Here is a 54,494-nt window from a genome sequence, read left to right as displayed (position 1 = left end):
GCGTTGCAGGGGCGACGCGCGACGCAGTCCCGCTCGGCTACGCTGTCATCGTCGCGGCCGATGCCTGCGCCACGCGCGACATCACCGGGCCGGACGGGGTGGCCGTGCCGCATGCGGAATTGCACCGATCGTCGCTGGTGGCGCTCGCCGACACCTTCGCCGACGTGCTTGATACGGACGCCATTCTGGCGCTGCCCGGCGCCTGAGAAAGGGGACCAGCCCCGTTTCGCCTTGGACGGGGCACCTTTCACCCTTTTCCTGATGCTCGGTTCCGGGTAAAGACGCGCGACATCGCGAGGCTGCCGGCTTGATCCGGCGCCATTCATTCGCATATGCGCATCCTCTTCGGGACCTGCCGTCCCGCCCAATCGAGCTCACGAAGACGGTGAAATCCGCCATGGCGACCAAGAGCCCCATCGATCCCGAACTCGTGCGCGAGATGGCGCAACTGATCAACGAGACCGATCTGACCGAGATCGAGGTGCAGAAGGGCGACCTGCGCATCCGCGTCGCCCGTACCATCACGGCGACGGTGATGGCGCCGGTCGCGGCTGCGCCGGCCTATGCCCCTGCGCCTGTGGCGGCCGCCGTTGCCGCTCCGGCCGACGCCAAGGCAGCCGCTGCCCATCCCGGCACGGTCAACTCGCCGATGGTCGGCACCGCCTATCGCCGGCCCTCGCCGGAGGCCAAGCCGTTCATCGAGATCGGCCAGGAGGTGAAGGCCGGGGAGCGCGTGCTGCTCGTCGAAGCCATGAAGACCTTCAACGACATCGTCGCCCCGCGCGCCGGCAAGGTCGTCGCCATCCTGGTCGAGGACGGCCAGCCGGTCGAATACGGCGAGCCCCTGCTGGTGATCGAGTGAGGATTCATCCGGGCGGGAGCGGGCTCAAGATGTTCGACAAGATCCTGATCGCCAATCGCGGCGAGATCGCGCTGCGGGTGCTGCGGGCCGCCAAGGAACTCGGCATCGCGACGGTGGCGGTCCACTCGACCGCCGACGCCAACGCCATGCATGTGCGCCTCGCCGACGAGAGCGTCTGTATCGGCCCGCCGCCGGCGCGCGAGAGCTATCTCAACATCCCGGCCCTGATCGCCGCCTGCGAGATCACCGGCGCCGATGCGGTCCACCCCGGCTACGGCTTCCTGTCCGAGAACGCCCGCTTCGCCGAGATCCTCGAGCGGCACAACATCGCCTTCATCGGCCCCAAGGCCGAGCATATCCGCAGCATGGGCGACAAGATCGAGGCCAAGCGCACCGCCAAGCGCCTCGGCATCCCCTGCGTGCCGGGCTCCGAGGGCGGCGTCGCCGATGACGAGGAGGCGCTGCGCATCATCAGAGAGATCGGCCTGCCCGTCATCATCAAGGCGGCATCCGGCGGCGGCGGCAAGGGCATGAAGGTCGTGCGCAGCGAGGACGAGGTCTCCGTCGCGCTCGCCACGGCCCGCAGCGAAGCCAAGGCCAATTTCGGCGATGATGCCGTCTACATCGAGAAATACCTCGAAAAGCCGCGCCATATCGAAATCCAGGTGCTCGGCGACGGCAAGGGCCGGGCGATCCATCTCGGCGAGCGTGACTGCTCGCTGCAGCGCCGCCACCAGAAGGTCTGGGAGGAGGGGCCGTCCCCGGCTCTCAACGCCGGCGAACGCGACAAGATTGGCAATGTCTGCGCCAAGGCGATGGCCGATATGGGCTATCTCGGCGCCGGCACGATCGAGTTCCTCTACGAGGACGGCGAATTCTACTTCATCGAGATGAACACCCGCATCCAGGTCGAGCATCCGGTCACCGAGATGATCACCGGGATCGACCTCGTCAATGAGCAGATCCGGATCGCCGCGGGTGCGCCGCTCTCGATCAGCCAGAAGGACGTCGTCATCGAGGGCCATGCCATCGAATGCCGCGTCAATGCCGAGCATCACGCGACCTTCCGGCCCTCGCCGGGCAAGATCGCCTCGTTCCACACGCCAGGCGGGCTCGGCGTGCGCGTCGATTCGGCGGCCTATCAGGGTTATGTCATCCCGCCGCATTACGACTCGCTGGTCGGCAAGCTGATCGTGCATGGCCGCAACCGGGCAGAATGCCTGATGCGTCTGCGCCGTTCGCTCGACGAGTTCGTCGTCGACGGCGTCGATACCACGCTGCCGCTGTTCCGCACGCTGGTGCGCAACCCGGACATCCTGAACGGCGACTACAACATCCACTGGCTGGAGAAATTCCTGGCCAATGGCGGCATGGATCAGCCGGGCGAGGCGTGAGCCTGGCACACACCGTCATGCTCGGGCTTGACCCGAGCATCTCTTGCCGGAAGGGGGGCTGATCGGCGCCTTCTCGTCCTGAGATTCTCGGGTCTGCGCTTCGCTTCGCCCGAGAATGACGGTCAACGTTTGACTCAACCGCCGACCCGCGCTCCCATCGCCGCATGAAGGCCCGTTCCACACCCGCGCGCGCGCCGGCGATCACGCCGGAGATCCTGCTGCGCGCCTATGCGGCCGGCGTCTTCCCGATGGCGGAGAGCGCCGACGATCCCGGCCTGTTCTGGGTCGAGCCGGAAATCCGCGGCATCATCCCGCTCGACGCCTTCCATCTGCCGGGCCGGTTGGCGCGCACTGTCCGCTCCGATCGTTTCGAGATCCGGATCGATCACGACTTCGCCCGTGTGATCGCGGCCTGCGCTGAAAGCCGGCCGGACCGGGCCGAGACCTGGATCAATGGCCGTATCCGGGCGCTATATGGCGAGCTGTTCCATCTCGGCTATGTCCACACTGTCGAGTGCTGGCGCGAGGGCAGGCTGGCCGGGGGGCTCTATGGCCTGTCGCTGGGTGGCGCCTTCTTTGGCGAGAGCATGTTCCACCGCGAGACCGACGCCTCGAAGGTGGCGCTGGTGCATCTCATCGCCCGGCTCCGGCGCGGCGGCTACCGATTGCTCGATACCCAGTTCCAGACCGCGCATCTCTCCCAGTTCGGCACGCGCGAGGTCCCGCGCGAGGCCTATCGCGAACTGCTCGACGCGGCGGTCGCAGCCGATGGCGACTGGTGGGCCTGGCCCGCCGGGCAGGCGGTCACCGGGGGCGAGGCGCTCGCGGAACTCTCCGGCTGAGAGCCGATCAGGTCGCCTGTCCGCCGCTTGCCATCGGCGAGGGCTCCCAGAGCTCGATCGGATTGCCCTCGGGATCGTGGATGCGGCAGAAGCGGCCGACTTCCGAATCCCATTCCGGGCGGGTCTCGACCGCAATGCCAGCGGCGCGGAGCGAAGCCATCATCGCATCAAGATCGTCGACGCGGAAATTGACCATCCATTGCTGGTCCGGCCTGCCGAAATAGTCCGTCTTTGCAGCGAAGGGGCCGAAGATGGTCGGGCCGGCGTCCTGACGCCAGACCGCCTTGCTCATGTTCGCGATGCCGAGATGAAGCTCGTACCAGGCCGACAGGGCCTGCGGGTCGCGACTGCGGAAGAACAGGCCACCAATGCCGGTGACCCGCGCCATGGTCAGTTGTTGCCGGCCGGGTCGCGCCCGGGCGCAGGATTGGTCGGGAAGAAGCGCTGCGACGGCGTCTGGCGCGGCTGCACCGGCACGCCCTGCGGCGGGGCGACATCGATGCGCTGGTTCTGCGGCGGCGTCTGCTGGGCCGGACGGGCCGGGCGGCGCTGCTCGGGAGTGAGAGGCGGGGGCGCGGTCTCCGGCTCCTTCGGATCGACCACCAGCTCGGTGCCGCCTTTGCAGTCGGTCAGCCAGACGTCGTAGATCGCGTGCTCGACGCCATGCAGGCCGGGGCTGGACGCATACATCCAGCCGGTGAAGATGCGCCGGTACTCGTTGTTGAAGGTGACCTCGTCGACCTCGGTGAAGGAGGTCGTCTGCGGCGCCTCGGTCGGCGGCCGGGTCCAGCAGATGCGCGGCGTGATCTGCAGCGCGCCGAACTGCACGGTCTCGTCGATCGCCACCTCGAAGGAGATGATCCGGCCGGTGATCTTGTCGAGTCCGGCGAAGACCGCCGTCGGATTGCGGATGCGGTCGGCCTTGGCGGGGACGGCCAGTGCGAGCGCTGCGCCGGAGACGGCGGCGAGGGCGAGGATCCTGCGGAGCGAAGGCATGCCGGTATGCGATTCTCTTCAAGCGGGCCCGAGCCGCGATGGGGCGCAGTAGCACGGCAATCGCAGCGGAAAAAGGGCGGGAAGGCACTCAAGGCCCAGGCTCGCACCGAAAGCTGCGACGACGCTCCGTCGCCGGTCATGCGTTTGCTTGGACAGAGCCGGCATCGAGACGCATGTCGAGCAAGGTTTTCGCTCTTGCGAACCGTTTGCAATTCTTTATCCTGCGAATGCATTGCAAGAGCAGGATTTGGATCAAGCATGGACGCTCGGGTCGAGAAGTTGCCCGCAGGCTGGCGCAGCGAGCGGGGCGAGGCCTCGCTGGCCGATGTCCATCGCTCGATCGCGGTGCGTAACTCGGGACCAGGCTGGCGCCGTGCCGCTGCCTTCGTCGGGCCGGGCTATCTCGTTGCTGTCGGCTATATGGATCCCGGCAACTGGGCGACCTCGATCGCCGGCGGCTCCAAGTTCGGCTACACGCTGCTCGTCGTCGCGCTGGTCTCCAACATCATGGCGATCGTGCTGCAGTCGCTCTGCGCGCGGCTCGCCATCGCTTCCGGCCGCGACCTCGCCCAGGCCTGCCGCGACGCCTTCCCCAAGCCCGTCGCCTATCTGCTCTGGTTCCTCGCCGAGACCGCGATCATCGCCACCGACATCGCCGAGGTGATCGGCACCGCGATCGGCCTCAACCTGATCTTCGGCATCCCGCTCGAGCTCGGCGTCATCATCACGGCGCTCGACGTCTTCCTGATCCTCTATCTGCAGCGGCTCGGCTTCCGCTGGGTCGAGGCGCTGATCATCACGCTGCTCGGCGTGATCGCGGTCTGCTTTGCCATCCAGATCGCGCTCGCCGATCCGAACTGGGGGCAGGTGATCCGCGGCTTTGCGCCGACCACCGAGATCGTCACCAATCCGGAGATGCTCTATCTGGCGCTCGGCATCCTCGGCGCGACGGTGATGCCGCATAACCTCTATCTGCACTCGGGCATCGTGCAGACGCGCGCCTATGGCGAAACCCTGCCGGAGAAGCGCCAGGCGCTGAAATTCGCGACGATCGATTCGACGGTCGCGCTGATGTTCGCGCTCCTGATCAACGCCTCGATCCTGATCCTGGCGGCGGCGACGTTCTACAAGACCGGCCAGACCGAGGTCGCCGAGCTCGGCGATGCGCACAAGCTGCTTGGCCCGCTGCTCGGCGTGGCGATCGCGCCGACCCTGTTCGGCATCGCGCTGCTCTGCTGCGGCATCAACTCGACGGTGACGGCGACGCTCGCCGGCCAGATCGTGATGGAAGGCTTCCTGAAGATCAGGCTGGCACCGTGGCTGCGCCGGCTGATCACGCGGGGCATCGCCATCATACCGGCGGCGGCGGTGACGATCTGGTACGGCGATTCCGGCACGGCGCGCCTCCTGATCCTGACCCAGGTCGTGCTCTCCCTGCAGCTCTCCTTCGCCGTCTTCCCGCTGGTGATGTTCACCGCCGACAAGGCCAAGATGGGCGAGCTCGTCGCGCCGCGCTGGCTCGTCGCCTTCGCCTATCTGATCGCGGTGGTGATTGCGGCGCTCAACGTCAAGCTGCTGGTCGATTTCGTCGGCGTAGCAGGCTGAGGCACGGCGGCGCGGCCTTTCCGGCTGCGCCCCTCCAGACCCAAGGTAAGAGCCGGATCCGATCAGGTTGATTCAACCCGATCGGACCCAGCTTCAACGTATGGCGCGCCTGGCGCGGAAGCGGGCGACCTTGTCGCGGTTGCCGCAGAGGCTCATCGTGCACCAGCGCCGGGTGTTGTTGCGGCCGCGATCGTAGAAGACGAGCGTGCAATGATCGGCGGCGCAGCGCTTCAGCCGTGCCGGCTCGGCCTCGCAGACGAAACGCGCGAGATCGAGTGCGATCAGTGCGGCGGGCCCGGCGGGATCGAACGCCATTCCGAGCGTTGGTCCCTGTTCCCCACGCTGCAGGACATGGTGGCCGTTGAGACCGGCCAGCCGGCGGTTGACTGACGTCAGAATGGCATCGGACAGCGGCTGGCCTGCCTCGAGCCTCTCAAAGACCGGCCGCAGTTCCGCACGCAGGGCGCGCAGATCGGCCATTGCCTCGTCTGCATCTCCGGCCGCATCGCCGAGCCCGGCTGCTCTCAGCCAGGCCAATGCCCGCTCTGGGCCATCGATCAGCTCCTCGGGGCCGGTTTCGCCGGCCGGCGTGGTGTTGAGCAGATCCAGCCAGGTCGCGCCGCCGACGAAGGGAAAGCCGTCGCGGAATTCGCTGGAAGCCTCTGTCGCGGACGCCATTTCGGACCTCGGAGGGACATGTCGGTCTGTAACCGGTTATTTATCGATTGACAGGTGTCAAATCAAGTGACACCGTTGAAATATAGAAATAGGGGTTACGTCTCTCGCAATGACCCGCTCCCTCTGCCGCCTTGCCGCCATCACCCTTGCCGCTGGAGTTCTCGCCATGACGCCCGTGACAGCTGCCGAGCCCGTTCCGACCCATTTCCGCACCGCCACGATCGCCGGCACCGAGATCTTCTATCGCGAGGCCGGGCCGCAGGATGCGCCGGCGCTCCTGCTGCTGCACGGCTTCCCATCTTCCTCGCACATGTTTCGCGACCTGATTCCCTGCCTGGCCGGGCAGTACCGGGTGATCGCGCCGGACTATCCCGGCTTCGGCCATAGCGGCGCGCCGTCGCCGGCCGAGTTTGATTATCGTTTCGACCGCCTCGCCGATGTGATGGAAGCGCTGGTCGACCGGCTCGGGCTGAAGAGCTATGCGCTCTATCTGCAGGACTATGGCGGCCCGGTCGGGTTCCGCCTGGCACTGCGCCGCCCGGAGCGCGTGCGCGGGCTGATCGTGCAGAACGCGGTCGCCAATGCCGAGGGCTGGAGCGCGGATGTGACTGCGCCGATGGCGTCGTTCTGGCGCGAGCGCAATCCCGAGACCGAGAAGCCCTTCGCTGACCTGCTGAAGCCGGAGACGACGCGCTTCCAGTACGTCCATGGCGCCACGCGGGCCGAGCGGCTCTCGCCCGATGCCTGGACGATGGATCAGGCCGGGCTGGATCGGCCGGGCAATCGCGAGATCCAGCTTAGGTTGCTGCACGATTATCAGAGCAATTTCGCGGCATATCCGGCCTGGCAGCGCTACCTCGCCGAACGCCAGCCGCCGATGCTGATCGTCTGGGGGAAGAACGACCCATTCTTCACGCTCAAGGGGGTCGACTATCTGAAGCAGCAGGTGCCGGGCGCCGAGGTGCATCTGTTCGACGCCGGCCATTTCGCGCTGGAGACGCATGCCGGCGAGATCGCCGAACGCATCCGCGCGTTCATGGCGCGATTGCCTGCAGCGCGCTGAGAAAAAGCTAAGGCTTCAACAAAAAAGGCCAGCTCGATCGTGAGCTGGCCTATTTTCATCATTGAACCTTGTCTCAGCGGCCCGGGGTCCAGGCCTGGTAGTCGCCGGTCGCAGCCGGAGTCTTGTTCTCGCCCAGCGTGGAGCCGGGCGGGCGGTAGGCCAGGGCCGTGCCGGTATGGTTCGGCTGGTGCGGCTTCTGCCATTCGCGCGGGGTATACTTTTCCTCGGACGGGGCGACGTCGACGGTGTGGTGCAGCCAGCCGTTCCAGCCCGACGGGATCGTCGAAGCCTCGATCGGGCCGTTATAGACCACCCAGCGGCGCTGGATGCCGAGCGCCTTGTCCTTCACGCCGCCCTTGGTGCGGTAGTAGACATTGCCAAACTCGTCCTCGCCGACCTTCTCGCCGAAGCGCCAGGTGTGGAACCTCGTGCCAATGGTCTGGCCATTCCACCAAGTGAAGAGCTGGAGCAGGGTCTTGGTCATCGCTTGGCGTCCGCGCAGGCCTTGGGCCGTCGCGCGACTTATGAAGATGCAGGGCCGTGATGTCCAGTGCGGCAGGGCGCTGCGGGCATCGATCGTTACGGCGCCGCGGCCACGATCTTGCGCAGCATCGCGATGAAGTCACGGGTGCGCTGACCTTTCCCGTCGCTCCCGGATTCGGCGGTCTGGACCAGGACGAGGCGCTTGCTCGGGATGACGGCGACCTGCTGCCCGTCATAGCGGGAGGCGAGCGCCGCGCCCTTGCCGAAGCCGTCCTCCGGCAGGGTCCACCACATATAGCCGTAGCCGCGGCCGGGCCGGTCGCTTGCCGACTGGCGAGCGGTCGATTCGCTGACCCAGCCTGCGGGTATGAGCTGTCGCCCCTCCCAGCTGCCGCCATTGGCGAAGAGCACGCCGAAACGGGCGAGGTCGCGCGCGCTCAGCCGGAACGGATAGGCCGGATGGATCGAGACCGGCGACAGCGCATAGCGGCCATCCCTGGCGGAGAAATCCTCCATGCCGATCGGCGCAGCGATATGGCGGGCGAAGCTCTCGAAGATGTCCTTGCCGGTGCGCTGGCGGTAGATCGTACTCAGGGCGTTGAAATCCCAGTTGTTGTAGAACCAGAACGTGCCCGGCGGGTGGCTGCCGCGGGCCGGCCGCTTCTCCTTGATATCGGGCGTCTCGTGCGCTGCCGGCAGGTAAATGCCGGAGCGGGCGGTCAGCAGGTCGCGGACGGTGGCGCCTTTCTCCTGATCGGTGAGCCCTGGCGCCTTCTCGTCAACGCCAAGCTCGGCGAGCGTGGCGTCGAGCCTGATCCGCCCATCGGCGACGGCGTTGCCATAGAGCGAGCTCAGCAGGCTCTTGCGCACCGAGGCGACGCCGACCTTGCGCACGGGATCGCCGAAGGAGGCGAGGACGGCGCCGTTCTGCACCAGCATCAGGGCGGTCGGTTTGCGCAGCTCCGCATAGTCACGGAGCGGCTGCAGTGCGGTCGCGGACCAGCCGGCAGCGGCCGAGTCGATGGCGGGCCAGTGCTGGCCGGGCTCTGCCCAGGCCGGCAACACCGAAAGGCAGAGCGCGATGATGGCGAGCAGGCGATTCATCGGTCCGGCCTCCGGTGTGCAGGGTGCATCAGGCCGGGCAATCCCGGCGACTCTGCGGCGCGAGGCTCAAACTCTAGCGCAGGAGCGAGCGCGCGGTCGGAAAGAGGCGGGCGATATCGGGGGCACGGCCGGTACCTGGCGCCGTGTCGCGCAGGGCAGCTTCGAGCGCCGGTATCGCCTGGGGGACCGCGGGCCTTATCAGCGTGACCGCGACGCATTCGCTCTCGCGCACCGGCAGGCGTGCGAATCCGTTCTCGCTGCGGTCACTGATCAGGCTGGCAAGGACCTCACCACCGATGGCGCGTACCGCATCCGCGATCTCCTTCGCTACAAGCGCGGCCGCATCGTCGGTAGCGTCCGGCTCGAGATGATGAACAGCCGCCAGATGAGGATGGCCATCCTCGATATCGACGGTGCCTGGCGGCAGCCGCCGGAGCCCGCGCGTGTCGAAGCCGGAGCCGGGTGCTGCCGGCTTCAGCATCAGCACGTCGTGCCATTCCAGCATGGTCTCGTTCGCGGCCGGGCCGTGCTGCGCCCAGACCGGGCCGCCATAGAAGGCGGGGAGGGCGCGGGTCCGCGCCTCCTGATCGGGAAAGCCGCGGAACCAGACGAACTGGTAGGGCGCCGCGGGATCGCGGAACTGGCAGACGACGCTCATCCCGACCGCTTCCTGCGTTTCGACGAGATGGCTGTCGAAGACGTCGATCAGGGTGTCGCGCGCACCGGGCTTCAGGGTGTAGCGCCGCAGTTCGAAAACGGTGTCGGTCATGGGAGCCCTCCAGCTGCCCTCGCAGCTAGGCGGCAGGCACGCCCAATCCCGTCAGCAGCGTCGCTGCGGTCATCGCCACGATTCGGTCATGATTCGGAGCGCCTCCGCGCAGCCTCGATGGTGCCCCAGCCGTCGAAGCATCGCGCGGATTCAAGCACTTGTGGCTGCTCCTGCAGAGAACGCTTCCACTAGTAGGGTTCGCCGGGTCCGATTGACGCTTCGTTAACCATGGTCCGGCGGATTTTAGTGGTTTCACACCGGCAAGGATCGTTGCAAGCTCGCAACGGCGCCGCGATTCCACATGTGATTCCTTGGGCTTAGCAGGTGCCTTGAAACTTATCCCCATGATCCACATCTTCCTACAAGATGTCGTATCCACACCTATCGCCTCGCACTAATCCTTGACGTCGCGACCCAATCGGGACTAAATTTTGACGGTCGCGTGACGGTTGGCGGAGACGCCTTTTTCGACCCGCGAAACGAGTTCCCAGACGGGTCAAGGCGATCACCGCGGCGCGCCAGAGATGGCGACGGCGAACGGCGACGTGCGTGCTCCGGCTGGCCGCATCAGGAAACCGATGGTGGGGTGACACCGCCGCGGGATCCAGGGGCATCAAATCGAGTTGGACTGACATCAGGAGCCGGTGAGCAACCGGCCGCGCGGAGCGTCTGCTACGCCCGCGGCAAGCATTGGGGACGAAGCTTATGCGCATCGAGCGCCGCCATACCACCGCTGGCCAGTCGCCCTATTCGGCGATCCCGTTTCGCTCGGCGGTGAGTGAGATCCGCAATCCCGATGGTTCGATCGTCTTCCGCCTCGAGGGCATCGAGGTGCCGGAGGCCTGGTCGCAGGTCGCGAGCGACGTACTCGCGCAGAAGTATTTCCGCAAGGCCGGCGTCCCGGCCGCATTCAAGAAGGTCGAGGAGAACGACGTCCCGTCCTTCCTCTGGCGTTCGGTTCCCGATGAGGCCGCGCTCGCCAAGCTGCCGGAAGACAAGCGCTTCGGCTCCGAGATCTCGTCCAAGCAGGTCTTCGACCGGCTCGCCGGCTGCTGGACCTATTGGGGCTGGAAGGGCGGCTACTTCTCCTCGGAAGAGGATGCCCACGCCTTCCATGACGAGCTGCGCTTCATGCTGGCCTCGCAGATGGTCGCGCCGAACTCGCCGCAATGGTTCAATACCGGCCTGCACTGGGCCTATGGCATCGACGGGCCGAGCCAGGGCCATTTCTACGTCGACTTCAAGACCGGCAAGCTGGTGAAGTCGAAGTCGAGCTACGAACACCCGCAGCCGCATGCCTGCTTCATCCAGGGCGTGCAGGACGACCTCGTCAACGAGGGCGGCATCATGGACCTCTGGGTGCGCGAGGCGCGCCTGTTCAAGTATGGCTCCGGCACCGGCTCGAACTTCTCGATGCTGCGCGGCGAGGGCGAGAAGCTTGCCGGCGGCGGCCGCTCCTCCGGCCTGATGTCCTTCCTCAAGATCGGCGACCGCGCAGCCGGCGCGATCAAGTCGGGCGGCACCACCCGCCGCGCCGCCAAGATGGTCGTCGTCGACGTCGATCACCCCGATATCGAGACCTATATCGACTGGAAGGTGAAGGAGGAGCAGAAGGTCGCGGCGCTGGTCGCCGGCTCCAAGATCGTCCAGAAGGCGATGAAGGCGGTGATGAAGGCCTGCGTGAACTGCGAGGCCGCCGACGATGCCTGTTTCGATCCCGAGAAGAACCCGGCGCTGAAGCGCGAGATCAAGCTCGCCCGCAAGGCGATGGTGCCTGACAACTACATCAAGCGCGTCATCCAGTTCGCCAGGCAGGGCTACACCGAGATCCAGTTCGACACCTACGACACCGACTGGGATTCGGAGGCCTATCTCACCGTCTCCGGCCAGAACTCGAACAACTCGGTCTCGCTGACCGACGACTTCCTGCGCGCGGTCGAGAATGATGGCGACTGGAATCTCGTCGGCCGCACCACCGGCAAGGTCACCAAGACCCTGAAGGCGCGCGACCTCTGGGAGAAGATCGGCTACGCCGCCTGGGCCTCGGCCGATCCCGGCCTGCACTTCAACACCACGATGAACGACTGGCACACCAGCCCGGCCTCGGGACGCATCCGCGCCTCGAACCCGTGCTCGGAGTACATGTTCCTCGACGACACCGCCTGCAACCTGGCCTCGGCCAACCTGCTGCAGTTCTACGACCGGCAGACCAAGGCTTTCGACGTCGCCGGTTACGAGCATCTCTGCCGGCTCTGGACGATCGTCCTCGAGATCTCGGTGACGATGGCGCAGTTCCCCTCGAAGGAAATCGCCGAGCTCTCCTACGAGTACCGCACGCTCGGTCTCGGCTACGCCAATATCGGCGGCCTGCTGATGACCATGGGCCTCGGCTACGACAGCAATGAGGGCAGGGCGCTCGCCGGCGGCCTGACCGCGATCATGACCGGCGTCGCCTATGCGACCTCGGCCGAGATGGCGGGCGAGCTCGGCCCATTCCCGGGCTACAAGAAGAACGCGCCGCACATGCTGCGCGTCATCCGCAACCACCGCGTCGCGGCGCATGGCCAGGCTACGGGTTATGAAGGCCTTCAGGTGACGCCGGTGCCGCTCGACCATGCGACGCTGGAGCGCCTCGGCGGCTCCTCGGCGACGGTGTCGGAGCGGGCCAAGGCGAGCTGGGACGAGGCGCTGGCGCTCGGCGAGAAGCACGGCTACCGCAACGCCCAGTCGACCGTGATCGCGCCGACCGGCACGATCGGCCTGGTCATGGACTGCGACACCACCGGCATCGAGCCCGATTTCGCGCTGGTGAAGTTCAAGAAGCTCGCCGGCGGCGGCTACTTCAAGATCATCAACGGCGCGGTTCCCGATGCGCTGCGTGCGCTCGGCTATCGCGAGGCTGATATCGCCGAGATCGAGGCCTATGCCGTCGGCCATGGCTCGATGAAGCAGGCGCCCGGCATCAACCCCGGCTCGCTGCGGGCAAAGGGCTTCAGCGACGAGAAGATCGAGGCGATCGAGAAGGGGCTGAAGAGCGCCTTCGACATCAAGTTCGTCTTCAACAAGTGGACGCTGGGCGAGGACTTCCTCACCGGCACGCTGAAGGTGCCGGCCGAGAAGCTCAACGATATGTCGTTCGAGCTGCTGCCCTTCCTCGGCTTCAGCAAGGCCGAGATCGAGGCCGCCAACGTCCATGTCTGCGGGGCGATGACGCTGGAAGGCGCGCCGCACCTGAAGAAGGAACACTACAACGTCTTCGACTGCGCCAATCCCTGCGGGCGGATCGGCAAGCGCTATCTCTCGGTCGAGAGCCATATCCGCATGATGGCGGCGGCGCAGCCTTTCATCTCGGGCGCGATCTCCAAGACCATCAACATGCCGAACGACGCCACCGTCGAGGATTGCAAGAGCGCCTACCTGCTCTCCTGGAAGCTTGCGCTGAAGGCGAACGCCCTCTACCGCGACGGCTCGAAGCTGTCGCAGCCGCTGAACTCGGCCCTGATCGCCGATGAGGACGACGACGCCGACGACGCGACCGAGGCGCTCTACCAGCAGCCGCAGGCGGCGCGCGCCACGCAGATCGCCGAGAAGATCGTCGAGCGCATCGTCGAGCGGGTCGAGCGTGTCCGCGACCGCGAGAAGATGCCGGCGCGCCGCACCGGCTACATCCAGAAGGCGGTGGTCGGCGGCCACAAGGTCTATGTCCACACCGGCGAATATGCCGATGGCCGCCTCGGCGAGATCTTCATCGACATGCACAAGGAGGGCGCGGCCTTCCGGGCGATGATGAACAACTTCGCCATCGCGGTCTCGCTCGGCCTGCAATACGGCGTGCCGCTGGAGGAGTATGTCGAGGCCTTCACCTTCACCCGGTTCGAGCCCTCGGGCTTCGTGCAGGGCAACCAGTCGATCAAGAACGCGACCTCGATCCTCGACTACGTCTTCCGCGAGCTGGCGATCTCCTATCTCGGCCGGCACGACCTCGCCCATGTCGATCCCTCCGAGATCGGCCATGACGTGATGGGCGGCGGTGTCGAGCAGGGCAGGGCGCCGGATGCGGCCGGGCCGATCACCTCGACCCCGCTGGCCTCCTCGGGCTTCCGCCGCGGCAAGCCGATCAACCTGCTCGCCATCCAGGGCGGGGCTGCGGCCAACGATGCGGTCGCTCGTTCGACCAGCAGCGCAATGGGCCTCGCCACCGCCGGCGCGACCGCGCTGAAGGAGGAGCCGGAGGCTTATGGCGAAGAGCAGATGAGCAAGCTCGGCTTCGCCGCGCCGGCCGCCCAGCCGACCGCCTCCGAGCGCCGGGCCGAGGCGATCATGAAGGGCTATGTCGGCGACAGCTGCGGCGAGTGCGGCAACTTCACGCTGGTGCGCAACGGCACCTGCCTGAAGTGCAACACCTGCGGCTCGACGACTGGGTGCTCGTGAGACTTAAGCTCAGTCGCTAGATGAAAACCGAGGCATAGTGTTGCCGCGATTGCAGGAAAAGTTCCGCAAATGCGAGATGCGCCCGGCTTAGGCCGGGCGTTTTTTGAAGTGCGCATTCGATCTGGGTTCGGCCGAGTAGCTGCGACCAATGATTCACCTCGACAAACGGTGAATCACAAGGCCATCAAAAGGGAATCCTTCGATTCTGGTTTTCAATCCGAGGCTTCTAGCCCGCTCTGCCTGTCGGGAACGCTCGCTGGAAGGAGGTCGTTCTGGCATGAGGCGCGAGTCCGAATGTGGCCCATTCCGGACATCGGGAGAGCCCGGTTTCGGGCCGTTCAGTACGGCGCGAAGCGATGAGATCGACGGATGCTCAATCCACGACGGTCGTTGCTGTGAAGGTATAGCCGACACCGTAGACGACCTTGATCGGCGCCGGCAGGCTGGTGCGTTCCTCGATCTTCCGGCGCAGCCGGCTGACGATGGCATCGAGATGACGGTTGCCGAAGGTCGACCTGGGGCGGGCGAGCGTCTCCATCAGCTCTTCGCGCTGGCAGGTGCCGCCGTGGCTGCACAGTGCGCTCATAAAGGCGAATTCGGTCGCCGTCAGCTTGAGCGAACGGTGATTGGGCGCGGTCAGGGACCAGTTCGTGCCGTCCAGCAGCCATTGCTCGCCATTGCCGTTTCCGGGGGCGGATGGTGATCCGTTTCGCCGCAGCAGGCTGCGGGTCGCCGCTTCGATTTCGCGCAGCGTGCTATGCTTGACGAGATAGATATCGGCGCCGCTTTCGAAGCCCCGGATGCGGTCGTCGCTGTCACCAAGCGCCGTCAGCATGATGATGCCGCAGCGATGGGTCTCGCGCAGCCAGCGCGCGAGCTCGAAGCCGTTGCCATCAGGCAGGCCGACGTCGAGGATGATGACGTCCGGCGCGTGACCTTCCTCCAGGGCCTGCCGCAGCCCATGCGCGGTTGCGACTCCACTGGCCGCAAACCCGCATAGCCCGAGGAAATCGACCAGATCCTTGCGCAGCCTGGTTTCGTCCTCGACGATCAGAATATGCGTCACGCTGTCGTCTCCCCCGGCGAATTGGCGCCGGACGCGCCGCGCGACGAAGGCAGGCGCACGATGGCGGTCGTGCCCTCTCCGGCATTGGAGGCGAGCTGCAGCGTTCCGCCGTGATAGGCCAGGAACCTGTGCGCTGCGTAGAGCCCGAGGCCGGTCCCCGCGCTCGCCTTGGCATTGGACGCTCGAAAGAAGCGGCGGCCGATCTTGCTCGCTTCGGCGCCGGGAATGCCGATGCCGCGGTCATGAACCTCAATCACCACGGACCCTGCTTCCTCCCGAGCCTCGATGCGGATCGCAGGGTCGTCCGGCGCATATTTCAGGGCGTTGTCGATCAGGTTGACCATCACCGTTCCCAGCATTTCCGGGTCGGCGTGGAGGGAGGCCGCTTCGTCCGCCATGACGAAGCGCAGGCGATCGCCACGCGCCGTCATCTCGAAATGCAGCCGCACATCCCCGATCAGGGCGCCGAGCTGCAGCGGCTCCGGCTGAAAGCCATTCTCCCGGTCATCCGTCATGAACCTGTCGATCAGGGAGAACAGGCGGTTGAGCGCCTCGCCGATGCCCGCGAGGCGCTCTCGCGTCGCTTCTGGAGATCGGTCGCCGACCAGGCCGATCATCTCGACGGCATTGCGGATGATCGCAAGTGGCGTGCGAAACTCATGGCTGACGACGCGCATGAAATCCGCCTGCTCGTCCCGCGCGGCACGCTCGGCCTCGAGGCTGGCGTTCAGCCGGCCTTCGAGCTTGCGACGCTCCTCGACTTCCCGCAGCAGGGCATCGTGGTTCCGGCGCAGGTCGGCCGAGAGCCGGGCGCTGACCATGAAGAGCAGGCAGGTGAAGAAGGCGATCAGGAACAGCGTGCCCTGCAGCAGATACCAGGCGTTGCGGTCGGCGAGGATCGGGCCGCTGTCGAAATCGGCCGGCAGCCGGTATTCGATGACGCTCTGCAGGATGCTGGCTGCCATGTATTCGGCGAGCAGGCCGATGGTGATCCAGCGCAGCAGTGCCGGCTGCGTCCTGTCGCGCAGGAGTCCCAGGCACATCACCGACATCATGATCACCGTGAAGATGGTCGAGCTGTGGATGCGGGTCGCGATATTGTCGGGGTCGACGGTCACCGCCGCGCTCCAGACGGCGATCTGGAAGACGAGCAGCGAGATGCCGATCCAGCTGTAACGAGGCTGGCCCAGGAAGCGGGCAAGTCCCTCGGCGAGCAGGACGAGGCCCAGCTTGATGACGGTGTTGTGCACCACGATGGCCAGGGGACCGGGTTCCGGACCGCGCAGGATCATCAGGAGAAGGCCGGCTGCGATGGCGCCGAAGCCCGCGGCAAGGAATTTCAGCTCGTAGAGATGGCGCCAGGCCCGCCAGACGAAGACCCAGGCAGCGGCCTGCAGGCTCGCGGTCGCCAGCGCGACGACCAGAATGGTTTTGAGATCAAGCATCTCGATGCAGCTTCACGATTCGCCCGGCTGGTGATAGCCGATGTGATGGATTCACAAATTCTTATCAAGTTTCTCCGCGCCGGAATGTAGTCAGTTAGAGCGAGACATGGCGTTTAGCGCCAAAGTATTTTTCAAAATTGTACGAAGAGCACGTGGTTTAGCTGTCGATCTGTCCCCGTTGCAAGAATCTGTCAGAATTCAACTGAATTCAACGGTGGCATGGCCGGGCGTCGGATTCTACTCTGAAGCCCGGCTGCTTCGCGGCTTGTCAGGCGGACGGTCAGCAGAGCGATGCCGGGCAAGACGATGCTGAGCATGCTGCGACAAGCAGCAGGCGGATTCCAGGTCCGGATTCGTCTGTGCGGCATGGGGGGAGATGATGACGCTTTGCGACCGTGGTTCGCCGATGCGCCTGCCTGGATTCCGGCGCGCCACGGCTCCGTCGACGTCTCCTTCGCGACTGCTTGCCTTCACTCCAGGTGACGGAGCAGGCTCAGGCGCCGTTTCCGGACGACGGAAGAACCTACGCCACACGACGTCCCGTGCCTGCCTGGCCCTCGCCTTGTCGCTCGGTGCGGGATTGCCGCTATGGTCTCAGGCAGCGTCCGCACAGCAGATCACCCAGGGAGGCGGCAACGGCGCGGGCTATTCCTTCGGGAGCGGCGGCATCGCCGGCGGCGGCGGCGGGAGCGGCGACCGCAATGCCGGCATTTCGGGGGGCGATGGTGGTTCGGCAGCGCAGACGCCCGGTGGATCGGCCACGGCTGGGGGAGCCGGCGCCAATGACGGCGGTGGGTCCGGCGGAGCAGGCGGGGCGGCGGGCGCCCCCAATGACCTGGCGGCCGGCGGCGGCGGTGGCGGCGGCGTTGGCGGCTTTGATCCCGCGTTCCCCGGTGACGGCGGAGCGGGCGGATCGGGCGGCGGCGGCAACCTCGTCAATACGACCTCCCCGCTGTCCCTCGGCTCGGCCTATGCCGGTGGCCGGTGGTCCTCTCCATCGATGAGAAGAGCCAGATTCAGGCGCTCGACCGCACGCAGCCCGGTCTCCCCATGAAGCGCGGCCGCGCTGGCACCATGACGCATGACTACAAGCGCCACGGCACGACGACACTGTTTGCCGCCCTTGACGTGCTCGACGGCAAGGTGGTCGGCCGGTGCATGCAGCGCCATCGCCATCAGGAGTTCATCCGCTTCCTCAACGCCGTGGAGAAGACCGTCCCGGCCACAAAAGCCATGCACGTGATCCTCGACAATTACGCCGCCCACAAGCACCCGAAGGTGATCGCCTGGCTTGCCCGCCACCCGCGCGTCACCTTCCACTTCACACCGACCAGCGCCTCCTGGCTCAACGCGGTCGAAGGCTTCTTCGCTGCCCTGACCAAGCGCAGGCTCCGCCGGGGCGTCTTCCTCGGCGTCGTCGACCTCCAGGCCGCCATCAACCGGTACCTCGCCGAGCACAACGTCGATCCAAAGCCGTTCCGCTGGAAAGCCGACCCAGACGCAATCATCGCTGCCGCAGCCAGAGGGCATCAGACGTTGGAATCAATCCACTAGCAGGCTGTTGAAAAAGCGGCTCGCGGTTCCGTCCTTGACGTGATTCACTCCTCTGCGTTGGGGAGGATCGGGATGCGCGGGAGCGACGAGCGGACAGGGGCGCTTTTCAGCTATGTTGATCTGGAGGCGCGGGTGCCGGCGGGCCATCCGCTTCGGGCGATCCGGAACCTGGTGAACGAGGCTCTCTCCGTGATGGGGAGCGACCTCTCGGCGCTCTACTCGGGCCTCGGCCGGCCGTCGATCGCCCCGGAGAAGCTGCTGCGTGCGATGCTGCTGCAGGCCTTCTACTCGATCCGCTCTGAGCGCCAGCTGATGGAGCGGCTGGAGTTCGATCTCCTGTTTCGCTGGTTTGTCGGGCTCGGCATCGACGACGCGGTCTGGGACCACTCGACGTTCTCGAAGAACCGCGACCGGCTTCTCGCCGGCGACGTCGCGGCGCAGTTCCTGTCGACCGTGCTGGCCGGGCGCCGTGTGAAGCGGCTCCTGTCGAGCGAGCACTTCAGCGTCGACGGCACGCTGATCCAGGCCTGGGCGTCGATGAAGAGCTTCAGGCCGGTCGAAGAGCCTGGACGAGGCTCCGGCCCGAACGAGCCGCCGGCCTCGGGCGGGCGCAACGCCGAGGCCGATTTCCGCGGCGAGAAGCGCTCGAACGCGACCCACGCCTCGACCACCGATCCGGACGCCAAGCTCTATCGCAAGGGTCCCGGCATGGAGGCGCGGCTCGCCTTCCTCGGCCATGCCCTGATGGAGAACCGCTCCGGCCTCATCGTCGATGCCTGCCTGACGACGGTGTCTGGCCATGCCGAGCGGGTGGCGGCACTGGCGATGATCGAACCGCATGCCGACCGGCCGCGGCCCATCACGCTCGGGGCCGACCGCGGCTATGACGCGTCAGACTTCGTGAACGAGTTGCGTTCGATGAACGTGCGCCCGCATGTGGCGCAAAACCTGACCCGTTGCCGCGGCCGCTCGGCCATCGACGGTCGCACCACCCGCCATCCCGGCTATGCCGCAAGCCAGCGCATCTGCAAGCGCATCGAGGAGGGCTTCGGTTGGATGAAGGCGGTGGCCGGGCTCGACAGGACCAAGCTGCGCGGCGTCGACCGGGTCGGATGGGCCTTCACCTTCGCCGCCGCAGCCTACAACCTCGTGCGACTGCCGAAGCTGTTGGCGACGCCGGCATGAGCGAGATCACCGACGCGGCCCCCGCAACGATCATCGTCGAAGCCGCGCGACGCCCCGCGCCGAAGCCCACGACCCTGATCGCGCTCACCAGGCGCCCTCGATCATCCGAACCCCGCCGATAACCGATACCGCTCCGCCCAACGAGTGCATTCTTCAACAGCCTGCTAGATGCGCTGCGAATGGACCGCGTCGATGCCGTGATCGCGGGACAGCAAGAACAGCACCGAATGCTATCGCTGCTGCTTGAGCAGAGGCGGACCGACTGAGGGAACGGTTCTTGGCGATCCCGGTGCTCAGATTGCCAAACGGTATAGGCCCGTCCAAGTCACCCCATCCTGCATGCTGTCAGAACCGTCTTACGGTCGGCCTTGAAGCCGAGCCGATGCAGCAACCCAGGAGAAGACAATGAATTCCCGCAAGATCATCCCGGCTCTCATGGCCGCCACCATCGCCTTCGGCTCGTTCGGAGCGGCAGGGCTGGCCTTCGCCAAGGAGAGCAAGGGCCAGGAAACCAACGAGGCGCAGGTGATGCAGAACGCCAAGATCACCATGCAGCAGGCCATCGCCACCGCCGAGCAGGCCGTGGGCGGCAAGGCGACCGGCTCGGGCATCGACAACGAGAAAGGCGTGGTCGCCTTCGAGGTCGAGGTGGTCAAGGACGGCCTGCAGCACAAGGTGCTGATCGACACCCAGACCGGCAAAATCACCAAGCAGGTCATGGCCAGCGCCGACAACGACGACGATGGTGACAACGACTGAATTCGGCTGATCGCGTTGTTGCGCGATCGCCGGATAGTGGGGCGACGGAGAGGGCGGCCGGTGCGACAGCACCGGTCGCTTTCTCGTTTGGGCAGTTTCCGACGAATTCGTATAGGGCGCGACACCTTGCGTCGATGCCGCATCCGCCAGGGTCAACCGGTCGATCGCGACTGCGATTGACCGTGGTCCGGCGGCAACCGTTTGCCGCCTCAGTGAAACAACCGCTGCTGCCGCGCTGCCCCGACGAGTTAACGGAAGGAGCCAGATCATGCCCCCCATTCAAGACGATCGATCGATGACGATGCTCAACAAAGTGCCCGAGATCACGGCCCATTTTTGGATCATCAAGATCCTCGCGACGACCGTCGGCGAAACCGCTGCAGATCTGCTGGCGACGAAACTGGGTCTCGGCCTGACCGTCACCTCCTATGTGATGGCAGGCCTCTTTCTCGCGGCACTCGCCTTTCAGCTCAAAGCCAAGCGCTACATCCCGTCGGTCTACTGGTTAGTCGTCGTGCTGATCAGCGTGGTTGGCACGCTGGTGTCCGACAATCTCGTCGATGGCATGGGCATCAGCCTTCCGGTGACATCGATCAGCTTCGCCTTGATCCTCTCTGCCGTTTTCATGTTTTGGCAGCGCAGTGAGCACAGCCTATCCGTGCATACGATCCAGACGACCAAACGAGAGCTGTTCTACTGGGCCGCAATCCTTTTCACCTTTGCGATGGGAACCTCGGTCGGTGACCTGATGGCTGAAGCGATGGGCCTGGGCTACGGACCAGCTGCGCTCGTCTTCGGAGCGATGATCGGATTTGTCGCTCTGCTTCACTACCGCTTCAAGATGAACGCGATCCTGTCGTTCTGGCTGGCCTATATCCTGACCCGCCCGCTCGGCGCCTCGACGGGCGATCTGCTCGCCAAGCCCATCGCTTCAGGTGGGCTGGGCCTTGGAACGGTTGGAACAAGCCTGATCTTTCTGGCCGTGATCGTCAGCGTGGTCGCCTATCTGAGCTTCAGCAAAAGCGACAGGATCGGGGCCGCTGCCGAGTCGGAGGCCTGATCGCTCCAGCGCGCGGTCTAATCTCGACTTCCTGTCCCCGAAGGCGGCCGGCGAGACAACTCGCCGGCCGCCTTCTTTTTGATGGACCACATTTCCGACAAAACCGTATAGCGAGCGCCACCTCGCGCCATAGTGCCCCAAGCGATGATCGCTCCAGAAAGTCGATCGGAGCGCGTGATGTTTGACCGCCAAAAATCCTTACATCGGTCCGAAACCAGGCGGTCGTCGATGACGTCGCTTGCCCGGCAAACGACAAAACGGCTCACGCTGGGCGCGCTTATCGCCCAATCAGAGCAGCGGGTGAACGGCTGTGCGATCCGGGTCCATGGGGCAATGCGCCAGGGGCGCGCCACGATCACGATCGACGTCAAGACGAGCCGCGGCACCCACGCGATCCATTTCGACATGTTGACCCAAGCCATCACGGTCGAGCGGCCGATGTCCGTGATGCTTCCAGCAGGCCGGGAGTAATTGCGATGGAGAACACAATGTCGATCACCATCAAGCATCTCAAGCTGGCGCTCGGTTCGACCGAGATCCTGCATGACGTCTCGATTTCGGTTAAGGCCGGCGAAATTTACGGCTTGCTGGGTCCAAATGGCGCGGGCAAAACCACCTCGATCGCGGCCGCTCTGGGCTTGATGCCTGCAACCAGCGGACTTATCCGGGTACTCGGCCATGATCCGGTCAAAGATGGCGTCGAGCTTCGGCGACGCGTTGGGGTCCTGCCGGACCCCAACGGCTTCTATGACTGGATGACGGCCACAAACTACCTGAGGTTCTATGCTGGCCTGTATGGCGCGCGCCTCTCGCTTTCAGATATCCAGAAGCGCCTGTCTCAGGTTGGGCTAGAGCCCAAGCTAGGCCAGCCGATCGGGCAGTTCTCGCGCGGGATGCGGCAGCGGCTCGGGCTGGCCCGCGCGCTGATCGCCAATCCGGAGGTCCTCGTCCTCGACGAGCCGACCAATGGCCTGGATCCCCGCGGACGGCGAGAAATCCACGACATTCTAATTGGCCTGGCGCGCGATCACGGCGTCAGCATCCTGCTATGCACGCACTTGCTCGACGACGTCGAACGTCTCTGCTCGCGGGTCGGTATCATCGTCGCGGGCCGCACCGTCGCCGAGGGGGCGATCGCGGAACTGGTCAGGACGCGACATGGTCATCGCCATTTCCGCTTGCGCCTCGAAGGCGCTTCGCCAAAGGCCGGCAATCGCGAGGGCCACGTCATGGTGCTTGCGCAGGAGGGCGAATGGACGATCGTCGCCGTCGATCCTTCCGTGCCTCCCGAGGCAGCGTGGAGCGAGATTCTTGCTGCTGGATGGCGCGTGACCGAGATCGCTCGCGAAGGCGGCGGCCTTGAGGATCTTTATCTCGATCTGACCGACAGGAGGGCGGCATGACCATTCTCGCGCCCATCAAGGCGGCGAGTGAAAGTTCGCCCTTCCGCTCGCCCGAAAATATGAACGCCATCGGCTTGATTGCTCGCAAGGAGGCTGGCGAGATCATCGTAAGTCATCGCGGGCGGGCCTGGCTCCTTGCCATGGTCGGCGTTCTTTCGGGCTTCTCGTTGCTGCTCGTCGGCAGCACCGAACTCAGCCTGCTCGACAACGCCCAGGTCGTGTACGATATGGCCGGCATTGTCATCGCTCTGGGCGCACTGCTGGCGCTCGTCGTCGGTTCCGACGCGTTCGCGGGCGAACATGAGCGCGGGAGTCTCACCCCACTGCTGCTGGCGCCGGTGTCCCGGCACGGCATCCTCGCCGGGAAGATCGGTGGGCAGATGGTGGCGTGGGCCGTCATGTTCGTCTTGTCGCTGCCCTATCTCTGGGCCGTCGGCAGTACAGGGCAAAATCTGTTCGGCGCCATCCTCGGACTGGCGCTGTTCGGCACGCCGGTGGTGCTGGCATTCGGGCTATTCTCCATGGGGCTGGGCGCGCGTCTCGGCAGCGTGCGCGCGACCATGATGACGATGCTCGTTGTCCTGCTGCTTGCCGCCAGCCCCTTGTTGATCGGACCGAGCCTGCGTCAGTCCACGCTTGGCAGTTGGTTCGACGCGGTCAACCCATTCTCCCATGCCGTCAATGCGCTCGACGCCATGATCATCGATTCGCTCAGCGTCGCGGCGCAGTCCATCCACCTCGTCGCTATCCTCGCCTGGTTGTTCTTTGCTCTCGCCTATGCGGTTCGGCAGACCAACCGTCTCGTTCGCTGAAGGAGGTTCCAATGACCATGCAATCCCCAAAAGGAGGCTCTGCTTTGTTCGCAGGGCTCTTGCTGGTCGCGACAGGCGCACTTCCGGCCGTCGCGGAAACCAGCACGATCAGCATCGCGATTTCGCCGGCGACAGCCAACGTCGCATCGCCACAGATGGGAGACCGGCTCGCTTTCAACACCGTCATCCGCAACACTGGCGACAAATCCATCGACGGCCTGATCGCCTGGATCAGCCTTGTCCAGATCGATCAGGGCAAGGAACAGCCCATCGATCTGGAAGACTGGTCAGCGCACAAGGCGATAAGCCGCGCATCGCTCAAGCCCGGAGAGACGATCAGCACGCAATGGCCGATGCGCCTCATCCAGTCGGGTCACTACCGCGTCGTCATCAGCGCGGTCAGTCGAGAGGGGTCGTCGCTGACGCCGAGCCCGTTTGCCGATTTCGTCGTGCGCTCCAAGCCGGTGGTGGAGTCATCTCGTGTTCTGCCCGTAGCACTCGGCCTGCCCTTGCTGATCGGCATGAGCTTCATCGGCTGGCGCAGACGGGGCCGGGATGCCCGATAGCGTTGCTGTTTTGCCCGGGGCAGAGACACGCTGTGAGAGCGCCGTTGACTACCATGGAGATAGGATAGAACGACCATGCCGGATCGAGACAATCAGATTAATAAACAGCCGATGTTCAGCTCTGATTTGAGTAGGCGTTCGGTATTTACGAAGATCATGCATGCCTTTTTGCTGATCGCGGTCGTACACCAACTTGCCGTCAGTCTGCTGATGGAAGGCCCACGCCCCGGTCAATCGGCTGATATATTCTTCACTTTGCACGAATATGGCGGCTACGCCGCCTTTGGCATTCTCTGTGTATTTTGGATATGGTCGATTGTGCGGCGCGGAGAAACGAAATTGGGCGCGTTGTTTCCCTGGTTCTCCAGCGACCGGGTTAAGGCTGTCATCACCGATCTTCGCCTCCACGCTCTCGAACTTCGGCGTCGGCGCTTGCCCGCAGCGGATGATAGACCGCTTGCAAGCGCAATCCATGGACTGGGATTGTTGACTGTCACGCTGATGGCCTTGACGGGCATTTTGCCGGCAGTGGGCTTGGTTTTGCCGGAATCCGGTCGATTGCTGATCTCGACACATAAGCTCTTCGCGAACCTGATGTGGGCGTACCTTATCGCGCATGCCGGATTGGCGGTCTTGCATGAGGTGATCGGCGAACGCGTTCTTCCAAAAATGTTCAGCAAGAATGGCTGAGCACAGTTTGACGACCTCTTCAAACGGACCGTCCCTATCATGAAGATTCTCGTCATCGAAGACGACAAGACGACGGCGGCCTATATCCAGAAGGGCATGGCCGAGCTCGGGCATGTGATCGATATCGCTGAGACCGGCCGCAACGGCTTGTTGTTGGCCGCCGGCGAGCCCTATGACGTCATGATCATCGACCGCATGCTTCCCGGACTCGATGGCCTTGGAATCGTCAAGACGATCCGGGCGGCGGGCGTGCGAACGCCGGTCCTGTTCCTCACGGCGCTTTCAGGCATAGATGACCGTGTCGATGGCTTCCAGGCTGGCGGTGACGACTACCTCGTCAAGCCCTTCGCATTCGCCGAGCTGGTCGCGAGAATCAATGCCTTGGCGCGCCGTCCGCCGATCAGCGACATTCAAACCGTCCTGAGGGTTGCCGATCTGGAAATGGATCTGTTGAAGCGAAGGGTCTCGCGTGCCGGAAAGGAAATCGATCTGCAGCCGCGCGAGTTCCGATTGCTTGAATTTCTGATGCAGAATGCAGGCAGACTGGTGACCCGAACCATGCTGCTAGAGCATGTCTGGGAGTACCATTTCGACCCCCGGACCAACATCGTCGAGACACATGTCAGCCGGCTGCGATCCAAGGTCGATCGAGACTTCGACAAGGAACTGATCGAAACCGTTCGTGGTTCGGGATATTTGATCCGTGACCCTGCCTAGGCTTTTGCGAACGACGAGCTTCCGATTCGCACTTTTCTACGCCTTCGTTTTTATGGCGTCCGTTGGGATCCTCGGCGCGATCGTCTACGTGACGGTTAGGTCCGCTCTTGAGGAACAGACAGCGCAGCGGATCGAGGCAGAGGTCGAGACCCTTGCCCAGGAATACCGTTCGCAGGGACTTGAGCATCTAATTGCATCTGTCTCGGCTCGTCTTACCGCCCGAGAGCGCGACGCCCTAGAATACACTCTGGTTGCGGCCGACAAGGGCATCGTCGTTGGACGAAAGTTGGCTCTTCCACCAAAAGACGGCTGGTCGACCATCTCGCCCTCCAAAGAGGCTTGGACCTCTGATGGAGAGTCCGCATCCTACTATCTCCGGACAACCACGTTGGAGGGCGGAGTCCGTCTGGGCGTAGCCAATGATCTCGACTGGATGGACGATGTCCAGGAGGCCATCCTCTCGACTTTTGCCTGGGCGCTCGGAGCGACGCTTATCCTCGCACTTGCAAGCGGACTGTGGCTTAGCGCGCGCTTCCTGCGCGGTCTCGATGGGATGATCAGAACCGCTGCGGCGATCGTCGCCGGCGATCTAACAAGCCGCGTGCCGGTTTCTACACGCAACGACGATTTCGACCAACTCGGCCGCGCCTTCAACAGCATGCTCGACAGGCTTGCCGTGCTCATGGACAGCCTCAAGCAGGTTTCGAACGACATCGCCCACGACCTGCGCACGCCGATGTCTCGCTTGAAGCAGCACCTCGACGAGACTGCGCGCGGCGCGGCGACGATCGACGACATGCGCTCCGGCATTCTGAAGGCCACGCTGCAGGTAGACGAGATCCTCTCTACATTCTCCGCGCTGCTCCGGATCGCCCAGATCGAAGCTGGCACCCGCCGCGCGGGGTTCTCCCCGGTTGATTTATCGGAACTGACCAGATTGCTGACAAGTGACTACGCTGCTGTCGCCGAGGATCGAAGACAAACGATCGGAACAACTATCGAGCCCTCGCTCTGGATCGTGGGTGACCGTGACCTGCTGACCCAATTGATCGTCAATCTCGTCGAGAATGCCATTCGCCATACGTCGGATGGCTCGCGAATCTTGGTTGGTTTGGCCAAGCGCCAGGACGAAGTCACACTGACGGTCAGGGACAACGGCCCGGGCGTTCCGGACGCGGAGCGAGAGCGGATCTTCCGGCGGTTCTATCGCCTGGAACAGAGTCGCACCACCACCGGCAGCGGCCTCGGGTTGAGCCTCGTCGCCGCGATCGCCGAACTCCACGGAGCGAGCGTGACCGCGCAGGACAACAACCCGGGACTCCGGATCGAAATTCGTTTTCCACTGAAGGCTGAAGCATGAGCTCGTTCGTGAACGGTTATGTCCAGCCTCTGCTGGCTTTCGCGGGCCAGAACGTCTGGCTCGTCGCCTTCATCGTGTTCGTCGCTGCCCTTTCGGAAGCGATCGTGTTGATCGGCGCGATCATTCCCGGGACAGCCATCATCCTGGCTGCGGCAGCGATCGTTGGTGCAGGCCACCTCTCTATCTGGCCGGTCCTGATCGCGGCCATTGCCGGAGCAATCGTTGGTGACGGCATCTCGTATTGGATGGGGCATCACTACAAGCACCGGATCGTGCGCATTTGGCCTTTCAGTCGCTATCCGGGCCTTCTAGCAAAGGGAGATGCCTACTTTGACAGCCACGGCGGCAAGAGCGTCTTCATCGCGCGATTCCTGCCTGGTGTCCGCGCCGTCGTGCCGATCTCGGCCGGGATGGCTGGAATGACCGTGGCCCGGTTCTACGCCGCCAATGTGTCCTCTGCGCTAGTCTGGGCTCCCGTCCACGTCCTCCCGGCAACGGCGCTGGGAGCGTCGATGGCGGTCCTTGGCGATGCCAGCGGCCGTCTCCTTCTTGTTCTGGTGGTCGTCGGCCTCGCCGTTGCAGGCGCGGTCCTGTTGGCATGGCTGGCCTGGTCGAGAGTTTTACCTTTGCTCGGCGTTTGGCAGGAACGCCTGCTCGCGTGGGCCAGAGGCCGAAACGGCGGGTTCGCATACACCGTTCGACGCTTGCTGGACCCCGATATTCCTGACGACCGAACCGTGGCGTTGCTGGTTGTCGGATTTGCAGTCGTGCTGCTCGGCTTCGTCAATCTTGTCGAGGACGTCGTGGCTCGCGGCGAACTCGCCCGCGCCGACCTGGCCATCAGCAATCTTATTCAGAGCCTGCGTATCGATGCCGGCGACCGCATTATGATCGTCGTGACTAGCTTCGGGGACGGGGTCGTGATCGCGGCGCTGGCGGTGATCACATTGACCTGGCTGGCTTGGCGACGCAGTTGGCGCCTGGCTGGTGGCCTGGCGATCCTGCTGATCGCGACCGCCGCCTTTGTGCCGCTCCTCAAGTCAACGATACAGATCGCTCGGCCGTTGGCGATGTATAGCGGCGCGGAAGCTTATAGCTTCCCCAGCGGGCATGCGACCTTCGCTGCGACATTCTTCGGCTTTGTAGGGTGGCTTACACTGAGAGGCCTGCCGGGACGATGGCGCTGGCTACCCATTGTCTTGGCTGCAGGCACTGTCGGCTTGATCGCAACATCGCGCATCTATCTGGCAGCACACTGGCCTTCCGACGTCCTCGCCGGCACAATCTTCGGTCTCGGCACGACACTGATCATCGCTCTTGTCTTCCGAAAGGACGACCTGACGCAGGCGCGTCCCGCATGGCTCGGCCTGGCTTTGTGTGGCGCGTTCCTCGTGGTCGGTTCGCTGCACGTTTATCGAACGCTTCCGGCAGCCGAACAACGGTATGTGCGTTCAATGCCGCAAGTCGCGGCGACCAAGGCGGAATGGGAAACATCAACTTGGGCGACCTTACCGCAACATCGCATCGACCTCGAGGGGGACACCAAAGAGCCGATCGTTCTGCAATGGGCTGGGTCGCCTGCCTCGCTGCAAAGCGCTTTAGAGAAAGAGGGGTGGTCAGTCCCGAAACCGTGGTCGATCAATGTCGTGGCGACGTTTCTGTCGCCTCGACCGGTGCTCGCCGAAATGCCGGTGCCGCCACGCCTCAGCAGTGGCCAATCGCCAGTCCTCACTCTGATGCAGATGTCCGCGGATGGAGCGACCCGTCGCGTGCTGAGCGCCTGGCTAACGCCGCTGTCAATCTCCGACTTGAAAGCGTCGCCGGTACTGGCGGCCTCCGTCGTGACCGAGACCCTATCGCAGCCGCTGAACCTGCTAGCGCTGCCACGTTCTGTGTCGGCGCCACCCAATGGTGCGAACTTCTTTGACCTTCTCGGCCAGACAATCGCTGTGAGACTGCGAGCTGGAACCGAACCTGTCGTTCTCGCCGTTGCCTATTGAGGCGTTTGCCGATCGATACTGGCCCGACGGGTCAGCTCGACCTGCTCGGTTGGCGAGACCGCGAGCCGCATTGGGAATTTGTCATGAACTGGACAAGCCCGCCTCATCCCGGCGGGACTAGACCATTTCTCATGGCCGCGCTGGCGACCAGTCAACGCCACGGAGATCCATCATGGCACTCTCGAAGAACACCTCATTAATGTCATCCCGCACGCGCTGGATGGCTTCCGTCGCAGCCTTGGCCATGTTGGCCGGCGGTTCCTACGGCGTTCTGAGCCTCGCTGGGCCGCACGAAGCACGCGCCGCCCAAGTCGTCACGGGAGATCTAAACGCTCAGGCCATGCCGTCTTTCTCGACGGTCGTGCAGCGTGTGAAGCCTGCAGTCGTATCCGTGAAGGTGAAGCTCGATGCAGGCGTCACCCAGGCAGCTGATCTGTCGGAACAGTTCGACAACCTGCCGCCGCAGATCCAGGAGTTCTTCAAGCGCTTCGGCCAGCAGCAGGACCAGTCGCCGTCGCGGCCGCGCCCTCTGCAAGCGCCGGCCATGGCGCAGGGCTCGGGCTTTTTTATCTCCGCTGATGGTTATCTCGTGACCAACAACCACGTCGTACAGAACGCCAAGGCCGTGACGATCACCAAGGTCGATGGAACTGAACTCACGGCGAAAGTCGTCGGCACGGATCCGAAGACCGACCTCGCTCTCCTGAAGGTCAATGAGAAAGGCGACTATCCCTTTGTAGCACTCGCCAAGGACGCCCCCATGGTAGGCGACTGGGTTGTCGCGATCGGCAATCCCTTTGGCCTGGGCGGCACAGTCACCGCCGGCATCGTCTCGGCGCATGGTCGCGACCTTGGGTCGGGACCCTATGACGACTATCTCCAGATCGACGCGCCCATCAACAAGGGTAATTCGGGCGGGCCGACCTTCAACCTCAAGGGCGAGGTTGTTGGCGTGAACACCGCCATCTTCTCGCCGTCGGGCGGCAGCGTCGGCCTCGCCTTCGCCATCCCCGCCTCTACCGTCACCTCGGTCGTCGATCAGCTTGAGCACGGCGGCAAGGTCAACCGCGCCTATCTCGGCGTCCGCGTGCAGCCGGTGACGCAGGACCTTGCGGACGGTCTCGGATTGCCGACAGCCGCGGGTGCGCTCGTCGATTCCGCCGAGCCTGGCACGCCAGCAGCCATGGCGGGGCTGAAATCGGGCGACGTCATCACCAGAATGAATGGCGTCGCGATCAAGGACGCTCGGGAGCTGACCCGCAAGGTCGGCGCCATGAAGTCGAACGACAAAGCTGAATTCACCTATCTGCGTGATGGCAAGGAGCAGACCACGACAGTTGCGCTCGCGGTCCAGAGCGACGAGGGGCAGGCCAAGGCCGACGCTTCGGCCTCCGATGCCAAGTCGATCCTCGGCGTGAAGCTCGCGCCTGCGAGGGCCGTGCCGGGTGCAGGTGATGTCGGTGTCGTTGTCGTGGGAGTCGATCCCAACGGCCAGGCAGCTGCAAAGGGGCTGTCCGAGGGCAGCGTGATCCTCGAGGTCGGAGGAAAGCCGGTCGAGAGGCCCGAGCAGGTTAAGTCGGGTCTGGAGCAGGCTCGCAAGGACGGAAAGAAGGCCGTGCTTTTGAAGATTAAGACGGAGGATGGATCACGGTTCATGGCGGTGACATTCGCTGCAGCATAACTGATTGTCGTGCTTGGAGCGTCGTTCTGCGGACAGCCCCCAAACGCCATCGCAGGATAACGCATCGAGGAGAATGGCGGAGGGCGAAATCCCTCTGCCATTTTTCAAGCAGTCGCATAGTGGCCGCGACGAAGGTATCCCCAACGCTAAAGCTACCCTGCCTCTCTCGGCAACCTGTTCTCAGCTTGAGCCGCAAATACGTTGTGCGCGTAGACATCGAGGATAGCCTCGGATCGGACCAAACGTGCGATCGCCTCCTTACTGAGTGGAGCACCGTAGAAATCAAGCTTCTGGATTCTGGCCATCCAATTTTTGAATTTAGCCAATTCCTGCTCATTTTCCCCTAATTCTGCATAAGTAAAGTGCTTTATTTCGGTTTCATGCGCGATTTCAGTCTCGAACGCGATGCATTTCTCGATGAATTCCTTGTATTCATCGTCTCGATCGGCATTGAAACGACTGATGATTTTGTCCTGCTGCTTCTGGTCAAGGCCGATTGTTGCAAGCAGCAGAGCCTCGCCCTCGGCCTCGGCGATTTCGTTCTCAAGCATTTTCAGACGGCGCAGGTGGTCGTCGGTTTTGGGCAGCACGCAAACGCCCCCCTGCAGATAGACCGCGCCCATGCCTTTGAGCTTGCGCCAGATCGAGACGCGTTTGCGGGCAGGCTCGGTCGGGACCTTGTAAGTCAGTAGCAGCCATTCGAGAGAAACCATTGAACCCCTTGATTGTTACGACCGTAACATATAAACGTGACATCGCTACGGTTCAGCATTTGCGATCGTGACAGGCGTATGGCCAGAGCGCCATCTCAATTCGAAAGTAAGCGACCATGACGACATGGGCCACTGCCGCTCCCGCTATATCTGCAGCCTTTCTCGGCTCTTTGGTCGAGGTCGTCGAAGCGTTCACCATCGTGCTCGCGGTCGGCACGGTTCGCGGCTGGCGCCCCGCCTTGACGGGGGCCGCGGTCGGTCTCGCCCTTCTGGTCGCCCTCGTCTTGACGCTTGGCCCCGTGTTGGACCAAGTGCCGATCCAGGCGTTGCAGCTATTTGTCGGCGTGCTTCTGCTGCTGTTCGGTTTGCGCTGGCTGCGAAAGGCGACCCTACGTTCGGCCGGCATTATACCGCTACACGACGAGACGCTCGCCTTCGCCAGGGAATCGGCGCAACTGACGGACCTGGCCCGTCAACAGCAGAAGCATCTCGACTGGATCGCGGGCCTGGCGGCCTTCAAGGCGGTGGTGCTGGAAGGGGTCGAAGTCGTCTTCATCGTCATCGCGGTCGGCGCCGGCCGAGGCCTGCTGTGGCCGGCAAGCCTCGGGGCACTCGCGGCATGCCTGCTCGTGCTGGTGATAGGGCTCGTGGTCCGCAAGCCGCTCACGCGCATTCCCGAGAACACACTCAAATTTGGAGTGGGCGTCATGCTTTCGGCTTTTGGCCTGTTCTGGACCGGCGAGGGCCTTGGGATCGCATGGCCGGGACGGGACCTCGCCATTCTAGCCTTCGCGGCGCTCTTCCTTGCGACGGGCTTGGGGCTCGCGGCCATCATCCGCCGCCAACGGCAGGAGTTCGCCTGATGCAGATCCTCCGCCTTGTCCTGCGGGAATTCGTCGGCATGTTCATCGACGACGAATTTCTCGCGCTGGCTATCCTGGTCGTCGTCGCGGCGGCCGCGATCCTAGCGTTCGGTCTCCAAGCGCCGATGATCTGGGCCGCCGGCGCCCTCATCGGCGGCTGCGTCGCTGTTTTAGCGACGAGCGTGATCAGGGCCGGCCGCACCCGATGAGGTTTCGGGTCAGCAGATTTGGCCTGACGGCACTACCGGGCACAGGTAAGTGACAGGACCCTGAGCGAGCCTCTCGCTCAGACGACATGCCAGCCGTCGCGATTCGTCGATCGATCTCGTTCCTACCCGCCGACGCGAAGGGTTCCCATCATGCCGAGATGTTCGTGCTCCAATATGTGGCAGTGATACATTCGATCCCCGGGCATGTCTTGGACGATCTTGATGCGGACAGTTTCCTTGCTCGCAACGTTCACCGTGTCCTTCCAGGCCTTGAAAGGCGCGGCAACCCGCTTCCCGGCTTTCTCCGTGTCGATGACCTGGAACTGAGTGCCGTGAATATGGAACGGGTGATCCATATCCGTGGGATTGACGATCTCCCAGATTTCAGGCTTGCCGACCTTCATCGTTTCGTCGATCCGTCCCAGTTCGAAAACCTTGCCGTTGATCAAGAAGGTCATGCTCATTCCTCCGGGGCCTCCCATCTTCATGGTCTCGCCGAAGACGAAGCGTTTGGAGATCGTTGAGGCACCGAGGTCGGTGATGGCGCGCAGCTTGGCAGGCAGCGGCGGGACGGAGGCCGCAGCGGAGCCGGTGACGGAGATCGTCATGAGGTTGACGGCGGCGGCCGACGGCGCGCCGGGTCCCATCCAGCCGCGGTCATAGGTAAGGCTCTGGACTGTGACCGATCGTTGGCTTCCATCGAATGGAACGAGAACCTCGGCACGTTCGGCAGGAGCCAGCAGAACCTCCGTCATATCAACAACGGGCGTCTCCAGGAGCCCGCCGTCCGAGCCGATGAGCGCGAATTTGATGCCGCCGAAACTGATCCGAAGATAGCGAGCGCTCGAAGCGTTATAGAGCCGGAAACGCCGGCGGGTCCCAGCTTCGAGACTTAGGTTCGGCTTGTATGCCCCGTTCACGAGAACGAAATCGCCCTGCCGTCCGTTCATCAGATCGACCGGCGTGCTCGCAGGCATGGTCCCGTCCGACGCCAGACGCATGTCAGTAAAAAACAGTGGCGTGTCGCCAAAGGCCGCCGGAACGGGATCTTCGCCGCGCGGCTTGACGATGAAGGCGCCGGCGAGGCCCCTGTAAACCTGTTCAGCGGTGAATTTGTGCGGGTGCGGATGATACCAGTAGGATCCCGCGCTTCCTTCGGGAAGGCGGAATTCATAGGTCTGCCTCTCGCCGCTCTTGACCGGGTTCATTGGATTTCCGTCCTGTTCGGCGGGAACTGGCATCCCGTGCCAGTGGATCGTGCTCTCCTGTCCTGGAATCTCGTTCACTAAGGTAATCCGGACGAGATCGCCTTCCCGGGCAACGAAGCAGGGCCCCGGGCTCATGCCGTTATAGGCCAGGAGCGGCGTCTTCATCCCGCGAACGATTTCAGCGGAAGCAGGCGATGCACGAAGTTCTGCGACCAGTTCCCCATTCGCGCCTGCGCCGACTTCCTTCAGCATCGGCAAGGGTTGGCCTTCGATCGGCTGGATCACGGCTTTCGGCGGGACCGCACCACCATGTTGCATGCCGGGCATGCTGGACATCTGGGCAAAGCCGTAGCGAGTGGCCACGGCGCTCGTGGCAAGAATGCCGGCGCTCGCGAGCAAGTTTCTGCGGTTCACGGTAGGCTCCATCTGATTTCATGAAAGCGAAGGCTTTGCCGCTCCTTGTTGAGTGCTTTTGTGTCGTTCATCCAGTGACAAATTGTAACGCCCTGCCTCACACCATTATGAAGGCCCCCTGCTCATGAGAACGACCCATGCCGAAAATCATCTTGTTTCACGGATCGGCTGGCTGCGCGCAGCTGTTCTCGGTGCCAATGACGGGATCATCTCAACGGCCAGCCTTATGGTCGGCGTTGCTTCTGCCGCGAGTTCGTCGGGAGAGGTCATGGTTGCCGGCGTAGCCGGCCTCGTGGCTGGTGGCATGTCGATGGCAGCGGGCGAGTACGTCTCCGTCAGTTCTCAGTCCGACACGGAGAACGCCGACCTCGCACGCGAGCGGATGGAGCTGGCGGGTCAGCCGGAGTTAGAAACCGAAGAACTTACACAAATATACGTCGAGCGCGGCGTATCTCCGGCCCTCGCTCGCCAAGTCGCTGAGCAACTGATGGCCAAGGATGCTCTCGGCGCTCACGCTCGCGAGGAACTCGGGATCACCGATGCTACGGCAGCAAGGCCAATACAGGCTGCCCTAACGTCGGCGGCAACATTCGCGGGCGGCGCTTTGCTGCCGATCATCGCCGCGACGCTGGCCACTCCGAGCCAGCTTGTCGCGATCGTGTCGATGACGTCATTGATCTTTCTGGCTGCGCTCGGCGCATTGGGGGCAATCGCCGGCGGTGCGGCGATTTGGCGGCCTACCATCCGGGTAGCTTTCTGGGGGGCTTTCGCGATGGGCGTCACGGCAGGCATTGGAGTCCTTATTGGAAAAGCAATATGAGGCTCATCTAATTCTGTCTGCAGTCCACTTTGATTCTATGAGTAGGTCGGTACGAATTTACTGATGTCTTCGCCCTCAATGATTGCGTTGCTCGCACAGCGCATGATCGGCCAGCGCCTCAATGATCGCGCAGTCGCAGGCAGCGACACCACCGGAGCAGGTCGCCGCGATCCGCTCCAACTCCTTCTCCAACGAGCGCAGTCTCGCAATCTTGTGGCGGACGTCGTCGAGATGGGCGACGGAGATCGCATGGGCCTCGTCGCAGGCCATGCCGGGGTTGTCCGACAGCTTGAGCAGGGCGCGGATGCCGTCGACGGGGAAGCCGAGATCTCGGGCGTGCTTGATGAAGGCCAGGCGCTCGAAATGGGCGCGGCCATAGCGGCGCTGGTTGCCCTCCGAGCGCTCTGGCTGCGGAAGAAGCCCGACCTGCTCGTAGTAGCGGATCGTCTCGACCTTCACGCCGGTCCGGTCCGAGAGCGATCCGATCGGCATGACGCGCGCGAGGTTTTTTGCGTCCATATCATTTTACCTCTTGAACCTGAAGTGGCTAGAGATCGTATGTAGGTTGTCTCGCAGCGCCTGCAAGCGGAGACGACCATGACAGCGACCTCGGACACCAAGCTCCAGAACCCGAGCTGGAAGGTCGGCGGCATGGATTGTCCAGGTTGCGCTGCGACCATTCGTGGTGCGCTCGAGCGCTTGCCTGGCGTCAGCGACGTCAAGCTCTCGGTCATGTCGGAAACCCTGACGCTTGCGCTCGATGAGACTCAGACAAAGCGCGACGCAGTCGAGAAGCGCATCGCCAGCCTCGGCTTTACCACCGCCCTCGTTGCGCCAAAGACGCAAGCGTCGAGCCCTGCAATCGGCGATCGTCGCGAGCATGAAGATCATGCCGGGCACGATCATGCGGGTCATAGCCACTCTCATGGCGACGATGGAGGCGCCGCGACGCAAGGGACGGCTGACACGGTCGGCAAACAGCCCGTCGATGCCGGCCACGGCCTGCCGGGCCATGTCCACGAGGCGACACCGGACGGCGTTGCCTGGTACCAGACCAATAAGGGCCGCCTCGTATTGACGACCGGCGCGCTGCTGGGTGCAGCCTGGGCGTCCAGCCTCATCTGGCCTGCCGCCGCGCACTGGGCCTTCATCGCGGCTTGCGTGATCGGGATCGTGCCGGTCGCGCGCAAGGCCTATGCGGCCGCAAGCGCCGGCATGCCCTTTACCATCGAGATGCTGATGACCATCGCCGCCACGGGCGCGCTGTTCATCGGGGCGGCCGAGGAGGCTGCGCTGGTCGTGTTCCTCTTCGCCGTCGGTGAAGTGCTGGAGGGCGTCGCCGCCGACCGGGCGCGGGCCTCTATCCGGGCGCTAGGCGATCTCGTGCCCAAGACCGCGATTGTCGAGGAGAACGGCGCGACGCGCACGATCGACGCCGCGGCGTTGATCATCGGCCAGACCGTTCTGGTGCGCCCCGGCGATCGCATCCCCGCCGACGGCGAAATCACGGACGGCGTCTCCGGTATCGACGAGAGCCCGGTGACCGGCGAGTCGGTACCCAAGACCAAGGGCGTCGGCGAGACGGTCTTCGCCGGGTCCGTCAACAGCGAGGCGGCGCTGCGCGTGCGCGTGACCAAGGCTGCCGAAGACAACACCATCTCCCGCATCATCCGGCTCGTCGAGGAGGCGCAGGAGGCGCGGGCGCCGACCGAGCGCTTCATCGACAGGTTCTCGCGGATCTACATGCCGGCGATCGTCGGACTGGCCGTGCTGGTGGCGATCGTGCCGCCGCTGATGCTCGGTGGAGAGTGGGCGGTCTGGATCTACCGGGCCCTGGCGCTGCTGCTGATCGGCTGCCCCTGCGCGCTGGTCATCTCGGTGCCGGCCTCGATCGCCGCCTCGCTCTCCACCGGCGCACGCCAGGGCCTGCTGATGAAGGGCGGCGTCGTCATCGAGGCTGCCGCGAAGACCGGCGTTGTCGCCTTCGACAAGACCGGCACGCTCACGCAAGGCCGCCCGCGCGTCACGGAGGTCGTCGCGCTGGCACGGACCGAACGGGAGGTCGTGGAACTCGCGGCCTCCGTCGAGACCGGATCGAGCCACCCGCTGGCGCTGGCGATCATCGAGCGTGCCAAGGGACATGCGATCCCGGTGCGCAATGCCACCGAGGCGAAGGCCATCGCCGGGCAGGGCGTCACCGGTACGCTGGACGGAGCCACAATCTTCGTCGGGGCGCCGCGTCACGCGCTCTCGCGAGCCAACTTCGACGACCAGGCGAAGGCGGCCGTCGAGCAGTTGGAGACCGCCGGCAAGACCGTCGCAGCCGTGATCGCGGATGGCGTCCTAGCCGGCCTGATCGCCATGCGCGACGAGCCGCGCGAAGACGCCGCCGCCGGCATCGCAGAGTTGAAGGCGATGGGCATCCGCTCGCTGATGCTGACCGGCGACAACGCCCGCACGGGAGCGGCCATCGCCGGTTCGCTGGGAATGGAGCACAAGGCCGAACTGATGCCGGAGGATAAAGTCGCCGCGATCAAGGTGCTGTCGGCCGAGGCCTCTGTCATGATGATCGGCGACGGCATCAATGACGCGCCGGCGCTCGCCGCCGCCGGCATCGGTGTGGCGATGGGCTCGGGCACCGACGTCGCACTAGAAACCGCCGACGCCGCGATCCTGAAGAGCCGCGTCCGCGACGTCGCCGCGATGATCAGGCTGGCGCGGGCGACGATGGCCAACATCCGCGTCAACATCGTCATCGCGCTCGGGCTCAAGGCCGTGTTCCTGGTCACCACGGTGTTCGGCTACACCGGCCTCTGGGTCGCGATCCTGGCCGATACCGGCGCCACGGTCATTGTGACGGCCAACGCGCTGCGGCTGCTCCGCTTCAACGCCGGCCGCGCCGGCTGAGCGGAAGGAGCGCGCCATGTCCGGCATGGAGATCGCCAGCTACCTGATGACCGTCGTCTACGTCATCAGCTTCCTCGCCATGTCGGCCATCCTCGCCAGGGAAGCGGGACGGCCGGTCTGGCTCTTCGGCAAAGGGCTTGAGAAGCAGGCGCTGCCGGCCACGCTGTTCCGCCTCGCCTTCGCCGGTGCGGTGATCTGGCCCATCGTGCTGACATTGGTCGGCAATCCGATCAAGGCCGACCCGCTCCAACGCGCGCTCGATGGCCCCTGGGTTGATGTCCTGGGCCATCTTCTCGTCGTCGTCGGAGCCTGCCTCGCGATCCTGTCCCAGCGCTATATGGGCGCCTCCTGGCGCATCGGCGCGGCGGAGGGCGAGCTCGGCCCGATCGTCGACAGCGGCCCCTTCGCCATCTCGCGCAACCCGGTCTTCGTCGGCCAGGCCCTGGTCTTCGTTGGGCTCTTCCTCGTGCTGCCCAGCCTGATCCAAGGCGCGCTGACGCTCGTGCTCCTGGTCGCCATCATCCTCCAGGTCCGCATCGAGGAACGCGTCCTTCAGCGAACCCTCGGCCAGCCCTATCGCGACTACCAGCAGCGGGTGCGGCGTTGGCTCGGGACCCGCACCACCCCGGAAAGCACGACGCCATGACGTTGCAGAAGCGGCTCGGAGAAGTCCTTGGTTGGGCGGTCGCCGCCGCGGCGCTGGACCAGCTCTCGAAATGGCTGATCCTCACATATGTGATGGCGCCGCCGCGCGTCATCGAGATCGCGCCGTTCCTCAATCTGCGCCTCGGCTTCAACTACGGCGTCAGCTTCGGGATCGGCCGCGACACGCTGGAGGCGTGGCCGGGCATGCTGGCCGCGTTCAAGGTCGTCGTCGCCATCGGCCTCATGGTCTGGGCCGTCAGAAGCCGGATCCGGCTCGAGAGGGTCGGTCTGGCGCTGGTTGCGGGCGGTGCGCTCGGCAATGCGCAGGACCGCTGGCGTCAGGGCGCCGTCACGGACTTCATCGACCTTCACTGGGGCGATTGGCACTGGCCGACTTTCAACGGCGCTGACATCGCGATCTCGGCGGGTGTCGGGCTGATGCTGCTGGCCGCTCTTGCCGACTATCGCAAGGCCCGCTCCGGGCCGCATCCCCACAGCCCAATGTCTCTCCAGGCGCGCAAGGAGACCGATCTTGAGGCGGATCAGACAATGGATCGAGGCGGCTGCCGCCGCTGAGACCAAACCCTTTGCGCTGCTCTCTGGCGCAGCGGCCTAGCGCCTCGGGGGCCTTACAGTGCTGATCGCGGCTGGTCTGCTCGCCATGGGGCAGATCCATCCCGAGCCGGTGGCGCAGCGTGGCGGCGTCGCCGTGATCCATCCCTGGGCCAAGGGATCGGCGCTGAAGGGCGACCAGTTCCCATTCTACGCGACCTTCGCCAACAACGGCGCTCGCCCGGATCGACTCCTCAAGATCGAAACGGCCGCCGCCCACCACGCCATCCTGAAAGCTCTGGACACCAAGAACGGCATCGTCCGTCCCGTGGAGCTCGACGAACTCGCCCTGCCGGCGAATGGCAAGGTGTCGCTCAGGCCAGGAACGCATCAGATCACGCTGATCGGCCTCTACGCCAAGGTCGAGCCCGGCAGCTTCATCCCAGTGACCTTCGTCTTTGAGCGCGCCGGCCGCCTCTCGGCCGACATCCGGGTCGAGAACCTCGGCGAACCCGAGCACAAAGATCATATCTGAGCGCCTGTTCTACTCAGTAGGCGTTCGAGAGGGAGTTTCACGATGGCCACAGGGCACTCGCATGGGGCCGCTCCGACGGGCACCGCGGCAGGCAAGCACAAGAGCCGGGTGGCAATGGCGCTGGGCCTGACCACGGCGTTCATGGTCGCTGAGGTCGTCGGCGGGCTCTGGACCGGTAGCCTCGCGCTCTTGGCTGATGCGGCCCACATGCTGACCGATGCCGGCGGCCTGGCCCTGGCGCTGATCGCGATCCGCTTTGCCGAGCGTCCCGCTACGCCGGAGAAGACATTCGGCTATGTCCGCGCCGAGGTGCTGTCGGCGCTGACCAACGCCGTCGTCCTTCTGCTCCTGACGGTCTACATCCTCTATGAGGCCTATCAGCGCTTCCAGAACCCGCCGGAGATCATCGGCGGCCCGATGCTGGTAGTCGCGGTCGTGGGTCTATGCGTCAACCTCGTCAGCATGAAGCTGCTGTCGGGAGGATCGTCAGAGAGCCTGAACGTCAAGGGTGCCTATTTCGAGGTCCTGGGCGACATGCTGGGTTCGCTCGGCGTCATCGTTGCAGCCGTCGTCGTACTGGTCACCGGCTGGACGATCGTCGATCCGATCGTCGGCGCGGGGATCGGCCTGTTCATCGTGCCGCGCACCTGGAGCCTGCTGAAGCAGGCCGTGCATATCCTGCTCGAAGGAACGCCGCCGGAAGTCGACCTGGAGCTGCTCGAGGCAAAACTCGCGGCGCTTCCTGGCGTCGTCGCCGTCGACGACCTGCATGTCTGGACCATCACGTCGGGCCTGGACGCGATGAGCTGCCATCTCGTCGTCGACGACATGGCAAGATCGACCGCGGTCCTCGCAGCGGCGAGCGCCGTCATGCGTTCGGAGTTCGGGCTGACCCACACGACGATCCAGATCGAGGATGGCGAGATCAGAGCCGCCGAGGGACACGTGACCCCTCCGTAGCTCTAGCGCGGCCTTTTTGGCGACACAGACGAAGAGGCGCGCGGGGAAAAACGGCTGAGAGAAAATCGCGCTTGCACGTCGATGGTCAGGGGCGCGGCGATAATGCCGGGGCGCCAGAGGCATGCGCCTTGGGGTCAGCCTGATGACGGCGGTCTTCCACCTCGCGCATCCTCACCACGCTGACCGCATAGAACAGGACCGCGAGGACGACCAGGGCGATGGCCAGAGCGCCGTTGCGCGATTTCATGATGCCCTGCCTACGAGAATTGTCATGGCGCCTGTGGCGGCGAGCGCACGGCCAGCGCCTTCGACTGCAGCGAAACGGTCCATGGCGAAAGCCTTCCTTAAGGTTGACGAGGTGGCAAGAAACATCAATGAATTCTGAATCTTAGGCCTATAATTCAAGGGTCTAATTTCGCGTGAATTCAACGCGTCCTCGCTAGAAACGCTCTCAACAACACGGAGAGCGTCATGAAAAAAAGGCAAAGCGTTATCGCCGCGATGGTCCTCGCTATCGCGACTTCGACCCTGGTCACGCCAGCCTTCGCGTCCGGCAATACCGACCTTGCCCATCTCCACGCCGGCCAATCCTCGCGCACGCCGATCGGCTGGCAGCAGTTCTGCGTCGACAATCCCAACGACTGCCGGACGCCGCGCTCATCGGCGACAGTCATGCGCCTCGACGACAGATCCTGGAGCGAGCTCCTGAGCGTCAACCTGACGTTCAACAAGGCCATCGAACCGGTCACCGACCAGGACCAGTTCGGCGTCATCGAGAACTGGGACTACGCTAGGACGGGCAAGGGCGACTGCGAGGACTACGTCCTCGAAAAGCGCCGTGAACTGGTCAAGCGCGGCTGGCCCCTCTCGGCGCTGCTGATCACCGTGGTGATCGACAAGGAGGGCGGCGGCCACGCCGTGCTCACCGTCGTCACCGACCGCGGCGAGTTCGTCCTCGACAACCAGACCGACAAGGTCCTGCCCTGGTCGAAATCCGGCCTGACCTTCATCCGGCGCCAGTCGCCGGAGAACCAGAACGTCTGGCAGGATCTCGGGCGCTTCCTGGGTCGCCCGGATGTCGTCACCGCCGCGATCAAGGGGTCGCGCTAGCATCGCGAGCTCACCGCGCGATCAGGGCCGAGCCAGCAACGGCGTCAGGATCTTGTCGAACTCGTCGATCGTCAGAGCGCCAACCTTCTTCTCGCCGTTGATGAAGAAGGTCGGAGTCGAGTTGACGCCAAACTCCTTGGAACCGCGCTCCTGGACCTGCCTGACGCCTTGGAACAGATCCTCGCGTCGCAGGCAGGCCTCGACCAACTCTTGCGTGAAGCCGGCCTGCTTCATGGTCTGGGTCAGAGCGTCCAGGGGCTTCTGCGCGTGCGCCCAGCCTTCCTGCGTCTTGTAGAGCATATCGACGATTGGATACCACTTCGCCTCGTCGCCGCAGCGCGCCAGCATGAAACCGGCCGCCGAAAGCGGATCGAGCGGGAATTCCCGCGCGATGAAGCGGACCTTGCCGGTATCGACATACTTGGCCTTGAACGCCGGCCAGGTGTTGATGTGGAAGTTCATGCAGTGATGGCAGGTCAGCGAGGCGTACTCGATCACCGTGACTGGCGCGTCGGCGGCGCCGAAGACCTTGTCCGGCAAGGGACCGGGCTCAAGGAGCTTGGCGGCAAGAGCAGTCTGTGCAGTCGCCGATCGACCGGCGAGACTGGTAGCGATAAGCCCGGCCGACAGCCGAAGCAGCGAGCGACGCGCGATCATGGAATTCTCCCTTGATACGCTGATCGCACCTGAAGTGGCATCAGGTTCAAGCGCTTCCGGCGGAAGACGCCCCGCATATCATGCGACAGCGCGTCGCAGTTGGACGCCCAAATGGTGGATTGCGCCAATGGACGGTCGTGGCTGCAGTGGTACTTGCCCGCCTTCGCCGCCATGATCCTCTGATGGACCCTCTCACCGTCTTCGGCCTCTTCGCCGTGACCGCGATGCTGATCACCTACGCGTGCGAGGAGCGCAGTCCATGGTTCATCCTCGGCTTCGCCATCGCCTGCGCGCTGGGCTCCGTCTACGGCTTCCTCCAGGGCGCCTGGCCCTTCGGTGTGGTCGAGGCGATCTGGGCAGTCGTGGCGCTGCGGCGCTGGTGGAGCAGGCGTGCGCTCGCCGATCAAGATCGGAAGATTTCTGCTTGAAGCTCAAGTGGCATGAGGTTGTAGAGAACCGTTAACCGTCCTTGTTGACGCTCTGTAAGCCCCGTTCGCGCAAAAGTTCTCGCATGCTCTCGTTCGCCCGCTTCTCGACGCTGCGCCTCGTCCTCGTGCTCTTGCTCGGCACGCTAGCACTGTCCGGCTGCGTCACCGGCGAAGGCGACGATCGTCATCTCCAGCCGCTTCCGGCGCGGCTGGTCTCGGAGATGTCCAGCAAGGGCATGAGCCAGAGCGACCCCATCCTGGTGCGCATCTTCAAGAAGGAGAGCGAGCTCGAGGTTTGGAAGCGCGACCGCAGCGGCCAGTACGCTCTGCTCAAGACCTATCCGATGTGCCGCTGGTCGGGTCAGCTCGGCCCGAAGAAGCGCGAAGGCGACCGACAGGCGCCGGAAGGGTTCTACACGGTCACGGCCGACCTGATGAACCCGCGCTCGCAGTTCTACCTGTCGTTCAACCTCGGCTATCCCAACCCGCTGGAGAAGTCGCAAGGCGCTACCGGATCGGCGCTCATGGTCCATGGCGCCTGCACCTCGGCTGGCTGCTTCGCCATGACCGACGAGGGGGTCACGGAGATCTACGGCCTAGCGCGCGAAGCTTTCGCCGGCGGGCAGCGCAGCTTCCAGGTCCAGGCGCTACCGTTCCGGATGACGCCCGAGAATATGGCGCGGCACCGCAACAACGCCCATTTCGCCTTCTGGAAAAACCTGAAGGAAGGCTCGGACCACTTCGAGGCAACGAAGCAGCCACCCCGGCTTGCGGCCTGTGGACGCCGTTACGTGTTCAACGCCAAGGAGGGGGCGGGACCATTCTCGCCGGCTGAGGCGTGCCCGACCTACGACATCGCCCCGGAGGTGCAGCCCTTGGTGTCGCAGCGCCAGGCGCGCGACGAGGCCCGGTTCGCCGAGCTGATCGGGAGCGGCACGCCGGCGATGAGCTACGCGCATCTGGACGGCGGCATGCACCAGAGTTTCCGGGCGATGCTCAAGAGCCTCGGACCAGAGCGCATGCAGCCCATGGTCGCCGGTAAAGTCGAGATTAGCCGGCCTGACGCCGCGCTCGCCGATCCCTTCGGCGGAGACGACGCTCCCGGCCGAACGGACACGACCGGCTCTCTCGCAATTCGTTGACCGGGCCCCAATTCGCGTTTCGCCGAGCCGACGACAGCCTGCATGTGGTGGCGCAATATGGGATCTGAGGGGTCAAAGGCCGTCCTGCGGCTGAAAGCCTACTGCGGACTGGCCTTGCGTCAGCGCTTCAGGTCGCGGCGCTCCACCTTGGCCAGAGGACGCCCGTACAGCACGAGTCTATGCCCGGTCAGCTCGAAACCCAGCTCCCTCGCGACCAGCGCCTGTAGCCGTTCGATCTCTTCCGACCTGAACTCAATGACTGCGCCGCTCTCGGTGTCGATCAAATGATCGTGGTGGACGTCCGATGCGGGCTCGATCCGGACGCGTCCGCCCGCGAAGCTGTGCCGCTCGACGAGCCCCGTGGCAGCGAAGACCTTCAGCGTGCGGTAGACGGTCGATAACGATATGCCGGGATCTATGGCCGCGACCCGCCGATAGATCTCAGTAACGTCCGGATGATCGTCGGCCTTGGCGACCACATTCGCGATGATGCGGCGAGGGCCCGTGATGCGCTGGCCCGCCTCGCGGCAGTGCTCGATCAACATGTCGGCTGCGTCGGACATGAATTCCTCCCTAGCCTCCTTTAATGGGAATCATTCGCAAATGCATTGACAATCGGACATGCATCCATAGGCTGCTTTTGCAAATCAGTTGCATCTTAGGAGCGGCGAATGCTGGACAAGGTCGAGGGTGCGGAAACCGGCTGGCGCAAATCGCGCGGCGAGCCGTCGTTGCTCGACGTGTTCCGCAGCATCGAGGTCAAGCCTGGCGCGACATCCTGGCGGAAATTTCTTGCCTTCTTCGGCCCGGGCTACCTTGTCGCCGTCGGCTATATGGACCCCGGCAACTGGGCGACCTCGCTCGCCGGCGGAGCCCAGTTCGGCTACACGCTGCTCTTCGTCGCGCTGGTCTCCAACATCATGGCGATCATCCTGCAGGCGCTCTGCGCCAGGCTTGCCGTCGCCACCGGCCGGGACCTCGCCCAGGCCTGCCGTGACGCCTATCCCCGTGCCATCGCCTGGCCGCTCTGGGCGCTGGCCGAGCTCGCAATTTGCGCGACCGACCTCGCCGAGGTCATCGGCACCGCGATCGCGCTCAACTTGCTCTTCGGCATGCCGCTCGAGATCGGCGTCGTCGTCACCGCGCTCGACGTCTTCGTGATCCTCTGGCTACAGAACAAGGGATTCCGTTGGATCGAGGCCTTCATCATCACGCTACTGGGCGTGATCGCGCTGTGCTTCGGCGTGCAGATCGCTCTCGCCGATCCCGATTGGGGGCAGGTGATCCGGGGCTTTGCGCCAACCACCGAGATTATCACCAATCCGCAGATGCTCTACCTTGCGCTGGGCATCATCGGTGCGACCGTGATGCCCCACAACCTCTATCTGCATTCGGGCATCGTGCAGACGCGAGCCTTTGGCGAGACGCTGCCCGAGAAGCGCGACGCCCTGAAATGGGCCACCGTCGACTCCACCGTCGCTCTGATGTTCGCGCTGCTGGTCAACGCCTCGATCCTGATCCTGGCAGCGGCGACCTTCCACAAGACGGGCCAGAACGACGTCGCCGAACTCGGTCGGGCGCATGAGCTGCTGGCGCCTCTGCTGGGCCTGTCGATTGCGCCGACGCTCTTCGCCATCGCGCTGTTGTGCTGTGGACTGAACTCGACCGTGACCGCCACCATGGCCGGCCAGATCGTTATGGAGGGCTTCCTCGACATCAAGCTGCCGGCCTGGGTGCGCCGCCTCGTCACCCGCCTCGTTGCGATCATCCCGGCAATCCTGGTGACCTGGATCTACGGTGCCGACGAGACCGGCAAGCTCCTGATCCTGAGCCAGGTCGTGCTGGGACTTCAGCTCCCCTTCGCGATCGTGCCACTGGTCATGTTCACGGCATCCAGGAGCAAGATGGGCGAGATGGTCGCGCCGAGATGGCTGACCATCATCGCTGCGATGATCGCGGCGATCATCATCGCGCTGAACATGAAGCTGCTCTTCGATCTGGCGACAGGCTGAGCCCGGTCACGCGATGTCGCATTGCGGGGCTGTTCGAGCCTCGCTATGCCAGCTCCGTGACCATGCGCTCGACCAGAACCGTTGTCGTCCGGGCGCTGCTCGCGCTGACGCTCGCCCATGTCCTGATCCTGCAGGGGCTGTTGGGCAGCGCCTCGGCCAGCGCGCAAATCGCCAGCGCCAGTTCGATACCCGGACTGATGCAGACGCTGTGCTCCGGCGCCCAAGTTGCAGACGCAGCGCCGACCGACGACGACGGCCACCATGGCACGGCGCAGTCGTTGTGTTGCACCTGGGGTGCCACGCTCGCGCTCGACCCGATCGTCCCGCCGACAGGCCCGTCAGCTCCCTTTCCCTATCGCGCTCGGATAAGCCAGGCTGTTGCGTTCGGACAGGTGACACAGGTCGCGATCCTGTTCCGGGTCGCGACCACTCAAGGATCGCGAGCGCCACCTGGCCTCGACGCGTGACACGAGCGCCGGCCCAAGCCGGTATCATCACCTGTTCGAGGATCTATTCCATGACGCGATCAGCAATCGGCGCCCTCGGCGTCGCCTTGTCCCTTGCCGCTTTTGCGACCATTCCCGCCCGTGCCCACGACTATTCCGTTGGTCCGTTGAAGATCACCCATCCCTGGGCCAGGGCGACACCGCCGGCCGCCAAGGTCGGCGGCGGCTATCTCGGCATCGAGAATACCGGACCGACGCCGGACCGCCTCATCGGAGGCTCGACCGAAGCCGCTGCCCGCGTCGAGATCCATGAGAGCAGTCTCAACGACGGCATCATGCGGATGCGCGAGAAGACGGACGGCATCGTCATCCCATCGGGCCAGAAGGTGGAGTTCAAGCCCAGTGGCCTGCACTTGATGCTCGTAGAGCTCAAGGCGCCCCTGAAGCAGGGCGACAAGGTGAAGGCGACGCTACTGTTCGAGCGGGCTGGATCCGTGGTGGTTGAATTCCAGGTCCAGGGCGTCGGCGCGCCGCAGCCGGCACCAGCCGAGCACACGGGGCACTGAGGCGCGTCATGTCGATTCTGAAATGGATCCGCTACGGCGCCTGGGCCGGCGTCGTTGTCGTGGCCTTCGTCGGCGCCGCCGTCATGCTGGGATGGTGGCGGGTCGACGGCCCCGGCCGGCCGCTGCCTGATCGCGCGGCCATGCAGGGCCTGCCGGCGATCGGCGGGCCGTTCACGCTTGTCGACCACACCGGCAAGGCGGTGACCGACGCCGACTATCGCGGCAAGCCCATGGCGGTGTTCTTCGGCTTCACCCACTGCCCGGAGGTCTGCCCGACGACCCTGGTGCAGTTGGCCAACATGACCAAGCAGATCGGCGCCGCGGCGGACCGGCTGCAGATCCTGCTGATCACGGTCGATCCCGAGCGCGATACACCCGAGCGGCTGGCGCTCTACCTCCAGTCATTCGATCCGCGCGTGGTCGGCCTGACCGGCTCTCGCGCGCAGGTCGATGCGGCCCTCGCCGCCTACAAGGCCTACGCCAAGAAGATCCCGACTGACAACGGCTACACCATGGACCATTCGGCCTCGGTCTATCTGATGAGGGCCGATGGCAGCTTCCGGACCATGATCGACTATCACGAGGACGATGGCTCGGCGCTGGACAAGATCCGCCTGGTGCTTCGATGAACCTTGGCAGGCGCCGGCTCGTCCTCGCCGCCGCAGCACTCACCCTCATCATCGCAGCGGCATCCGGGATCTTCGTCGCCACACGACGAGGCGTGCCGTCGTCGCTGGTCCTGTCCGGGCTGGCATTCCAGACCGCCGACGGACGTGAGCTGAAGGGGGCGGCGTTCCAGGGCCGCTTCGTCCTGTTGAACGTCTGGGCGACATGGTGCCCGCCCTGCATCAAGGAGATGCCCTCGCTTGACCGGCTTCAGGCAATGAAGGGTGACAGTTCGTTCGAGGTCGTGGCGCTGTCGATCGATCGACAGGGACTGGAAGTCGTCGCGCCTTTCTTCAAGCGGATGGGCCTCTCCAACCTCGCGATCTATCTTGATCGCGAGGCCCGGAGCATGCCGGCGCTGAGGATCACCGGACTGCCTACCACCGTCCTCATCGATCCGTCCGGGCGCGAAGTCGCACGCTGGCCAGGTGCGCGGGAATGGGACGAGCGCTCGACGGTGTCGGAGATCGAAGAGCATATCGCCAAGGCCGGAAAGTCGACGCGATGACCACAGTACGTGTGAGCGGGAACGGTCAAAAGAGCGCGAGCGGGCCGCATCGCAATTGCTCATCTCCTCTCGGCTGGGCTAATCATGCAGTCATGATGTCAACCGGCAGATTACGGGAGACGGGGCGAGGCCTTCTGGTCGCCGCCTGCGGTCTCGTGCTCATGTTCCAGCTGATGGCCAGCGCGCTTGCGGGGAGCACGCATCTCGCCGTCAAGTTCGACGCAGGCGAGATATCGCTCGCCGAGATCTGCGGTACCGCCCTGGATTCGCAGCGTGATCGGACGGCGCATGTCGAAGGCGTCAACACGTGCTGCGTTTGGGCGAAGTCGGTCGCTCTCGCGCCGTTGACGCCTCCGGCACCGGCCTCTCTGCTCCCCGAACGCGCCGAACCCGCTGCGACCATCTTCGTCCAGGGTGTGCAGGCCTCTCTCTCGTCCAGTCCGCAAGGGCCGCCACAGGCCACGGGACCACCGCGCCGCAGCTGAAGGGCGAGCCTTCCCTGCGGCCCGCGGCATCGTTGCGCGCAAGCCCTTCACGGCAGATCCGAGACGCCGGCCGTGAGCGAGAACGCATCGCCCATGCGAGGCCGCGCCACATGACAATCCTGTTTTCGAGGCCCGAGATTGATCGGACCAGTGTTCAGATCCAGACGGCTCGCACTGTCGCTCGTCGCCATGACGCTTGCGGCAGCCCTCTCCTATGCCGTCGTCGCCGATAGGACGCCGCGACCGCGCAACGCCGACGCGCTCATGTTCCAGCGGCTCGACGGCAGCGCCGCCGCCCTCGCGAGCTTTCGTGGCCAGGCCGTTCTTCTGACCGTCTGGGCGACGTGGTGCTGGTCCTGTCGCGAGGAGATGCCTGCGCTTGCGAGACTCCATCGCAGCCTGGACGGTCGGCCTCCTGCCGTGATCGCGCTCTCCGTCGATCGCGACGGCGCAGAAGTCGTAGAACCGCTCCTGACGCAATTGAACGTCAGGGACCTCCCGGTCTACCTCGATCCGACGGGCGCGTCGGTGGGCCGGCTGTCGGTCTCCGGGCTACCCACCACGATCCTGTTCGGCCCCGACGGCTCCGAGCGGGGGCGCTGGTTCGGCGTACGAGCCTGGGACGAGAAGCCGATGATCGACGAGATCGCGGCCCTTCTCGCCAGCGCCCCGCAAAGGAGCGCACACTGATGGACATCGCCGGCATCGGCATCTGGGCGGCGCTCGCGGCCGGCGCGGTCTCGTTCCTGTCGCCTTGCGTCCTGCCGCTCGTCCCTGGCTACGTCTCGTATATCGCAGGCGGCGCGGCCGGCGGCCTGCCTTCGCGATCCTCGTCGCGGCTCAACGCCCTCGTGATGAGCGTCTGGTTCGTGCTCGGCTTCTCGACAGTCTTCGTGCTGCTCGGCGCAGGCGCGAGCGCGCTTAGCCACCTCCTTCTCGCCTATCGCTACGAAGCCGGCATCCTCGGCGGCGCGATCATCTTCATCTTTGGCGTCTTCACGACGGGGCTGGTGCGCTTTGCCTGGCTCGAACGCGAGCTTCGCCTGCATGTGCCGATCGAAGGCGGACGGCCCATGGGAGCCTATCTCCTCGGTCTTGCCTTCGCCTTCGGCTGGACGCCCTGCATCGGCCCGGTTCTGGGCGCCATCCTGACCGTCAGCGCGACGTCGACCTCGGCATCGAGCGGCGTCGCTCTGCTGAGCGTCTACTCGCTCGGGCTCGCGATCCCCTTCCTCCTGACGGCGCTGTTCGCCGACGGCATGACGGCGAGGCTGCGCCGACTGCGCGGCGTCGGTCGCAGCCTGCAGATCGTGGCGGGCGGCATCATGATCCTGATGGGCCTCGCCATGATGTCGGGCCAGCTCTCGACCATGGCGTTCTGGCTTCTCGAAACCTTCCCCTTCCTCGCGAAAATCGGATAAAAGGCTCGCTTTCCCACATGACCAACGATGCTACCGCCGCCAGCGGACACGACCGCTGGCTCTATCTCTTCGTCGCCTGGATCATCGCAGTCGCAGCGAGCCTGGCCGCGCTCTTCATCGGCGAGGTCGTCGGCCAGGCTCCCTGCAGCCTGTGCTGGCATCAGCGCACCTTCATGTTCCCGCTCGCGGTCTTGCTCGCCGTGGCCAGCTTCCGGGGCGACACAGGAATATGGCGCTATGGTCTTCCCCTTGCCGCCATCGGCATGGCGATCGCGGCGTTCCACAGCCTCCTCTACGCCGGCCTGATCCCTGAAGGCATTCAAGCCTGCTCGCAAGGACCCTCCTGTGCCAGCGCCGACATGACGATCCTGGGCATGCTGCCCCTGCCTTACCTGTCTCTCGCGGCCTTCGCCGCGATCGCCATCGCGCTCATCGGCTCCAGAACAAAGGCCGCGTCATGAACCGCCGTGTGATCGTTGTCCTCACCGGCGTCTTCGCCCTCGCGATTTTTTCCGGCGCCACCCTCTTCCATAGGGACGAACAGACCAAACGCGCTCAAGCCGTTGCGGCCTCGCGCGCCGAGGCGCTGGTCCGCGATCATTCGCCCGTCATCGGTCCTGCGAGTGCTCCGGTCACAATCGTCGAGTTCTTCGATCCGTCCTGCGAGGCCTGCCGCGCCTTCTATCCGCCGCTCAAGCAGATCCTGGCCCTGTTCCCGAACGATGCGCGGCTGGTGATCCGGTACGCGGCGTTCCACGAGGGGTCGGACGCCGCGGTCAAGATCCTCGAAGCGGCTCGGCTTCAGGGCAAGTTCGAGCCCGTCCTCGCAGCGCTTCTGGAGTTCCAGCCGGAATGGGCGGACCACGACAAGCCCGACCTCGAGAAGGCCTGGGCGCGTGCGAAGGACGCCGGTCTCGACATCGAGATGGGCAAGCGCGACGTGGCCCGGCCGGAATTCCAGATGACTCTGGACAAGGATGGGGCGGACGCAAAAGCGCTTGAGGTGAGCAGAACGCCGACCTTCTTCGTGAACGGGCAGCCCCTCACCGAATTCGGTCCGCGCCCACTCTACGAGTTGGTCAAGCGCGAGGTCGAAAAGGCGAGCCAATAGGCCGTCGGCCTATTTGCTCGACGGGTGGCCGCAGCCTGCGATCGTGGCGCTCGTCGAGCCGCGATCTCGCAATTTGCTCAATGCTTGTTATGCAATCCATGAGCGCCAGATCCTGCGGGCGTACCGGCATAGCCGCGCAGAAGATCGTATTGGGCGATCTGTTTCCTGGAAAGGACGGCCGCGGTCTCGATATGGGCGGCGAGATGGACGGCCCTCAGAGCTCCCTGCGTGACGCCGATCCGTTCTGTCAGCGCCCGCAGGCGCTGGCCGTCGATCGTCCGCGCAACGAAGCCTTCGTCCAGTTTGCGCTCAAGGCCGAGTAGGTCTTCTCCGACCGCCTTCGCCTCTGCGCTCATCCGGGTCATGATCGCCTTCAGCGCCTGCCGTTGCTCGTCCGACAGCTTCAGCGGCTCGGCCAGTTCGAGGCCATGCATGGGTCCGGGATATCGGTTGAGTTCGGCAGCCTTGGCGAGCCCCATTCCGCGGCCTTGAGTTAGGTCATCGATATCCTTGGTCGACAGCGCCTTGATCTCCCGGCCCTGCTCGCCGGCATAGGGGCTGTGCATCTGCGCTTTTGCCGGCCAGGCCGGCGCGACGCTTGCCGAAATCAGGACGAGCGCGGCTGTGAGGGCGATATGGATCATTGGGGTTCTCCTTTGAACCCAACCTGCCAGAGACCCGCATCGCCCTGACATGACCGCGATCATGTCAGGGCGATGCGGCCTGCCTTTCGTTCAATCGCACCCTCGGATTCGAGCCGCGCCAGCGTCCGGTAGAAGGCTTCGGGCGTCAGGCCGATCGCACTAGCGATCTCCCGCAGCGAGCCGCCGAAAGCGACGGTGCGCCCGTCGTCGCCGGCTTCCGCAACAAGGAAGGCGAGCACCCGCTCGCGCGCCGAGCGGATGTCGCGCAGCGTCAACCGCGAGCGCAGCATCATCACCTGCCGGGCGAGATCGGCAGTCAGGTCGAACCGCGCCGGCGCATCGTCGTTCAGCCGGGCGATGCAGGCGGCTTTGGGAAAACACGCGACCACGGCGTCGCTGAGCGCAATGGCGTCGCAATGGTAGCGCGCGGCGAAAAGCGAGGCCTCGGCGAAGCGCTCTCCCGGCCCTGCCGTGAACAATGCCGTCTCGCGGCCATCTGCGCCGAAGCGCATGAGCCTGACGCGTCCCGTACGCACTTCGAAGAAACCGCGCGTCTCGTCCCCGGCTGCAAACAGCGTCTCGCCCGCGGCAAGACGCCGGATGACCGGGTCGATCTCCGAGAACATGCCCATGCTCGATCCGCTCAGCCGCGCGTCGGCCAGGCCTGATGATCCCGGTCGATCACGAAGGCATGCCGATGCCGCGCGCCCGCGCCCGCCAGATGCGGATGGTCGGGCGCGAGCGTGAGATGCTCATGCTCGATCTCGTCGGGATCGCCCGCCGGCCAGACGCGCAAAGCGATCGCAAGCGCGAGCCCGGCGATCGCCGCCATGACCGCGAAGGTCGCGGGCAGACCGAGCGTCGCGCCGAGCCAGCCGGCCGCCGGATAGGTGATCAGCCAGCACGCGTGAGAAAGGGCGAACTGAGCGGCGAAGAGAGCTGGCCGATCCTCGGCATGAGCGGAGCGGCGCAGCAGGCGCCCCGACGGCGTCTGCGTCAGGCTGTAGGCGAAGCCGAGCGCAAACCAGAGCGGCAGTAGGATGGAAAAGCCCGGAACGAGTGTGCCGAGCAGAAGAAGCGCAGGCAGGCACGCGGCCGCGGGGAGCATCAGCCTGCGGTCGTCGAGCCGGTCGAGCAGGCGCGGCAGCGCGAAGGCCGCCGACATCGAGCCCGCGCCGAACATGGCCAGCGCAAGCGCCGTGGCCTGCTGCGTCAGGCCGTAGGTCGCCTGAACCAGAACGACCGTGTTGACGATGACCATGGAGCCCGCCGCCGACACGGCCAGGCTCAGCGCCAGCAGGCCGCGCAGGCGCGGCGTCGCCAAGTAGATCCGCAAGCCCCGCGTGGTGCGGTCGTAGACGCCGCGCGGCTCGCCGGGCTTTGGGCTCGGCAAATTCACCGAAACGACCAGCGCGGCGGAAGCGATGAAGCCGATGACCGTGCCGGCAAAGAGGTTGTGGAAGCTGATGACTGTCAGGAGCAGCGCCGCCAGCGCCGGGCTCAGCAGGCTCTCCAGGTCATAGGCCAGCCGCGAGAGCGAGAGCGCCTGGGTGTAGTCCTTCTCATCGGGCAGGATGTCGGGGATCGTCGCCTGGAAGGTGGGCGTGAAGGCGGCCGATGCCGACTGCAGCATGAAAATCAGGACGTAAACCTGCCAAATCTCCGTGACGAAAGGGAGCAGCAGGGCCACCGCCGCGCGGATCAGATCGAGAGCAACCAGCATGGTCCGGCGCGGCAGGCGCTCCGCGAAGGCCGAGGCGATCGGCGCGACGCCGACATAGGCGATCATCTTGATCGCCAAGGCGGTGCCCAGCACGATGCCGGCGTCTGCGCCCGCGAGGTCGTAGGCGAGCAGGCCGAGCGCGACCGTGGCGAGACCTGTGCCAATCAGGGCGATGATCTGCGCGAGGAAGAGGTGCCGATAGGTCCGGTTGGCGAGGATGGCCAGCATGGGCTTGGTCCCGATCGGTGATCGATGTTGCGGTGGAGGCGGGCGCCTACAGGTACTTCGAGACAGCCTTGACGGCGTCGAGCACTTCGCGCTGTTTGCCCGGCAGCGGCCCAACGACCTGGGTGAGGCAGTGGTCGAGATGGTCCTGAATCAGGGTCTTCTTGGCTTGGCCGATCGCACTCTCGACCGCCTGCAATTGCTGGGCGATGTCGAGACAGGGACGCCCGGCTTCGATCATCTCGATGACCTTGCGCAGATGCCCATCGGCGCGCTTCAATCGCTTGACGATGGCGGGATGCGTCTCGTGAACATGGGCCGCAGTCATGACTGTCCTTATCCCCCTAGGTAGGATAGGTCAACTGTGCGGCTGCGTTGCGATTCGCGCGTCGCCGTCAAACTTTCGTTAAGGTTGAAAGCTCTACCGTCAGGCATGTCGCGCCGCAGAACCAAAGCCGGATTCAGCCTCGTCATCGCCTTCGCGATGGCGCTCGGCGTCCTGCTCTCGACGGCTCACATGGCGGCCGGGCACAACGCCTATGCGACCGCCCAGGCCGAAGCCGTGCGCCACGCCGAACTTGCAGCGACGATCGCCGAGCACGGGCACGCGCATGACGAGGGCGAGCCGTCCGAACAGCTTCCGGGCCATGTCCATGGCCACAACGCAGCCGATCACCTCCACGAAACGGCCGACCGACTCACCGTGATTGCGCTCGTGACGCCGGGCTTCGCCCGAACCAACGCAGCCCATGACCCCGTCATGGCCGATCCCGGTCACCCTGATGGGCTGAAACGCCCCCCGAGACCCTTCGTCGCCGCATGAGCCCGGCCGCCGCGGCGGCCATCCATCACCGACGAACCATTGGAACTTCCATGCAACGACCTTCCATCGGAGGGCGGTGCGGGCTGCGTCTTGCAGCTTCGCACGCATCGCTTTCTCTGTTCCTGCTGCTTGCGAGCCTCGCGCCCGCCATCGCTCATGGCGTCGCCGAAGGCGAC

The 54,494-nt window shown here is 64.6% G+C and carries 60 protein-coding genes and 1 pseudogene (2 of these 61 cut by a window edge); 43 read left to right on the top strand and 18 right to left on the bottom strand.

What is annotated here, in order from left to right; translation table 11 throughout:
• The 4 genes from GV161_RS27145 to aat all read left to right on the top strand — a co-directional run.
• Positions 1-206, top strand: the 3' portion of a protein-coding gene (locus GV161_RS27145) for an isochorismatase family protein (RefSeq protein ID WP_152013964.1). Its footprint begins 403 nt before the window's first position; the window shows 206 of its 609 coding nt (coding positions 404-609); its start codon lies beyond the left edge, outside the window; it ends in the stop codon at positions 204-206.
• 191 nt (positions 207-397) lie between these two features.
• A complete protein-coding gene (gene accB / locus GV161_RS27140) occupies positions 398-862 on the top strand; it encodes an acetyl-CoA carboxylase biotin carboxyl carrier protein (protein ID WP_152013965.1) in 465 nt (154 codons plus the stop codon).
• A gap of 29 nt (positions 863-891) precedes the next feature.
• Positions 892-2,256 (top strand): acetyl-CoA carboxylase biotin carboxylase subunit, encoded by a 1,365-nt coding sequence (gene accC, locus GV161_RS27135; protein WP_152013966.1) that lies wholly within the window; start codon positions 892-894, stop codon positions 2,254-2,256.
• Between the two features lie 164 nt (positions 2,257-2,420).
• Positions 2,421-3,098 (top strand): leucyl/phenylalanyl-tRNA--protein transferase, encoded by a 678-nt coding sequence (gene aat, locus GV161_RS27130; RefSeq protein ID WP_152013967.1) that lies wholly within the window; start codon positions 2,421-2,423, stop codon positions 3,096-3,098.
• A gap of 7 nt (positions 3,099-3,105) precedes the next feature.
• Here aat and GV161_RS27125 read toward each other — a convergent pair whose 3' ends face one another.
• Together GV161_RS27125 and GV161_RS27120 are read right to left on the bottom strand one after the other, a co-directional pair.
• Positions 3,106-3,486, bottom strand: a complete 381-nt coding sequence (locus tag GV161_RS27125; RefSeq protein ID WP_152013968.1) for a VOC family protein — start codon at positions 3,484-3,486, stop codon at positions 3,106-3,108.
• Positions 3,487-3,488: 2 nt separating this feature from the next.
• Positions 3,489-4,094 carry a DUF2155 domain-containing protein gene (locus tag GV161_RS27120; protein ID WP_152013969.1) on the bottom strand — a complete coding sequence of 202 codons (606 nt, stop codon included), beginning with the start codon at positions 4,092-4,094 and terminating at the stop codon, positions 3,489-3,491.
• 258 nt (positions 4,095-4,352) lie between these two features.
• On the opposite strand from GV161_RS27120, the gene GV161_RS27115 reads away from it, so the two are divergent.
• The gene (locus GV161_RS27115) at positions 4,353-5,699 is read left to right on the top strand and encodes an Nramp family divalent metal transporter (RefSeq protein WP_152013970.1); all 1,347 of its coding nucleotides are present in this window, start codon (positions 4,353-4,355) and stop codon (positions 5,697-5,699) included.
• Positions 5,700-5,792: 93 nt separating this feature from the next.
• Here GV161_RS27115 and GV161_RS27110 read toward each other — a convergent pair whose 3' ends face one another.
• A complete protein-coding gene (locus GV161_RS27110; RefSeq protein WP_152013971.1) occupies positions 5,793-6,377 on the bottom strand; it encodes a CGNR zinc finger domain-containing protein in 585 nt (194 codons plus the stop codon).
• Between the two features lie 166 nt (positions 6,378-6,543).
• On the opposite strand from GV161_RS27110, the gene GV161_RS27105 reads away from it, so the two are divergent.
• On the top strand, positions 6,544-7,440 hold the full coding sequence (locus GV161_RS27105) for an alpha/beta hydrolase (RefSeq protein ID WP_244624012.1): 897 nt from the start codon (positions 6,544-6,546) through the stop codon (positions 7,438-7,440).
• A 73-nt stretch (positions 7,441-7,513) separates the two neighbouring features.
• On the opposite strand, the gene GV161_RS27100 is transcribed toward GV161_RS27105, so the two are convergent.
• The 3 genes from GV161_RS27100 to GV161_RS27090 form a co-directional block, all read right to left on the bottom strand.
• Complete coding sequence (locus GV161_RS27100; RefSeq protein ID WP_152013973.1) at positions 7,514-7,924, bottom strand: NADH:ubiquinone oxidoreductase subunit NDUFA12; 411 nt, start codon at positions 7,922-7,924, stop codon at positions 7,514-7,516.
• Between the two features lie 95 nt (positions 7,925-8,019).
• Entirely contained in the window at positions 8,020-9,027 is a 1,008-nt protein-coding gene (locus tag GV161_RS27095; RefSeq protein ID WP_152013974.1) for a serine hydrolase, read from the bottom strand.
• Positions 9,028-9,100: 73 nt separating this feature from the next.
• Positions 9,101-9,796, bottom strand: coding sequence for an NIPSNAP family protein (locus GV161_RS27090; RefSeq protein ID WP_152013975.1), 696 nt, complete (start codon positions 9,794-9,796; stop codon positions 9,101-9,103).
• Between the two features lie 705 nt (positions 9,797-10,501).
• Here GV161_RS27090 and GV161_RS27085 point away from each other — a divergent pair.
• On the top strand, positions 10,502-14,227 hold the full coding sequence (locus GV161_RS27085) for a vitamin B12-dependent ribonucleotide reductase (protein ID WP_152013976.1): 3,726 nt from the start codon (positions 10,502-10,504) through the stop codon (positions 14,225-14,227).
• 373 nt (positions 14,228-14,600) lie between these two features.
• Here GV161_RS27085 and GV161_RS27080 read toward each other — a convergent pair whose 3' ends face one another.
• Together GV161_RS27080 and GV161_RS27075 are read right to left on the bottom strand one after the other, a co-directional pair.
• Entirely contained in the window at positions 14,601-15,293 is a 693-nt protein-coding gene (locus tag GV161_RS27080) for a response regulator transcription factor (RefSeq protein ID WP_152013977.1), read from the bottom strand.
• Entirely contained in the window at positions 15,290-16,738 is a 1,449-nt protein-coding gene (locus GV161_RS27075) for a HAMP domain-containing sensor histidine kinase (RefSeq protein WP_152013978.1), read from the bottom strand. Before GV161_RS27075 ends, GV161_RS27080 begins: the two co-directional genes overlap by 4 nt.
• Positions 16,739-17,722: 984 nt before the next feature.
• Here GV161_RS27075 and GV161_RS27070 point away from each other — a divergent pair.
• The 13 genes and pseudogenes from GV161_RS27070 to GV161_RS27010 form a co-directional block, all read left to right on the top strand.
• A pseudogene (locus GV161_RS27070) lies at positions 17,723-18,292 on the top strand (IS630 family transposase); the annotation flags it as partial.
• A gap of 72 nt (positions 18,293-18,364) precedes the next feature.
• On the top strand, positions 18,365-19,477 hold the full coding sequence (locus GV161_RS27065) for an IS5 family transposase (protein ID WP_152016315.1): 1,113 nt from the start codon (positions 18,365-18,367) through the stop codon (positions 19,475-19,477).
• A 405-nt stretch (positions 19,478-19,882) separates the two neighbouring features.
• Positions 19,883-20,236 (top strand): PepSY domain-containing protein, encoded by a 354-nt coding sequence (locus tag GV161_RS27060; RefSeq protein ID WP_152016314.1) that lies wholly within the window; start codon positions 19,883-19,885, stop codon positions 20,234-20,236.
• A gap of 295 nt (positions 20,237-20,531) precedes the next feature.
• Entirely contained in the window at positions 20,532-21,296 is a 765-nt protein-coding gene (locus GV161_RS27055; protein ID WP_348521235.1) for a hypothetical protein, read from the top strand.
• A gap of 228 nt (positions 21,297-21,524) precedes the next feature.
• Positions 21,525-21,767, top strand: a complete 243-nt coding sequence (locus tag GV161_RS27050) for a hypothetical protein (RefSeq protein WP_152016312.1) — start codon at positions 21,525-21,527, stop codon at positions 21,765-21,767.
• A 17-nt stretch (positions 21,768-21,784) separates the two neighbouring features.
• Positions 21,785-22,699, top strand: coding sequence for an ABC transporter ATP-binding protein (locus GV161_RS27045; RefSeq protein WP_152016311.1), 915 nt, complete (start codon positions 21,785-21,787; stop codon positions 22,697-22,699).
• Positions 22,696-23,511 (top strand): ABC transporter permease subunit, encoded by an 816-nt coding sequence (locus GV161_RS27040; RefSeq protein ID WP_201303129.1) that lies wholly within the window; start codon positions 22,696-22,698, stop codon positions 23,509-23,511. The genes GV161_RS27045 and GV161_RS27040 overlap by 4 nt, the downstream gene beginning before the upstream one ends.
• Before the next feature lie 11 nt (positions 23,512-23,522).
• Positions 23,523-24,077: a hypothetical protein gene (locus tag GV161_RS27035; RefSeq protein WP_201303130.1), complete on the top strand. Its 555-nt coding sequence runs from the start codon at positions 23,523-23,525 to the stop codon at positions 24,075-24,077.
• Between the two features lie 75 nt (positions 24,078-24,152).
• Positions 24,153-24,767 (top strand): cytochrome b/b6 domain-containing protein, encoded by a 615-nt coding sequence (locus GV161_RS27030; protein WP_152016310.1) that lies wholly within the window; start codon positions 24,153-24,155, stop codon positions 24,765-24,767.
• Positions 24,768-24,806: 39 nt separating this feature from the next.
• On the top strand, positions 24,807-25,484 hold the full coding sequence (locus tag GV161_RS27025; protein ID WP_100961998.1) for a winged helix-turn-helix domain-containing protein: 678 nt from the start codon (positions 24,807-24,809) through the stop codon (positions 25,482-25,484).
• Positions 25,471-26,844 (top strand): HAMP domain-containing sensor histidine kinase, encoded by a 1,374-nt coding sequence (locus tag GV161_RS27020; RefSeq protein ID WP_152016309.1) that lies wholly within the window; start codon positions 25,471-25,473, stop codon positions 26,842-26,844. The genes GV161_RS27025 and GV161_RS27020 overlap by 14 nt, the downstream gene beginning before the upstream one ends.
• Positions 26,841-28,844 carry a bifunctional DedA family/phosphatase PAP2 family protein gene (locus GV161_RS27015; protein WP_152016308.1) on the top strand — a complete coding sequence of 668 codons (2,004 nt, stop codon included), beginning with the start codon at positions 26,841-26,843 and terminating at the stop codon, positions 28,842-28,844. Before GV161_RS27020 ends, GV161_RS27015 begins: the two co-directional genes overlap by 4 nt.
• A 172-nt stretch (positions 28,845-29,016) precedes the next feature.
• Positions 29,017-30,525 (top strand): Do family serine endopeptidase, encoded by a 1,509-nt coding sequence (locus tag GV161_RS27010; protein WP_152016307.1) that lies wholly within the window; start codon positions 29,017-29,019, stop codon positions 30,523-30,525.
• 152 nt (positions 30,526-30,677) lie between these two features.
• Here GV161_RS27010 and GV161_RS27005 read toward each other — a convergent pair whose 3' ends face one another.
• Positions 30,678-31,238: a Chromate resistance protein ChrB gene (locus tag GV161_RS27005; protein WP_152016306.1), complete on the bottom strand. Its 561-nt coding sequence runs from the start codon at positions 31,236-31,238 to the stop codon at positions 30,678-30,680.
• Between the two features lie 116 nt (positions 31,239-31,354).
• Between GV161_RS27005 and GV161_RS27000 the strand changes: the two genes are divergently transcribed.
• Together GV161_RS27000 and GV161_RS26995 are read left to right on the top strand one after the other, a co-directional pair.
• On the top strand, positions 31,355-32,101 hold the full coding sequence (locus GV161_RS27000; RefSeq protein WP_152016305.1) for a TMEM165/GDT1 family protein: 747 nt from the start codon (positions 31,355-31,357) through the stop codon (positions 32,099-32,101).
• A complete protein-coding gene (locus GV161_RS26995; protein WP_152016304.1) occupies positions 32,101-32,310 on the top strand; it encodes a hypothetical protein in 210 nt (69 codons plus the stop codon). Before GV161_RS27000 ends, GV161_RS26995 begins: the two co-directional genes overlap by 1 nt.
• Positions 32,311-32,432: 122 nt before the next feature.
• Here the strand turns inward: GV161_RS26995 and GV161_RS26990 are convergent, their stop codons facing one another.
• Positions 32,433-33,932, bottom strand: a complete 1,500-nt coding sequence (locus GV161_RS26990) for a multicopper oxidase family protein (RefSeq protein ID WP_152016303.1) — start codon at positions 33,930-33,932, stop codon at positions 32,433-32,435.
• A gap of 124 nt (positions 33,933-34,056) precedes the next feature.
• On the opposite strand from GV161_RS26990, the gene GV161_RS26985 reads away from it, so the two are divergent.
• Entirely contained in the window at positions 34,057-34,752 is a 696-nt protein-coding gene (locus tag GV161_RS26985; RefSeq protein WP_152016302.1) for a VIT family protein, read from the top strand.
• 75 nt (positions 34,753-34,827) lie between these two features.
• On the opposite strand, the gene GV161_RS26980 is transcribed toward GV161_RS26985, so the two are convergent.
• Positions 34,828-35,271, bottom strand: coding sequence for a helix-turn-helix domain-containing protein (locus tag GV161_RS26980; RefSeq protein WP_152016301.1), 444 nt, complete (start codon positions 35,269-35,271; stop codon positions 34,828-34,830).
• 78 nt (positions 35,272-35,349) lie between these two features.
• Here GV161_RS26980 and GV161_RS26975 point away from each other — a divergent pair, with 78 nt between their 5' ends.
• From GV161_RS26975 to GV161_RS26955, 5 genes are read left to right on the top strand one after another with little or no spacing between them, the layout of a single operon-like run.
• Entirely contained in the window at positions 35,350-37,659 is a 2,310-nt protein-coding gene (locus GV161_RS26975) for a heavy metal translocating P-type ATPase (protein WP_152016300.1), read from the top strand.
• A 16-nt stretch (positions 37,660-37,675) separates the two neighbouring features.
• On the top strand, positions 37,676-38,305 hold the full coding sequence (locus tag GV161_RS26970; protein WP_152016299.1) for an isoprenylcysteine carboxylmethyltransferase family protein: 630 nt from the start codon (positions 37,676-37,678) through the stop codon (positions 38,303-38,305).
• Positions 38,302-38,880, top strand: coding sequence for a signal peptidase II (gene lspA / locus GV161_RS26965; RefSeq protein WP_152016298.1), 579 nt, complete (start codon positions 38,302-38,304; stop codon positions 38,878-38,880). Before GV161_RS26970 ends, lspA begins: the two co-directional genes overlap by 4 nt.
• A gap of 58 nt (positions 38,881-38,938) precedes the next feature.
• Positions 38,939-39,391, top strand: a complete 453-nt coding sequence (locus GV161_RS26960; protein ID WP_152016297.1) for a copper chaperone PCu(A)C — start codon at positions 38,939-38,941, stop codon at positions 39,389-39,391.
• A gap of 42 nt (positions 39,392-39,433) precedes the next feature.
• Entirely contained in the window at positions 39,434-40,351 is a 918-nt protein-coding gene (locus GV161_RS26955) for a cation diffusion facilitator family transporter (protein WP_152016296.1), read from the top strand.
• Between the two features lie 85 nt (positions 40,352-40,436).
• Here the strand turns inward: GV161_RS26955 and GV161_RS26950 are convergent, their stop codons facing one another.
• The gene (locus GV161_RS26950) at positions 40,437-40,598 is read right to left on the bottom strand and encodes a hypothetical protein (RefSeq protein WP_159650732.1); all 162 of its coding nucleotides are present in this window, start codon (positions 40,596-40,598) and stop codon (positions 40,437-40,439) included.
• Between the two features lie 224 nt (positions 40,599-40,822).
• On the opposite strand from GV161_RS26950, the gene GV161_RS26945 reads away from it, so the two are divergent.
• On the top strand, positions 40,823-41,461 hold the full coding sequence (locus GV161_RS26945; protein WP_152016295.1) for a transglutaminase-like cysteine peptidase: 639 nt from the start codon (positions 40,823-40,825) through the stop codon (positions 41,459-41,461).
• 21 nt (positions 41,462-41,482) lie between these two features.
• On the opposite strand, the gene GV161_RS26940 is transcribed toward GV161_RS26945, so the two are convergent.
• Positions 41,483-42,118, bottom strand: a complete 636-nt coding sequence (locus GV161_RS26940) for a DsbA family protein (protein WP_068185503.1) — start codon at positions 42,116-42,118, stop codon at positions 41,483-41,485.
• Positions 42,119-42,300: 182 nt separating this feature from the next.
• On the opposite strand from GV161_RS26940, the gene GV161_RS26935 reads away from it, so the two are divergent.
• On the top strand, positions 42,301-42,546 hold the full coding sequence (locus GV161_RS26935) for a hypothetical protein (RefSeq protein ID WP_068185506.1): 246 nt from the start codon (positions 42,301-42,303) through the stop codon (positions 42,544-42,546).
• A gap of 83 nt (positions 42,547-42,629) precedes the next feature.
• On the top strand, positions 42,630-43,688 hold the full coding sequence (locus tag GV161_RS26930; protein ID WP_152016294.1) for a murein L,D-transpeptidase family protein: 1,059 nt from the start codon (positions 42,630-42,632) through the stop codon (positions 43,686-43,688).
• A gap of 119 nt (positions 43,689-43,807) precedes the next feature.
• Here the strand turns inward: GV161_RS26930 and GV161_RS26925 are convergent, their stop codons facing one another.
• Positions 43,808-44,251, bottom strand: a complete 444-nt coding sequence (locus GV161_RS26925) for a Fur family transcriptional regulator (RefSeq protein ID WP_152016293.1) — start codon at positions 44,249-44,251, stop codon at positions 43,808-43,810.
• A 108-nt stretch (positions 44,252-44,359) separates the two neighbouring features.
• Between GV161_RS26925 and GV161_RS26920 the strand changes: the two genes are divergently transcribed.
• The 10 genes from GV161_RS26920 (at position 44,360) to GV161_RS26875 (ending at position 50,903) form a co-directional block, all read left to right on the top strand.
• Positions 44,360-45,700, top strand: coding sequence for an Nramp family divalent metal transporter (locus GV161_RS26920; RefSeq protein ID WP_152016292.1), 1,341 nt, complete (start codon positions 44,360-44,362; stop codon positions 45,698-45,700).
• Between the two features lie 56 nt (positions 45,701-45,756).
• Positions 45,757-46,167 (top strand): DUF2946 family protein, encoded by a 411-nt coding sequence (locus GV161_RS26915; RefSeq protein WP_159650450.1) that lies wholly within the window; start codon positions 45,757-45,759, stop codon positions 46,165-46,167.
• Positions 46,168-46,217: 50 nt separating this feature from the next.
• Positions 46,218-46,712, top strand: a complete 495-nt coding sequence (locus tag GV161_RS26910; RefSeq protein ID WP_152016290.1) for a copper chaperone PCu(A)C — start codon at positions 46,218-46,220, stop codon at positions 46,710-46,712.
• Between the two features lie 8 nt (positions 46,713-46,720).
• Positions 46,721-47,341 carry an SCO family protein gene (locus GV161_RS26905; protein ID WP_152016289.1) on the top strand — a complete coding sequence of 207 codons (621 nt, stop codon included), beginning with the start codon at positions 46,721-46,723 and terminating at the stop codon, positions 47,339-47,341.
• On the top strand, positions 47,338-47,886 hold the full coding sequence (locus GV161_RS26900; protein ID WP_152016288.1) for a TlpA disulfide reductase family protein: 549 nt from the start codon (positions 47,338-47,340) through the stop codon (positions 47,884-47,886). Before GV161_RS26905 ends, GV161_RS26900 begins: the two co-directional genes overlap by 4 nt.
• A gap of 161 nt (positions 47,887-48,047) precedes the next feature.
• On the top strand, positions 48,048-48,371 hold the full coding sequence (locus tag GV161_RS26895; RefSeq protein ID WP_152016287.1) for a hypothetical protein: 324 nt from the start codon (positions 48,048-48,050) through the stop codon (positions 48,369-48,371).
• A 189-nt stretch (positions 48,372-48,560) separates the two neighbouring features.
• On the top strand, positions 48,561-49,061 hold the full coding sequence (locus GV161_RS26890; protein ID WP_152016286.1) for a TlpA disulfide reductase family protein: 501 nt from the start codon (positions 48,561-48,563) through the stop codon (positions 49,059-49,061).
• Entirely contained in the window at positions 49,061-49,792 is a 732-nt protein-coding gene (locus GV161_RS26885) for a cytochrome c biogenesis protein CcdA (RefSeq protein WP_152016285.1), read from the top strand. The genes GV161_RS26890 and GV161_RS26885 overlap by 1 nt, the downstream gene beginning before the upstream one ends.
• Positions 49,793-49,809: 17 nt before the next feature.
• Positions 49,810-50,253, top strand: coding sequence for a disulfide bond formation protein B (locus GV161_RS26880; protein ID WP_152016284.1), 444 nt, complete (start codon positions 49,810-49,812; stop codon positions 50,251-50,253).
• Positions 50,250-50,903, top strand: a complete 654-nt coding sequence (locus GV161_RS26875) for a thioredoxin domain-containing protein (RefSeq protein ID WP_152016283.1) — start codon at positions 50,250-50,252, stop codon at positions 50,901-50,903. Before GV161_RS26880 ends, GV161_RS26875 begins: the two co-directional genes overlap by 4 nt.
• 77 nt (positions 50,904-50,980) lie before the next feature.
• Here the strand turns inward: GV161_RS26875 and GV161_RS26870 are convergent, their stop codons facing one another.
• The 4 genes from GV161_RS26870 to GV161_RS26855 are packed head-to-tail and all read right to left on the bottom strand — an operon-like array spanning position 50,981 to position 53,823.
• Entirely contained in the window at positions 50,981-51,610 is a 630-nt protein-coding gene (locus GV161_RS26870) for a periplasmic heavy metal sensor (protein WP_152016282.1), read from the bottom strand.
• Positions 51,607-52,179 (bottom strand): Crp/Fnr family transcriptional regulator, encoded by a 573-nt coding sequence (locus GV161_RS26865; protein ID WP_152016281.1) that lies wholly within the window; start codon positions 52,177-52,179, stop codon positions 51,607-51,609. Before GV161_RS26865 ends, GV161_RS26870 begins: the two co-directional genes overlap by 4 nt.
• A gap of 11 nt (positions 52,180-52,190) precedes the next feature.
• A complete protein-coding gene (locus GV161_RS26860) occupies positions 52,191-53,498 on the bottom strand; it encodes an MFS transporter (protein ID WP_152016280.1) in 1,308 nt (435 codons plus the stop codon).
• Between the two features lie 46 nt (positions 53,499-53,544).
• On the bottom strand, positions 53,545-53,823 hold the full coding sequence (locus GV161_RS26855; protein WP_152016279.1) for a metal-sensing transcriptional repressor: 279 nt from the start codon (positions 53,821-53,823) through the stop codon (positions 53,545-53,547).
• A 105-nt stretch (positions 53,824-53,928) separates the two neighbouring features.
• Here GV161_RS26855 and GV161_RS26850 point away from each other — a divergent pair, with 105 nt between their 5' ends.
• Both GV161_RS26850 and GV161_RS26845 read left to right on the top strand, forming a co-directional pair.
• Positions 53,929-54,318, top strand: coding sequence for a hypothetical protein (locus GV161_RS26850; protein ID WP_152016278.1), 390 nt, complete (start codon positions 53,929-53,931; stop codon positions 54,316-54,318).
• 50 nt (positions 54,319-54,368) lie between these two features.
• Positions 54,369-54,494: the start of a HupE/UreJ family protein gene (locus GV161_RS26845; RefSeq protein ID WP_152017456.1), read on the top strand. Its footprint extends 603 nt past the window's final position; only the first 126 of its 729 coding nucleotides appear in the window; its start codon is at positions 54,369-54,371; the stop codon falls past the right edge of the window.

It is taken from the genome of Bosea sp. 29B (genome assembly GCF_902506165.1).
Taxonomy (GTDB): domain Bacteria; phylum Pseudomonadota; class Alphaproteobacteria; order Rhizobiales; family Beijerinckiaceae; genus Allobosea.
This window is presented reverse-complemented; position numbering and strand designations above follow the sequence as displayed.

What these genes read in the sequence shown, in the direction of transcription:
- GV161_RS26860 (WP_152016280.1), bottom strand. Translation starts at nt 53,498, where the DNA reads ATGCTGGCCATCCTCGCCAACCGGACCTATCGGCACCTCTTCCTCGCG.
- GV161_RS26875 (WP_152016283.1), top strand. Translation starts at nt 50,250, where the DNA reads ATGAACCGCCGTGTGATCGTTGTCCTCACCGGCGTCTTCGCCCTCGCG.
- GV161_RS26885 (WP_152016285.1), top strand. Translation starts at nt 49,061, where the DNA reads ATGGACATCGCCGGCATCGGCATCTGGGCGGCGCTCGCGGCCGGCGCG.
- GV161_RS27100 (WP_152013973.1), bottom strand. Translation starts at nt 7,924, where the DNA reads ATGACCAAGACCCTGCTCCAGCTCTTCACTTGGTGGAATGGCCAGACC.
- GV161_RS27090 (WP_152013975.1), bottom strand. Translation starts at nt 9,796, where the DNA reads ATGACCGACACCGTTTTCGAACTGCGGCGCTACACCCTGAAGCCCGGT.
- GV161_RS26925 (WP_152016293.1), bottom strand. Translation starts at nt 44,251, where the DNA reads ATGTCCGACGCAGCCGACATGTTGATCGAGCACTGCCGCGAGGCGGGC.
- GV161_RS26850 (WP_152016278.1), top strand. Translation starts at nt 53,929, where the DNA reads ATGTCGCGCCGCAGAACCAAAGCCGGATTCAGCCTCGTCATCGCCTTC.
- GV161_RS27030 (WP_152016310.1), top strand. Translation starts at nt 24,153, where the DNA reads ATGCCGGATCGAGACAATCAGATTAATAAACAGCCGATGTTCAGCTCT.
- GV161_RS27115 (WP_152013970.1), top strand. Translation starts at nt 4,353, where the DNA reads ATGGACGCTCGGGTCGAGAAGTTGCCCGCAGGCTGGCGCAGCGAGCGG.
- GV161_RS27055 (WP_348521235.1), top strand. Translation starts at nt 20,532, where the DNA reads ATGACGATGCTCAACAAAGTGCCCGAGATCACGGCCCATTTTTGGATC.
- GV161_RS27075 (WP_152013978.1), bottom strand. Translation starts at nt 16,738, where the DNA reads ATGCTTGATCTCAAAACCATTCTGGTCGTCGCGCTGGCGACCGCGAGC.
- aat (WP_152013967.1), top strand. Translation starts at nt 2,421, where the DNA reads ATGAAGGCCCGTTCCACACCCGCGCGCGCGCCGGCGATCACGCCGGAG.
- GV161_RS26865 (WP_152016281.1), bottom strand. Translation starts at nt 52,179, where the DNA reads ATGGGCATGTTCTCGGAGATCGACCCGGTCATCCGGCGTCTTGCCGCG.
- GV161_RS26975 (WP_152016300.1), top strand. Translation starts at nt 35,350, where the DNA reads ATGACAGCGACCTCGGACACCAAGCTCCAGAACCCGAGCTGGAAGGTC.
- GV161_RS26985 (WP_152016302.1), top strand. Translation starts at nt 34,057, where the DNA reads ATGAGAACGACCCATGCCGAAAATCATCTTGTTTCACGGATCGGCTGG.
- GV161_RS27095 (WP_152013974.1), bottom strand. Translation starts at nt 9,027, where the DNA reads ATGAATCGCCTGCTCGCCATCATCGCGCTCTGCCTTTCGGTGTTGCCG.
- GV161_RS27040 (WP_201303129.1), top strand. Translation starts at nt 22,696, where the DNA reads ATGACCATTCTCGCGCCCATCAAGGCGGCGAGTGAAAGTTCGCCCTTC.
- GV161_RS27050 (WP_152016312.1), top strand. Translation starts at nt 21,525, where the DNA reads ATGACGTCGCTTGCCCGGCAAACGACAAAACGGCTCACGCTGGGCGCG.
- GV161_RS26995 (WP_152016304.1), top strand. Translation starts at nt 32,101, where the DNA reads ATGCAGATCCTCCGCCTTGTCCTGCGGGAATTCGTCGGCATGTTCATC.
- GV161_RS27085 (WP_152013976.1), top strand. Translation starts at nt 10,502, where the DNA reads ATGCGCATCGAGCGCCGCCATACCACCGCTGGCCAGTCGCCCTATTCG.
- GV161_RS27125 (WP_152013968.1), bottom strand. Translation starts at nt 3,486, where the DNA reads ATGGCGCGGGTCACCGGCATTGGTGGCCTGTTCTTCCGCAGTCGCGAC.
- GV161_RS26955 (WP_152016296.1), top strand. Translation starts at nt 39,434, where the DNA reads ATGGCCACAGGGCACTCGCATGGGGCCGCTCCGACGGGCACCGCGGCA.
- GV161_RS26980 (WP_152016301.1), bottom strand. Translation starts at nt 35,271, where the DNA reads ATGGACGCAAAAAACCTCGCGCGCGTCATGCCGATCGGATCGCTCTCG.
- GV161_RS26940 (WP_068185503.1), bottom strand. Translation starts at nt 42,118, where the DNA reads ATGATCGCGCGTCGCTCGCTGCTTCGGCTGTCGGCCGGGCTTATCGCT.
- GV161_RS27120 (WP_152013969.1), bottom strand. Translation starts at nt 4,094, where the DNA reads ATGCCTTCGCTCCGCAGGATCCTCGCCCTCGCCGCCGTCTCCGGCGCA.
- GV161_RS27045 (WP_152016311.1), top strand. Translation starts at nt 21,785, where the DNA reads ATGTCGATCACCATCAAGCATCTCAAGCTGGCGCTCGGTTCGACCGAG.
- GV161_RS27015 (WP_152016308.1), top strand. Translation starts at nt 26,841, where the DNA reads ATGAGCTCGTTCGTGAACGGTTATGTCCAGCCTCTGCTGGCTTTCGCG.
- GV161_RS26905 (WP_152016289.1), top strand. Translation starts at nt 46,721, where the DNA reads ATGTCGATTCTGAAATGGATCCGCTACGGCGCCTGGGCCGGCGTCGTT.
- GV161_RS26910 (WP_152016290.1), top strand. Translation starts at nt 46,218, where the DNA reads ATGACGCGATCAGCAATCGGCGCCCTCGGCGTCGCCTTGTCCCTTGCC.
- GV161_RS26855 (WP_152016279.1), bottom strand. Translation starts at nt 53,823, where the DNA reads ATGACTGCGGCCCATGTTCACGAGACGCATCCCGCCATCGTCAAGCGA.
- GV161_RS26920 (WP_152016292.1), top strand. Translation starts at nt 44,360, where the DNA reads ATGCTGGACAAGGTCGAGGGTGCGGAAACCGGCTGGCGCAAATCGCGC.
- lspA (WP_152016298.1), top strand. Translation starts at nt 38,302, where the DNA reads ATGACGTTGCAGAAGCGGCTCGGAGAAGTCCTTGGTTGGGCGGTCGCC.
- GV161_RS26950 (WP_159650732.1), bottom strand. Translation starts at nt 40,598, where the DNA reads ATGAAATCGCGCAACGGCGCTCTGGCCATCGCCCTGGTCGTCCTCGCG.
- GV161_RS27060 (WP_152016314.1), top strand. Translation starts at nt 19,883, where the DNA reads ATGAATTCCCGCAAGATCATCCCGGCTCTCATGGCCGCCACCATCGCC.
- accB (WP_152013965.1), top strand. Translation starts at nt 398, where the DNA reads ATGGCGACCAAGAGCCCCATCGATCCCGAACTCGTGCGCGAGATGGCG.
- GV161_RS26900 (WP_152016288.1), top strand. Translation starts at nt 47,338, where the DNA reads ATGAACCTTGGCAGGCGCCGGCTCGTCCTCGCCGCCGCAGCACTCACC.
- GV161_RS26935 (WP_068185506.1), top strand. Translation starts at nt 42,301, where the DNA reads ATGGACCCTCTCACCGTCTTCGGCCTCTTCGCCGTGACCGCGATGCTG.
- accC (WP_152013966.1), top strand. Translation starts at nt 892, where the DNA reads ATGTTCGACAAGATCCTGATCGCCAATCGCGGCGAGATCGCGCTGCGG.
- GV161_RS26870 (WP_152016282.1), bottom strand. Translation starts at nt 51,610, where the DNA reads ATGATCGCGGTCATGTCAGGGCGATGCGGGTCTCTGGCAGGTTGGGTT.
- GV161_RS27025 (WP_100961998.1), top strand. Translation starts at nt 24,807, where the DNA reads ATGAAGATTCTCGTCATCGAAGACGACAAGACGACGGCGGCCTATATC.
- GV161_RS26880 (WP_152016284.1), top strand. Translation starts at nt 49,810, where the DNA reads ATGACCAACGATGCTACCGCCGCCAGCGGACACGACCGCTGGCTCTAT.
- GV161_RS27035 (WP_201303130.1), top strand. Translation starts at nt 23,523, where the DNA reads ATGACCATGCAATCCCCAAAAGGAGGCTCTGCTTTGTTCGCAGGGCTC.
- GV161_RS27105 (WP_244624012.1), top strand. Translation starts at nt 6,544, where the DNA reads ATGACGCCCGTGACAGCTGCCGAGCCCGTTCCGACCCATTTCCGCACC.
- GV161_RS27110 (WP_152013971.1), bottom strand. Translation starts at nt 6,377, where the DNA reads ATGGCGTCCGCGACAGAGGCTTCCAGCGAATTCCGCGACGGCTTTCCC.
- GV161_RS27005 (WP_152016306.1), bottom strand. Translation starts at nt 31,238, where the DNA reads ATGGTTTCTCTCGAATGGCTGCTACTGACTTACAAGGTCCCGACCGAG.
- GV161_RS26890 (WP_152016286.1), top strand. Translation starts at nt 48,561, where the DNA reads ATGACGCTTGCGGCAGCCCTCTCCTATGCCGTCGTCGCCGATAGGACG.
- GV161_RS26945 (WP_152016295.1), top strand. Translation starts at nt 40,823, where the DNA reads ATGAAAAAAAGGCAAAGCGTTATCGCCGCGATGGTCCTCGCTATCGCG.
- GV161_RS26930 (WP_152016294.1), top strand. Translation starts at nt 42,630, where the DNA reads ATGCTCTCGTTCGCCCGCTTCTCGACGCTGCGCCTCGTCCTCGTGCTC.
- GV161_RS27000 (WP_152016305.1), top strand. Translation starts at nt 31,355, where the DNA reads ATGACGACATGGGCCACTGCCGCTCCCGCTATATCTGCAGCCTTTCTC.
- GV161_RS27010 (WP_152016307.1), top strand. Translation starts at nt 29,017, where the DNA reads ATGGCACTCTCGAAGAACACCTCATTAATGTCATCCCGCACGCGCTGG.
- GV161_RS26895 (WP_152016287.1), top strand. Translation starts at nt 48,048, where the DNA reads ATGTTCCAGCTGATGGCCAGCGCGCTTGCGGGGAGCACGCATCTCGCC.
- GV161_RS26970 (WP_152016299.1), top strand. Translation starts at nt 37,676, where the DNA reads ATGTCCGGCATGGAGATCGCCAGCTACCTGATGACCGTCGTCTACGTC.
- GV161_RS27065 (WP_152016315.1), top strand. Translation starts at nt 18,365, where the DNA reads ATGCGCGGGAGCGACGAGCGGACAGGGGCGCTTTTCAGCTATGTTGAT.